The organism is Bifidobacterium sp. LH_417 (assembly GCF_056357035.1).
On record NZ_JBKEVI010000001.1, the window covers coordinates 1 to 57,671 of the forward strand.

Below are 57,671 nucleotides of genomic sequence, written 5' to 3' on the forward strand. Positions count from 1 at the left end.
CAGGTGCACCGCGTTCTGGCCGACCGGCACGTGCGCGAAACGGCGCCGCCACGAGGGACGGACACGTCCCGCGGCCCCGCATCCGCCGCAGTACCGGGCGGTCTCGTCCGTCGGGTCGCAGCCGATCAGCCATACGCCCGCACGCGAGCCCGACGTGACGTGGCGTTGCGAGACCGGATTCAGCCCGAGCCTGTCCAGACCGAGCAGCACCCGGCCGTCGAACGCGCTAGACTCGGAACCAAGCCGCGCGGTTTTCTTCACTTTTTCGATCACACACCGAATAAAACCGCACGGCCCATACACACCAAAATGCGAAGAGCCGGTTTTCCGATGGGGCCGATTGTGAAACCGGTTCCATCGGAATGGGGATATCGTGTATGGATGCGACGGAACCGTTGGAATCAATGGGGATTCGGCGAATCGGGCGCATAGGGGTTGTGAACTGCTGAGGCTTTGGTTTGTTTTGCCTTGTTGGTGTGTGATATGATTTGCCTGTGCGTGCGAAGGAATGGGCGGCTCGTGAGGGTTTGAACGAGCAGACGGTGTGGAAGTGGTGTCGTGAGAACCGTATGCCTGTTCCCGTGGAGAAGTCGGGGAGTGTGTGGCTGGTTCACGACCCGAAGTATGAGAAGACGGATATGCCGGCGACCGGTTCGCGCGTCGTGTGCTATGCGCGTGTCTCGTCCTCCGATCGGAAAGCCGACTTGCAGCGTCAGGCGGACCGGTTGAAGGCGTTCGCCATCGATCTGGGAGCGAGGGACATCGAGGTCGTGTCGGAGACCGGTTCCGGCATGGACGACAAACGTCGCAGATTGAACCGCGTCCTCGCCGACCCGACCGTGGGTACGATCATCGTGGAGTATCGGGATCGTCTGGCCCGTATGAACGCGGGACTGGTCGAATCCGCGTTGAACGCGCAGGGACGACGACTGATCGTCGTGGACGATTCGGAGTCGGACGACGACTTGGTGCGTGACATGACCGAGGTGTTGACCTCGTTGTGCGCCCGACTGTACGGGCGGCGTGCGGCGAGGGGCAAGGCGGAGGCCGCGTTGAGGGCGGCGCGTGATGCTTGAGGCCGTCAGGGTGGCGTTGGACCCGACGTCCATACAGGAACGGTTGCTGTCGTCGCACGCGGGAGCGGCTCGGTTCGCGTACAACGCGGGCCTCGCCCACGTCAAAACCGCCATCGAGGCCGGGGAGAGGCCGGAATGGTCCCTGTATGCGCTGCGCCGCTGGTGGAACGCGAACAAGGACAAGCTGGCCGTAGGTGCGGACGGGAGACCGTGGTGGCGGGAGAACTCGAAGGAGGCGTACGGCAGCGGGCTCGGATCGTTGGCGGACGCCCTGTCGAACTGGTCGAAAAGCCGCAAGGGCGAACGGAGGGGACGCAGGGTCGGCTTCCCGAGGTTCAAGGCGAAGGACCGCGCCACGCCACGGTTCGCGTACACGACCGGCAGCTTCGGCCTCGTCAAGGACGACCCGAAAGCATTGCGACTACCGCGTATCGGCCGCGTGCACTGCATGGAGGACATAACGAGACGCGTGGACGGGGCCAGAGTGCTGCGCATGACGGTCTCGTGCCGCGCGGGACGCTGGTACGCCTCATTGACCGTCGAACGCGCCGACCCGACGGCGAAACGAACCCCGCAGGGAGGGGCGGTCGGCGTCGATCTGGGCGTCAAAACGCTCGCCACGCTCTCGGACGGCACCGTCATCGACAACCCGCACACGCTCAGAACGGCCGAACGCCGGCTGAAACGCGCGCAGAGAGCGTTGAGCCGCAAGACCAAGGGGTCGAAGCGGCGTCTCAAGGCGCGAGACAAGGTCGCCCGCATCCACGCGCGCATCGCGAACCAGCGGCGCGACCTGCTGGACAAGCTCACCACCTGGCTCGCCGGAACATACTCGGACATCAGCATCGAGGATCTGAACGTGACGGGCATGGTCAGGAACCACCGGCTCGCCAAGACGATCGAGGACGCGTCCTTCGCCGAACTGCGACGCCGACTCGAATACAAGACCGCGAGAACCGGTACAAGACTGCATGTGATCGACCGCTGGTATCCCAGCAGCAAGATGTGCTCGGACTGCGGGAGCGTGAAAGCCAAACTCTCCCTCGACGAGCGAACCTACCACTGCGAGAAATGCGGCCTGACCCTGGACCGTGACCTGAACGCGGCCATCAACATCATGGTCGCCGGGAGTGCCCCGGAGACCCTAAACGCGCATGGAGGGGACGCAAGACCCGCCGTCCGTCAGGATGGAAGGCAGACCCCTGTGAAGTGCGAACCAAGCAGCCGGGCGACCGGCGTCAGACTTGGAGCGGACGGCCGCAAGACCGTCCTGCAAACTAGAACAAACTAGCTTGCAACGGTGGATGGCATCGTTATCAAACGGTTATCGATGAGCCCTGAAATGCCCGGAAAAAGCGGTTGCGCAGCATCGGAATCGTACTAGGTTATGGCGATGTCGAAACAGTCCGGCACAGCGTGAACCGGACGAAAATGATGTGATCGTTTCCTGAGGTAGTCCTGCGGAATGCGTCCGGCGTGCGCGCCGGCCGCACCTTCCGCATGCTGTCGTGTAAGCGATTACATCGCCGTGCAGTCCGGACGACATCGACGCGCGTCCGGTCCAAAGAGGGAGGAAACCTATGCCGACGACAGTGTTGGCAGCCGCGGACAGCAGCATCAAGCTGAGTCTGCAGCCCATCGATTACGCGATTCTCGTGTTCTACTTCGTGGTGGTCATCGCCATCGGCTGGATCTCCGGCCGCCGCATGAAGTCCAGCACCGACTTCCTACTCGCCGGCCGCTCCATGCCGGCCTGGATTACCGGCATCGCCTTCATGGCCGCCAACCTCGGCGCCACCGAGATCTTCGGCATGGCCGCCAACGGCGCCCAGATCGGCATGTCGACGCTGCACTACTACATCATCGGCGCCATCCCGGCCATGGTGTTCCTCGGCATCTTCATGATGCCGTTCTACTACGGTTCCGGCGTGCGCTCCGTGCCTGAATTCATGTACCGCCGCTTCGGCAAGAGCGCGCATCTGGTCTGCTCGCTGTGCTTCGCGACCTCCACGCTGCTGATCTCCGGCATCAACCTGTACGCCATGGCCATCATCATCGAGGCCATGCTCGGCTGGTCGCAGATCGCCGCCATCATCTTCTCCGGCGTCGTCGTGCTCGTCTACACCTACCTCGGCGGCCTCAAGTCCGCCGTGTACAACGAGGTCATGCAGTTCTTCGTCATCCTCGCCGCCCTCATCCCGCTGACCGTCGTGGGCCTGCGCAACATCGGCGGCTGGGAAGGCCTGAAGACCTCCCTGGCCGCCACCCCGGGCATCGGCGACCTGCACCTGAGCACCTGGCAGGGCACCGGCATCGGCAACGTCACCAACCCGATGGGCGCCGACTGGTTCACCATCGTCATGGGCCTCGGCTTCGTGATCTCCTTCGGCTATTGGACCACCAACTTCACCGAGGTCCAGCGCGCCTTCTCCGCCAAGGACATGACCGCCGCCCGCCGCACCCCGATCTACGCCTGCTTCCCGAAGCTGTTCGTCGGCTTCCTGGTGATCATCCCCGGCTGCATCGCGGCCGCCGTGCTCTCCAAGCAGTTCGCCTCCGGCGCGCTCACCTACAACGAGTCCATTCCGAAGCTCATCCAGATGTACCTGCCGTCCGGCGTGCTCGGCATCGCCGTCACCGGACTCATGGCCTCCTTCATGGCCGGCATGGCCGCGAACGTCTCCTCGTTCAACACCGTGTTCACCTACGACCTGCTGCAGAACTACATCAAGCCCGGCCAGCCCGACTCCTACTACTTCAAGGCCGGCCGCGTCATCACCATCGTCGGCGTGTTCATCTCCGTCGGCACCGCGTTCGTGGCGTCCCAGTTCGGCAACATCATGACCTACATGCAGGTGCTGTTCGGCTTCTTCAACTCGCCGCTGTTCGCCGTGTTCATCCTCGGCCTGTTCTTCAAGCGCATCACCCCGGCCGGCGCCACCGCCGGTTATGTGGTCGGCATCCTCGCCCCGTTCTGCGTCTACCTGTGGTACCTCAAGTCCGTGGCCGACGGCAACCCGATCTTCCCGACCGCCACCTCCGGCACCCTGTACCAGGCCGAGATCTCCCTGGCGTCCGCCATGGTCGTCGCCATCGTCGTCAGCCTCGTCACCAAGCCGAAGCCGGATTCCGAGATCGAAGGCCTGACCTTCGCCACCGGCGGCATGAAGTACTTCCGCTACGACATCATGGAGGACGCCGAAGCCCACGACAAGGGCGAGGTCCTCGACAAGGCCGCCCGCACGGCCGCCGTCGAGAAGGAACGCAAGGACAACCACGTGACCATCTTCCTGGGCATCCTCGCCCTGGTCATCAGCGTCGTCCAGTACGCGATCTTCTTCTGATCCATCCGCAGAACAGTCAGCAAACGATTCGTGAGGAGTGATTATGATTCAGGAAACCTCGCAGCAGCAGGCTGCGGCCGCGGAACCGGATTCCGCGAAGAAGGAGTACTTCACCGAGGCTGAGAAGGAAGAGATGGTGCGTTCGACGCATCGTTCCGACCTGCGCCGCATCCTCGGCATGATCTTCGTGGTCTACGGCATCGTCGTGTTCGCCGTCGGCCTCATCGACCCGGCCGCCGACGTGGCCAAGACCACGGGACTGCCCATCAACCTGTGGACGGGCGCGCTCATGTTCGTCGCCGGCCTCGTGTTCTTCATCTGGGACCACTTCAACCCGGTCCCCGCCGAGGACATCATCGCCTCCGCCGAGGCGTCCGCCGCCCAGGCCGCCGCCCAAGGCGACAAGGCCGAGTGATCCGACGGCGTGGCGCGAAGACGTCCCGTCCATGAAGGCGTTCCATCCGATTCGATCGGGCGGAACGCCTTTGTCGTGTTCGGCACGACGTGTCGGAACGGCCCGCCCGTGCTGCGGCCTATCCGACGAGGCGCTTCAGCTCGGCGCGCACCTTGCCCAGTTTCGCGAACGCCTCGTTGCGTTGCGCCGGATTCTTCGCCCGCGCGTGGTCGCGCACGAGTTTCGCCTCCTCGGCGTGCAGCGCCACGATACGGTCGCGACGAATCAGCCGCGCGTCCAGATCGGCGTGGTCGGCCGTGCCGAGAATCGCCTGCGAGCACAGCGACTCCCACGCCTCATCCATCGTGCCGCCCGTGATCTCCAGCAGCAGATCACGCGGGTCGGACCAATCGGAGACGTGCACGGCGTACTGCGCCGTATGCCCCGGGCGTCCCGGCACCTTGCGGCGCACGGCGAGTGCGCACTGCTCCACGGTTCCGCCCGTGCCTGGTGCGGTCGCCGTCGTTCCCGTCGTTGCGGACGCGCCTCCCGGCCCCGGTTCATGACCGTCGCGCACGCATGCGAACAGCACGCCTGCGCCGGGGCGCTGCGCCGCGATATGCTCGACCACATCGGTGGGAACCTGCGCGTCGACGCCGTTCAGCCGCAGTCCGAGCACGAGGATCTCCTTCACGCGCGTACCCGCGTCGACGCCCGCGTTGGCGGGGCGTAGGAGCGCGAGCATGTGGATGGAGCCCACCGTATGCACGAGATGCTGTCTCAACGTGTTGGAGATCGGGCCTTTTCCCGCGAACAGGGCCTTGGGGAGAACACCCTTCGCCGCCGGAATCGCGGATCGTTCCGGCAATCCCAGCTCCAGCGCGGTCACCGTGCCGCAACCCGCCACGCCCGCTGCACCCGCGGCACCCATTCCGGTGTTGGTGCCGGTCCTGACGCCCGTCGTCTCATCGGCCATCGTCGGCCTCCCTTCCCTCACGTCGCATGTCGCCGCGACGCCTTCGGATATTGCTACGACAATACACCGTGCGGCCCGACCGCGAACCGCGCGGATTCACCGCTGAAGCATCGCGCCCTGTGTGGGGATGCCGGTCCGGTCGCGTGGGAATGCCGGTCCGGGCCGGTGAAACGGGGTAAGGTTGGGCTCATAAGGTCCGGTTCCGATGCGCGGCTTGTCGGCGCGGTGGCGGGACGGACGCCATGCCTCGGCATCGATGCCGTGGCACGATACAGGAAGGGAATCCCTCATGCTCGACTTCTTCCATCTAGGTTCGTTGTGGATCGTCATCCCCGTGGTGATCGTCCTGATCATACTGGCGTTCGCCTGCTATACGGTGGCGCCCACCGACCGCGTCCTCGTCATCACCGGGCCCGGCGGGCGCCGTTTCGTGACCGGCAAAGCCGCCATCATCATCCCGTTCCTCTACCGTCGCGACTGGCTGTCACTCGGCGTCGTCCAGTCCGAACTCCACACCGACACGCCCATCCCCACGAAGGACGCGATCCTCATCGACGTGAGCGCCGTCGCGAACTTCCAGATCGGCGTCGACCGGTTCACCGGCCATGACGGCGTCGAACGCGACCCGCTGGAGATCGCCGCGCGCAACTATCTCAACCAGGACAAGAAACGTATGATGGCCGACGTCACCCAGGTGCTGCTCGGCAAGATGCGCGAGGCGATCGGCAAAACCGAGCTGAGAACGCTCATGGAGAACCGCGACGAGTTCTCCGAAACCGTGGCGACCGCCGCGCGCGCCGACATGGAGGCGCTCGGCCTCGAACTCGTCACGTTCAACGTGCAGGACTTCGCCGACGGTCAGGGCGTGATCCGCGACATGGGCGCCGACATGGCCGCGCAGATCAGCCGTGACGCGCAGCTCGCCCGCATCGCCGCCGACCAGCAGGTCGCCGAACGGCAGAATCAGCTCGATCTGAAGCAGGCGGAGCTCAAGACCACGGCCGACAACGCCAAGGCGAAGGCCGACATGGTCTACGAGATCACCAAGGCGGAGCGCACCAAGGAACTCAATATCGCCCAGCAGGATGCCGAGATCGCCGCCGAGGAGCGTCGCATCGAGCTCGCCGACCGTCAGGCCGCCGTCAAGGAGAAGGAGCTCAACGCGACGGTGCGCAAGCAGGCGGAGGCCGACCGTTACGCCGCCGAGCAGCGTGCCGACGCGCAGCTGTACACCACGCAGAAGAACGCGGAGGCCGATTTGTATCGTCAGCGTCAGGAGGCGGAGGCCGTCAAGGCGACCGCCGACGCCGAGGCGCAGGCCACCCGCGTCAAGGGCGAGGCGGAAGGCGCCGCGCTCAAGGCGAAGGGCGAAGGCGAGGCCGCCGGCATCGAGGCGCAGGGACACGCGTACAACGCGATGAACAACCAGCTCATCATCGCCCAGCAGTACATCCAGATCATGCCGGAGATCGCGCGCGCCATCGCCGAACCGCTCGCCAAGGTCGATTCGATCACCATGTACGGCGAAGGCAACACCACCAAGCTCGTCGGCGACACCACCAACGCGCTGAGCCAGATCAGCGAAGGATTGTCGAACAGCGTCGGTCTTGACCTGAAGACCCTCGTCAACGGCGCGTTGGGCGGCCATATGGCCGGCAAGGCGTTCGCCGACGAGATCAAATCCGGTGTGTCCGGTGCGGCTGACGCGGTCGCCGGTGCCGCCGAAGCTGTGGCCGACGCTGCCGACGCTGCGTCCGGCGACGACGGCTCGTCCGCGCCTGCGAAGGCGTGATCGGCCGAAACAATGGGAAAACCCTTGGAACCATTACGGTTCCAAGGGTTCGACGTGCCCCGGATCAGATTCGAACTGACGACACCCGCTTTAGGAGAGCGGTGCTCTATCCCCTGAGCTACCGAGGCGACGGCAACTCATTGTACACGGTTCGGGGCCGTCGGCGCGCATGACGTGTTGCGGGACGGATTCCTGTGCGGCCGATCCGCGCCATGGAGACATTGCGGTGGCTGCTGTGACGGTTCGTGCGGTATCCGTTGTGGCGGCTCGTGCGCGATGGGCCGCGCATATTCGCTGCTCGCCGCGGTAGAGTGATGGGCGTGCCGAAGGGAGGCTCCGTGGCGAAACGAACCCGAGACGACTATCTCACGCCCGAGGAGGCGAAGGCCGATGCCCGGCGTGAACTGCTGAAACGCGCGGGAACGAAGGGGAGCGGCGGCCGTGCCGCGAAAGGCGCCGGCAGGACATCAACGACGAAATCCGCATCATCCGGATCGAAGAGGAAATCGTCGCACACGTCCCGGTCGTCTCGTGCGCCGAAACCATCGTTGCAATCATCGTCGAAACCGTCGTCGTCCAAAGCTCCGTCGCGCGCACACGCATCACGCACCCGCGGCGGTGGTCGTTCCGGCGCGTCCGCGAGCACCGGAAACGCGCGCGGGCGCACGGCGTCGCGCGGCATCGCCGTGCGCGGAGGCTCCCGCGGCGCGTCCGGCGGCGGACGGCGCGCCGGGGACGCCTCCCGTTCGCCGCGTCGCCGCGTGTTCGGCGTTCTGGCGGTCGCGTGCGCGGGACTGGCGGCGCTCGCCGTCGCCGCCCGCGCACTGCCCGCCGGCCTCCAGTCGTTGCCGTATGTGCCGGTTCTCGTGTCCGCGACACCGTGGTTCGCGGTGCTGTCCGTCGTCGCGTTGATGTGCGCGCTCGCCTCGCGCCGGTTCGTCGTCGCGCTGGTGGCGGTCGCCACGTTCGCCGTGAACGCGTGGTGGCAGGTGCCGTTCTTCCACGCGACGCAGCCGTTGACGCGCGCGGCCGATGCGGCGACCGGTCAGGCGCATGCGATCACCGGCGACGGTTACGCGCGCGTGATGACCTGCAACGTGTATAAGGGACGCGCCGACGCGCGGAGGATCGTCGACGTGGTGCGTGACGAGCGGGTCGAGGTACTCGCCTTGCAGGAGACCACCGACGCGTTCGTCGCCGCGCTCGAGAAGGCGGGTATCGGCGATTATCTGCCGTACGCCAAGGTCTCCAGTTCGGATGGCGTGTACGGCAACGGGTTGTGGTCGGCGTCGCCGCTGATCGGTCCGGCGGATGATGACGTGAACTCCAGTGCGTCGTTCATGCCGGGCGGCACGGTCGCGTTCGCGGGAGGGGCGAGGATACGGTTCGTCTCCGTGCACACGACGGCGCCGGTGCCCGGTTATTGGGGGCAGTGGCGGCGTTCGCTCGACGAGTTGGGCGCGATGAAGGCTCATACGGATACGCGGTACGTGTTCATGGGGGATTTCAACGCGACGGTCGACCATGCGCCGTTCCGGGATTTTCTGGGCGATCGGTTCCGTGACGGGGCGATGATGGCGGGGCGTGGGTTCACGTTCACATGGCCGTCGAACCGGGGGATGCTGCCGCCGCGGTTCGCCGGCATCGACCATGTGGTCGTGGATCGGGGAATCGTCGCGGGACGGCTGAAGGTCGTGCCGATCGACGGTTCCGACCATGCGGCGCTGCTCGCCACGCTGGCCGTGGCATAAAAACCGGTAAAGATATACCGGTCACTGGGGCCGGCACTATAGTGAGGGGCATGAGTTACGACATGAATGCCAACATGCGGGGCGCCGGCTCCGGGGCCGGGTATGGTGCGCCCGGGGGTGGCCGTGCGGTCGCCGGCCCCGGCCCCGGCGCCGGTGCGTCTGCGGCCGTGGACCTGAGTCGGCCTCGGCCGCTCGACCAGCTGCCGCGGATGGCCGCCGACACCACCGCCGAGAACCCCTGGCCGGTGAGCGTGCTGAGCCAGAAGTTCCACAACGCCGTCGCGAAGTGGCCGGCCGCGTGGATCTGCGGGCAGATCACCGAAATCAACACGCGTCGCGCAGGCTCCGCCTATCTCACGGTGCGTGACGATTTCGAGGACATCGCGATCTCCGTCTCCGGCTGGCGTGCCTTCGCCGCCGCGGCAGCGCAGTTCCGCCAAGGCGACCGGGTCGTCATCCACGGCCGGGCCGACATCTGGGTCAAACAGACCCGATTGAGCTTCATCGGCGACGAGATTCGCAAGATCGGCGCCGGCGGACTCAAGGAACAGATCGACGAGCTGCGCAAGAAACTCAAGGGCGAGGGGCTGTTCGACGCGGAGAACAAGGTGCCGTTGCCCGAATTCCCCAAGTGCATCGGCCTGATCTGCGCCCCGCAGGCGCGCGCCGAAGGCGACGTGGTCACCAATGTGAATCTGAGATGGCCCGTCGTGCGGTTCAAGATCATGCACGCGCACGTGCAGGGAGCGCAATGCCCGCCCGACATCATCGAGGCAATCCACAGACTCGACGCCGACCCGGAGGTGGACGTGATCATCGTGGCGCGCGGAGGCGGTGCGTTCGAGGACCTCATCGGATTCTCCGACGAGGGCGTGGTGCGCGCGGCTGCCGCATGCGTGACGCCGATCGTCTCCGCCATCGGCCATGAGGACGACTGGACGCTCATCGACCTGGCCGCCGACCTGCGCGCCTCCACGCCCACCGACGCGGCGAAGAAGGTCGTGCCGGACGTGCGCGAGCAGTGGCAGCTGATCGACAACGCGGTGCAACGCATGCGCATGCGCATCTCCTCCCGCGTCGAAGGCGAGGTCCGGCTCGTCGAAGGCTATGCGAACCGGCCGAGTCTGACGAGGCCGCTCACGATGCTCGAACCGCATCAACGGTTCCTCGACGACGCGGTCGGTAGGCTTGACATCGGCCTGCGGCGCATCGTCGACGACGCCTCGCTCACCATCGAGAAGGCGCACGCCTCGCTCACCGCGCTGAGCCCCCAGTCCACGCTGAACCGCGGGTACGCCGTCGTGCAGGCCGCCGACGGGCATGTGCTCGACGACGCCTCGAAGGTGCATGCCGGCGACGCGCTCACCGTGACGCTGAGGAAGGGCGTCGTCACCGCCACGGCGGACTGAGCGACGATGGCCACGAGCGATCATCGGCGAGCATTGACAATCATCGAAGACCATTGACGAACGAGAAGCAAAGGAACGAACCATGACCGAACAGAACACGACCGAACAGAACACCGTCGGCGAGGGCGGGACGAACGTCGCAGCCCCCGCCTCGACGCTCACCGACAAGGAGCGCGCCGCCATCGCGCAGATGCCCTACGAGGAGGCGCGCGACAAGCTCATCCAGGCCGTGCAGGCGCTGGAGGCCGGCGGACTCGACCTCGACCAGTCGATGCGCCAGTGGGAGATCGGCGAGGCGCTCGCGCGGCGTGCGCAGGGCCTGCTCAACGACGTGCGCGCCCGACTCGACGCCGCGCAGAACGCCCAGGCGGCCACGGCGGATACGGCCGGCACGCAATCCAACCTGGACTGAGTGTCCTGCGGCTGGAACGGGGATGTCCGGGCGGGTTGGCAACATGCTTGGCGGCTTGTTCCAGCCACGCCCGGAAATCGTCCCGAAACGTCGGCCGCGGCTGAGCCGCGACACGCGCGACCGATGATTGTTACGTTAATCACACAGATGCGATTTGGCGGTATTCCGCCGAAAACCACTACCGATAGTGTTTGAACGGCGTGCCGCAACTAGATATAGGGGTGGGGATGCCGTACAGTATCTGAGGCTCCGGAAACGCAGGGCGTCGAACCTCCTGCCGAACCCGGGGAGAAGACGTACGACACAGGCCCCTCGGGGCCGGGATGGAGATGTGAGATGGAGACAGCAGTCATCAGTCCGACGACCACCACCGTCAAGGCCGTCGGCCGCCCGGTGCAGGTCGAGAAGCGTGACGGCCGCGTCGTCGACTTCGATCCGATCAACATCATCTCCGCCGTCAAGGCCGCGTTCGGCGACCTCGACAAGCAGGTCGGCCCGGAGGAGGAGAAGCTCATCCGCGGCTTCGCCGACCAGGTCGAGGGTGAGATCAAGGAACGCTACGCCGGTCCCGCCAAGATCGAGGACATCCAGAATCTCGTCGAGCACGCGCTCATCGACGCGCACCTGTACGACGTGGCCCGCGCCTACACCACCTACCGCCTCGACAAGGACATCGAGCGCGCGAAGGCCACCGACGTGAACGAGGCTGTGTCCCGCTTCATCAACCAGGATCCGACCCTCATCCACGAGAACGCCAACAAGGATGCCAACGTCTACGCCACCCAGCGCGACCTGCTGGCCGGCGCCGTCTCCAAGGCCGCGGCGTTCAACATGCTGCCGCCGGCCGTGTCCAACGCCCACATGAAGGGCGACATCCACTTCCACGACGCCGACTACTCGCCGTTCACCGCGCAGTCCAACTGCTCGCTGCCCAACTTCTGGGACATGCTCGCCAACGGCTTCACCCTCGGCAACGCGCCGATGGCCTCCCCGAAGTCCATCGCCATCGCCGCCACGCAGATCACGCAGATCATGAAGGACGTGGCCTCCAGCCAGTACGGCGGCCAGACCGCCAACCGCGCCGACGAGCACCTCGCCCGCTACGCCCGCCTCGACTACGACAAGTTCCTCGAAGAGGCCCGCGAGATGATTCCGGACGACATGCCGATCGAATTCGCGCGCCGCCAGGTCGCCAACGCGAAGGCCAACGAGCCGGCCAAGCTCCACTTCGAGAAGGGCCGCGAGCCGCTGCCGATGGACACCCCGTTCCACACGGACGTCGACGAGATCGAGCAGGAGCGCGAGATCCTCGCCAAGATCCGCACCCGCAAGGCCATCTACGACGCCATGCAGACCATGGAGTACCAGATCAACTCCAACCGTGTGTCCAACGGTCAGACCCCGTTCGTCACCGTCGGCTTCGGCCTCGGCGTCGACTGGTTCGCCCGCGAGATCCAGCGCGCCATCCTGCTCAACCGCATCCGCGGCCTCGGCCGCGAACACCACACCGCGATCTTCCCGAAGCTCGTGTTCACCGTGCGTCACGGCGTGAACGCCGACCCGGGCGACCCGAACTACGACCTCAAGCAGCTGGCGCTCGAATCCGCCACCAAGCGCATGTACCCGGACGTCGTGTTCTACGACAACATCGTCAAGATCACCGGCTCCTTCAAGGCCCCGATGGGCTGCCGCTCCTTCCTGCAGGGCTGGATCAACCCGGAGACCGGCAAGGACGAGGAGGACGGCCGCATGAACCTCGGCGTCGTCTCCGTGAACGTGCCGCGCATCGCCCTCGAATCCCACGGCGACAAGGACCGCTTCTGGAAGCTGTTCGAGGAGCGTATGGAGATCGCCCACCAGGCCCTGCAGTTCCGCATCATGCGCTGCAAGCAGGCCACCCCGGTGAACGCGCCCACCCTGTTCCGCTTCGGCGCCTTCGGTCGCCTCGGCGCCAACGACAGCGTCGACGCCCTGTTCAAGAACGAGCGCGCCACCGTGTCCCTCGGCTACATCGGCCTCGCGGAGACCACCGCCGTGTTCTACGGCAAGAACTGGATTCGCGACCACGGCTGGGATCCGGAAGGCAAGGAATTCGCGCTGTCCATCGTCAAGCGCATGAGCGAACTGTGCAAGCAGTGGAGCAAGGCTGAGGGCTACCACTACTCCGTGTACTCCACGCCGGCCGAGTCCCTCACCGACCGCTTCAACCGCATGGACCGCGAGAAGTTCGGCCGCGTCGACGGCGTGACCGACCACGACTTCTACACCAACTCCTTCCACTACCCGGTGTGGCTGCAGCCCACCCCGATGGAGAAGCTCAACTACGAGAAGGACTTCCCGTACTACGCGTCCGGCGGCTTCATCAACTACTGCGAGTACCCCTGCCTGCAGGACAACCCGAAGGCGCTCGAAGCCGTGTGGGACTACGCGTACAACGTGGGCATCGGCTACCTCGGCACCAACACGCCGATCGACCACTGCTTCGTGTGCGGCTTCCAAGGCGACTTCGAGCCCACCGACGAGGGCTTCAAGTGCCCCGAATGCGGCAACTCCGATCCGGACAAGTGCAACGTGACCAAGCGCACCTGCGGCTACCTCGGCAACCCGGTCCAGCGCCCCATGGTGCACGGCCGCCACGAGGAGATCTCCCACCGTGTCAAGCACATGAGCGGCGAAACCGGCCACGTCACCCTCGACGACGGTTCCACCCGCGAATGGTTCGAGGAAGCCAAGTAACGGCCCATTGATTCCGCTCCCGCCGGCGGAGCGCTGTCGAACGAAGCACAGACTGAGGGTGGTTCGCGCAACGATCGCGACCACCCTCAGTCCGTCTGTCATGGACAGCTCCCGCCGGCGGGAGCGAACACATAGGTGAGGAGACGAATATGGTCGACAACGGAAGAATGACGCGCCGCGACTTCGCGGCGGGGGAGACCGGGCGCGGCCCCTCCGTCCCCTCCGACGGACTCGCCAACGATCCGCGTGCCGGACAATGGGACGGCCGGCGCATGTCCAAGCGCATGATCGCCGACTACAAGACCTTCGTCGTCACCGACGGCGAAGGCGTGCGCAACTCCCTATACGTCTCCGGATGCCCGTTCCACTGCGTCGACTGCTTCAACTCGTCCATCTGGGACTTCCAAGCCGGCCACGAGTACACGCAACGACTCGAAGACAAGATCATCGACGACCTCAAAGCCCCCTGGGTGCAGGGCATCACATTCCTCGGCGGCGAACCCCTGCTCAACACGCCCGTGCTCCTGCCACTCGCCCGCCGCATCCGCGCCGAATTCGGCCACGACAAAGACATCTGGTCATGGACCGGCTACACATGGGAGGAACTCATGCGCCCCGGCGAAACCCCCGACAAGCGTGAACTCCTCCAATGCATCGACGTGCTCGTCGACGGCCGCTACCTCACAACCCAGAAGGACTCGCTCCTCCAATTCCGCGGGTCCAAGAACCAGCGCATCCTCGACGTGCCCGCCTCCCTCGCCCAAGGCCGCCCCGTCATCTGGGGCAAGCTCCACGACCAGGAGCGCGACATCCCCGAGATATATCTTAGGGACCGCGAGGCCGGCGAAGGCGCCCAGGCGTCCTGAACGGCGCGTCGCCTGCGTTGCTCCTCGGTCGACGTACCTTCGTACGCCTTCCCTCGGTGCGCCTTGGCGCCGCGCGCGTTCAGGCCGCCTGTTCGGCGTCGTGTGGGGGTGCGTCGCCTGCGTTGCTCCTCGGTCGACGTACCTTCGTACGCCTTCCCTCGGTGCGCCTTGGCGCCGCGCGCGTTCAGGACGTCTGTCGGTATCCTGAGATGGCGTGTCATCCGCGTTGCTCCTCGGTCGACGTACCGTCGACGGTATTCCGACAGAACACGCGAAGGCGTTGCGTTTCGCGGCTTCCACTGTTAGATGAATCACGCTCCCGCCCCGCGTGACCCGCGCTCCTTGGGCGGGGCTTCAGACTACAGTAATGGATTTGAGTGGCCGGGCCATACGCGATTCCTGCACGACTCGCAAGACGCGTCCCGGAAATCGGTTGAAGAGGTTTACATGGTGAACGAAGCACATACCGTGGCGACGAACCACGATACGAAGCCGTTGCGCGTGGGATTGGACATCGGCTCCACCACCGTCAAAGCGGTGGTGCTCGACCAGTCCGACTCCCTCAAAGACACCCTGTTCTCCGACTATCGGCGCCACCACGCCAACGTGCGCGCCACCGTCGCGGGACTCCTCGTCGACATCCACAAGGAACTGGAACAGCTCGGCCGCGGCGACGAGCCGATCCGTCTCGCCATCACCGGTTCCGGCGGCCTCGCGCTCGCCGACAACCTGCACGTGCCGTTCGTCCAGGAGGTCATCGCCGAAACCGAGGCGATCGACAAGGAGTACCCGCAGGCGGACGTCATCATCGAGCTCGGCGGCGAGGACGCCAAGATCACGTACCTCAAACCCACGCCGGAACAGCGTATGAACGGTTCGTGCGCGGGTGGCACCGGCGCGTTCATCGACCAGATGGCCACCCTGCTCGACACTGACGCGGCCGGCCTCAACGAGATGGCGAAAAGCTACGAGAACCTGTACCCGATCGCCTCACGATGCGGCGTGTTCGCCAAGACCGACCTGCAGCCGCTCATCAACGACGGCGCCGCCAAGCCGGATCTCGCCGCCTCGATCTTCACCGCCGTGGCCACGCAGACCATCGCCGGCCTCGCCTCCGGCCGCCCGATCCACGGCACCGTCATCTTCCTCGGCGGCCCGTTGTTCTTCATGAGCGAGCTCCGCGCCGCGTTCCAGCGCGCGCTCGACGGCAAGGTCGACGAGTTCATCGTCCCCACCGACGCCCACCTGTACGTCGCCTACGGTTCCGCGCTCCAAGCGGACATGGACTCCGACGACGAAGGCCACCATTTCGAGGCGCACACCTGTGGCGAGATTCTGAAGCGTCTCGACGAGCTCAAGAACCTCCCCAGCAACACGCCCACCATGCCGCCGCTGTTCCCCACCGAGGCGGACCGCGAGGCGTTCAACAGGCGCCACCACCGCGAGCACGTGCACATCGGCACGCTGGAGGGCGCGCACGGCCCCCACTTCCTCGGCATCGACGCGGGATCCACCACCATCAAGGCGACGCTCGTCAACGACGACCGCGAAATCGTGTGGTCGAGCTACGCGAACAACGAGGGCAGCCCGCTGACGGCCGCCATCAACATCGTCAAGAAGATCCAGTCCGAGCTCCCGCCCGAGGCGTGGATCGCGCGCTCCTGCGCCACCGGCTACGGCGAGGGCCTCATCACCACCGGCCTGCACTTGGACGAGGGCGTCGTCGAGACGATGGCCCACTACCGCGGCGCCGAAATGGTTAGCCCCGGCGTCACCGCCGTCATCGACATCGGCGGCCAGGACATGAAATACCTGGCCATCACCGACGGCGTCATCGACTCGATCGCCGTCAACGAGGCCTGCTCGTCCGGCTGCGGCTCGTTCCTGCAGACCTTCGCCATGTCGATGGGACTGACCATCCAGGAGTTCACGCAAAAGGCGCTCGCATCCACGCATCCGGTGGACCTCGGCTCGCGCTGCACCGTGTTCATGAACTCGTCCGTCAAGCAGGCGCAGAAGGAAGGCGCGTCCATCGAGGACATCGCCGCCGGTCTGTGCTATTCGGTCGTGCGCAACGCCCTGTACAAGGTCATCAAGCTGCGCGACTCCGGCGAACTCGGCGACACCGTCGTCGTGCAGGGCGGCACGTTCCTCAACGACGCCGTGCTGCGTGCGTTCGAACTGCTCACCGAGCGCGAAGTGACCAGGCCGAACATCGCTGGCCTCATGGGTGCGTTCGGCGCGGCCCTCACCGCGCGCATGCACTACGAGGACATCGCGGACGACGGGCGTGGGCTCGTCGGCGCGGACGGCGAGACGGTCGCCGAGAAGACCACCGAAGCCGAGGAGTCCGCCGCCGGCGACGTCCCGAACGCCGTCGCGCGCGAAGGCGAGGTCGTCGTCGACGGCGTGCGTCACACCGCATCGTCCATCCTCACCGGCGACGCGCTCGACAACATGTCGATGACCACCGAACGCGACGTGTGCAAGCTGTGCCAGAACCACTGCAAGCTCACCATCACCACGTTCTCCGACGGCTCGCGCTTCGTGACCGGCAACCGCTGCGAGCGCGGCGGCGACGCGAAGAAGAAGCGCTCCGACCGCCCGAACCTGTACGACTACAAGTACAAGCGCTGCTTCGCCTACCGCAGGCTCACCGACAAGAAGGCCACGCGCGGCGAGATCGGCATCCCGCGCGCGCTCAACATGTACGAGAACTACCCGTTCTGGTTCACGCTGCTCACCTCGCTCGGCTTCAAGGTGATGATCTCCGGCCGCAGCTCCCACGAACTGTTCGAGACCGGCATCGAATCGATCGCCTCCGAGAACATCTGCTACCCGGCCAAGCTCGTGCACGGCCACATCAAGTGGCTGCTCAACAAGGGCGTCAAGACGATCTTCTACCCGTGCGTGAGCTACGAGGACAACCTCGTGCCCAACACGGACAACCACTACAACTGCCCGGTCGTGGCCAACTATCCGCTCGTCGTCGGCGCGAACATGCCCGAACTGCGCGGCGAGGGCATCCGCTACATGCACCCGTACTTCAACCTCGCCAACCATGAGCTCATGGTCGACCGCATCGTCGAGGAGTTCGCGTGGGCGAACGTGACGCGCGAGGAGGCCGAGACCGCCGTCAAGGCCGCCTATGCGGAAGACAAGGTCTTCAAGCACGACGTGCAGCAGGAGGGTCTCAAGGCCCTGGCGTACATGAAGGAGCACGACTGCCGCGGCATCGTGCTCGCGGGACGCCCCTACCACATCGATCCGGAGATCAACCACGGCATCCCCGAGACGATTTGCTCGCTCGGCATGGTCGTGCTCTCCGAGGATTCGATCTGCGAACTGCAGCCGGGGGAGAAGCTCAACCTCACCGAATTCCTGTCCAAGGGCGAGGAGGACCCGAGGAAGAAGAACGCGAACGGCTTCCGACACGTCGGCGACCGCAAGCTCACCGTCAAGCGTATGCCGCTTCGCGTCACCAACCAGTGGGCCTACCATTCGCGCCTGTACGCGGCGGCCCACTTCGTCGCCTCCTATCCGGGCCTCGAACTCGTCCAGCTCAACTCGTTCGGCTGCGGCCTCGACGCCATCACCACCGACCAGGTCGCCGAGATTCTCGCCGACAAGGCCGACGTGTACACGCTGCTCAAGATCGACGAGGTCTCCAACCTCGGCGCGGCGAAGATCCGTCTGCGTTCGCTCAAGGCCGCCGTCGAGGAGCGCGAGGCGAACAAGGCGCGTCTCGCGGCGGTCTCCGCCGGCACGTCGGCCGACACCGTCGCGCGCGGCGCGGCCGTGGACGAGACCGCGCATGCGGCGCAGGAACAGGCGGAGGCCGATCTGGCTGCCGCGAAGGCCGCGCTCGCCGCCGCACAGGCCGCCGTCGACGCAGCCGAGGCGAAGGTCAAGGCGACGGGCGCCGCCGACGCCGATGCGTCCGGCGACGTTCCGGCGAACGCGCCGAAGTCCACCGGATTCCGCAGAACCGGAACGAAGGCGCCGACGCCGGGCCGTCAGGTCCTGCTCGACACGACGATGGCCGCCAACCCGAAACTCACCGAAGCGATGCGCAAGGCGTCGAAGCGCGCCGCGAAGCGCGACGTCGAGAACGCGCGTCTCGCCGCGCTCGGCGACGGCACCACGTCGGGCGCCCGCACGGACGGCAAGGGACGCAAGGCGAAGCAGTCCGGTCATAACAACGCCACCATGTCCCGCTACGCGCACCGCGAGAAGTTCGTCAAGGACATGAAGAAGGACTACACGATCGTCGCCCCGCAGATGAGCCCGATCCACTTCTCGCTCGTCGAATCGGTGATCCGCTCCGGCGGCTACAAGTTCGACATCCTCAAGCATGCCTCCCGCGAGGACGTGGAGACCGGCCTCAAATACGTGAACAACGACGCCTGCTATCCGGCGATCATGGTCATCGGCCAGCTCATCGACGCGATCGAACAAGGCCAATACGATCCGGACAAGGTGTGCCTTGCGATCACGCAGACCGGCGGCATGTGCCGTGCGACCAACTACTTCGGTCTGATCCGCAAGGCGCTGATCGACGCCGGCTACCCGCAGATTCCGGTCATCGCCATCTCCACGCAGGGTCTGGAGGACAATCCGGGCTTCAAGGCGACGCCGGCGCTGCTGCACCGCGCCGTCAAGGCGCTGATCCTCGGCGACCTGCTCATGAAGTGCCTGTACCGCGTGCGTCCGTACGAGGTCGAGAAGGGGTCAGCGAACCGCCTCTACGAGCAGTGGGACACCATCGTGCGCGAGACGATCGAGCACCATGGTTTCTCGAAGACCGCGGCGAAGACCCCGTGGCTGAGGAAGGGCTACCTGCCGTACGGCCGCCTCGCCAAGGAGATCGTCAAGTCGTTCGACGCACTGCCGTTGAAGGACGAGCCGCGCAAGGTACGCGTCGGCGTGGTCGGCGAGATCCTCGTCAAATACCAGCCGGACGCGAACAACCACGTGGTCGATGTCATCGAATCGCAGGACTGCGAGGCCGTGGTGCCCGGCATCATGGAGTTCATGACGACCCGCCCGTACATCACCGACTGGAACGAGAAGCATCTCGGCACCGGCGGCAACAAGACCCTGTACGCGCTCATGCGTTGGGGCCTCGACCGATACAACGCGCCGATCCGCGCCGCGATCGCCACGTCGCACGGCAAGTTCAAGCAGGACGACCCGATGCCCGAGCTCGTCGAGAAGGCATCCGAGGTCACGTCGATCGGCGTGCAGGCCGGCGAAGGCTGGCTGCTCACGGCCGAGATCCTCGAACTCATCGAACAGGGCTGCCCGAACGTGATCTGCGCGCAGCCGTTCGCCTGCCTGCCCAACCATGTGACCGGCCGCGGCATGTTCGGCAAGATCCGCCGTCTGCACCCGGAGGCCAACATCGTCTCCATCGACTACGATCCGGGCGCCTCCGAGGCGAACCAGCTCAACCGCATCAAGCTCATGATCGCGGCCGCCAAGAAGGCGCACAAGGCGAAGTTCGCCGGCGGCGACGAGCCGCAGGGCTTCACCGCCGCCGACTGACGGCGGTTCCGGGCGGTGTCAGTCGGTTTGGGACGGTTTCCGTGGTTCACGATTTTCCCTCTGTGGGAATCGTGAACCGGAACCGCACACGAACGCACACGACCGGAATCAGTGTTCGGCCTGATTTTCGGGCGTTTCCATGTTCGTTCGCACAAGGGCCCAGTTCACGATTCGGAGAAGCCGATAATCGTGAACCGGGGCAGCGCGCCCGCTATCGGTTTTTCATATAGCCGATTCGCGGGCGCGCGGCGGGGCGTGTAGACCGGCTCGCCTACCATACCGCTTATGGTTACTCCCAGAATCAGCTATGCGCATCTGCTCGCCAAGCCGAACCCGAAGCATGTGGCGAGCCTCCTGAAGTTCTTCGAGGACGGATGCTCCAAGCGGGGCACCGGCGGCTTCGGCGTCGAGATCGAGCACCTGCCGGTGCATGACTCCGACGACACCGCCGTGAGCTACTACGAGCCGAACGGCATCGAGACGTTGCTCAAGCGACTCGCCCCGTACTACGACAGCAGCAAGGAGTATTGGGAGAACGATCATCTGGTGGGACTTTCCCGCGAGGGCGTCTCCGTCTCGCTCGAGCCGGGCGGGCAGGTCGAGACCTCGATCGGTATCCTGCACGAGCCGGCCGACCTCAACCAGCTGTACGGTCAGTTCCGCCGCGAGGCCGATCCGATTCTCGCGGAACTCGGCTTCCGTCTCGTCAACTACGGCTACCAGCCGAAGTCGAGCTATGCGGATGTGCCGGTCAACCCGAAGGACCGCTATGACGCGATGACCGACTATCTGGGCCGCGTCGGCCAGTTCGGCCCGTGCATGATGCGCTGCTCCGCCTCCACGCAGGTGAGCATCGACTTCGTCGATGAGCAGGACGCCATCGACAAGATGCGCGTCGGCACCGCCATCGGTCCGATCCTCGCCTGGTTCTTCCGCAACACCCCGTACTTCGAGGGGCGCGTCAACCCGTACCCGCTGCTGCGCCAGCGCATGTGGGACTACCTCGACTTCCAGCGCACCAACGTGATCCCCGGTCTGTACGACCGCCGCTTCACGTGGGAGGACTACGCGGTGGACGTGCTGTCCACGCCGCTCATGTTCGCCGACCTCACGCACACGCCCGAGGCCGTCGAATCCGGTCTGAGCCGCAAGGAGCTGCATCGCGCCGCCTTCCGTGAGAACGCGGGCGACGTGTATCCGGACCGCGAGCTCAACGCGTACGAGATCAACCACATCATCTCCACGCATTTCAACGACGTGCGTCTCAAGAACTTCATCGAGTTCCGTCATTGGGATTCGCTGCCGATCGAGCGCGCGGAGCGTCTTACGGAGATCATCGCCTCCCTGTACTACGTGCCCGCCAACCGCATCCGTTTGGAAAGCTACTTCGACGGGCTCACCGAGGAGGACGTGTTCGAGGCCAAGGCCAACATTCAGGCGCATGGCCGCGAATCCAACCCGTACGGCCAGCCGCTCGACTTCTGGCGTGAGTTCCTCGGCCTCGAGGGTCTGCTCGAGGACATTCCCGGCGACCCGAAGCACCCTGAGGTGTTCCAGCGCTGACCGGGTTCCATGCATCGGCCGTGATTCGGGCCGGAGCGTCCTAGCGGGCGTTCCGGCCCTTGTCGTACCGGCCGCGGCCTGCCAGGGTGACCGGTCGGGTCCGGTCTGGTCCGACCGGACGTACCCGGGCCGTCAGTCCGTGTCGGCGGGCGTCCTGCGGGTGGAGGCGCGACGGACCAGCGTCGGTTCGAGCAGCATGGTGCCGTGCACGTGAGTGACGGGATTCTCCATGTAGTCGAGCATCTGCATCATCGCCTTGCGCCCCATGTCCACGCCCGGCGCCTGCATCACGGTCAACGGCATCGGGCTGACGGCCGGCAGATGCGCCCCTTCCGATCCGATGACGGCGACGTCGTCCGGCACCCGCAGCACGCCGCGCTCCTCAAGTCCGATGATGATTCCGACGGCGATGGCGTCCGCGCCCGCGACGATGCCGTCGGGCACGGCGTCGCTGCCGGGGAAGGGGGTGTCCCCGTCCGCGGAGCGCGCCCGCTCGGCCCGGTCGGACAGCGTGAGTCCCAGCTGGTAGCCGTCCTCGAGCATGAGTCCGCCCGAGTCGATGAGCATGAACGTCGCGTCGCCACCGGCGGTCATCACCGCCTTCTGCACGCCGAGCTGGCGGTCCTGCACCTGTTCGTAGTCGAACGAGTGTGCGGCGAAGGCGATGCGCCTGCAGCCGGTGCGGATGAGCTCCTCGGCGGCGACGCGTCCTACGGACAGGTTGTTCTCGAGGATCGCGCACGCCGGTTCGCAGCCGTGCGGGTGCGAATGGTCGATGACGATGACGGGGATGCCCGCCGCGCGTGCGGCCGCCACGTCCTGCGCGGAATCCTGCACGGTGCTCAGCAGGATGCCGGCCACCTTCATGTCGATGAGGATTCCGACCAACGCGTGCTGGCGTTCGAGATCGGACGAGGCGTTCAGGGCGATCACCTGCATGCCGTTCTCCTCGCACACCTCCTGCACGCCTTCGAAGACCGAAGTGAACAGCGAATGCTCGATGTCGGTCATCACATAGCCGATGACCGGCGTGCCCTTGGCGGACGGTTCCGGCGCGGGCGCGGAACGGCGGGGCACGTAGCCGAGTTCGGCGATGGCGGCGCCGATCTTGGTCTTCAGGGTGTCCGAGACGCGTTCGGGGTAGTTGAGGTAGTTGGAGACGGTGCCGATGGAGACGCCCGCCCGTTTCGCGACGTCCGACACGCCGACCTTCCTGCGTGCTGGCATGATGCCTCCTTTGCGGTTCCGCGGGGATTGTGAGTGCTCACATCATTGGAACCCCGCCTGTTCATGCCTTCACTGTACGGCATTCAAGCGTGAAACATTCAATGAAACACGCCGGTATTTTTCAATCTGGATTGAAATATTCAATTTGAAATGGTATATTCGTCTTAACGAAATCACCGAGGATTGTCGGCCGGCGATGCGGCGGGTCTGCGGGGAAATCGCGAAAGTTCAAGTATTGATGACGATTTGTTGAACCATCTGAAAGATTGAAATCGTATTGAAATACTTGAAACAACTGAAATGGAAATCGTCTCCGTTCCGTACGAAGACGAAGGGAATGGATTCAGCAGTAAGGAAGAACACATGAACGCTTCAACGAAGCAGGGCAATGGCCTCGGCAAGTACATGCCGCTCGCCTTCGCCGCCGGCATCGGCTCGATGCTCGGCTCCGGCATCATCGTCGGCCTGTCGGCCACCATCGTCGTCTGGCAGGACGGCCTCGGCCTCGACGCCACGCAGGTCGGCCTGCTCTCCGGCATCCTGACCTTCGCCATCGCCTTCGGATCCCTGTTCGGCGGCCGCATCGCCGACCGCATCGGCCGCGTCCTGTTCTTCAACTGGATCAACCTGTTCTACGCCATCGGCGCCGCGATCTGCATCTTCGCCGGCGACTTCACCATGCTGCTCGCCGGCCTGATCGTCGCCGGCCTCGCCTCCGGCGCCGACCTTCCGGTCTCGATGACCGTCGTCTCCCACGACGCGCCCGACGACGCCACCGCCGCACGCCTCGTCTCCACCACGCAGGTGTTCTGGCAGGTCGGCGTGTTCATCTCCTTCATCTGCGCGTTCCTCGTCTCCACGATGAGCGGCGCCGCCGGCGGCCGCGTGGTCTTCGCCATCCTCGCCGTGTTCGCCGTCGTCGCATGGCTGTGGCGCGTCGCCTCCCCGACCTTCCGCCGCTTCCACGAGGAGGCCGACGCCCGCGACGCCGCCCGCCCCGCCGGCATGGCCGACTCGGGCAAGGTGTCCGTGACCAAGGTGCTGTTCGGCGCCGACCGGAAGATCCTGCTCACCTACTTCCTCGCCATCGTGGTCTTCTACGTCGGCTGGAACCTGCTGGCCAACACCTGGGGCCAGTTCCAGACCTACATGTTCTCCAAGGCCGGCGCCACCCAATCGCTCGCCACGGGTCTGGGCATCATCCTCAACTTCGTCACCCTCGTGCTCAACATCGTCTTCGCCTCCATCGCCGGCGGCAAGTACCGCAACAAGGCGTTCTTCGCCGGCATCGTCATCAGCCTCATCGCCATGGTCGCCATGGCCATGGGCGGCGCGAACCTGTGGGTCATCGTCGGCGCCACCGCGTTCATGAACTGTGGCTCCCCGCTCGCCGGCGAGGCGCTGTACAAGGTGTGGACGCAGGAATCCTTCCCGATCGAGATCCGCGCCTCCGTGCAGGGCTTCATCAACGGCTTCTCCCGCCTGTGCTGCGGCCTGTTCGCGCTCGTCACCCCGGCGCTCGTGCTGCCCGGGACCATCCAGATGACGATGTGGGGCTTCGCCGCCATCGTCGTCATCGAAGGCATCGCCGGCACGCTCATGATCCGCGCCCAAAAGAAGTACGGCACCGACGAGGAACGCCAGCTCGCCAAGGCCGCGCAGGCCGCCTGAGCCACCGTTCCCGGCTCCCCTCCGTCAAGTGGAGGGGAGCCGGTCGCACATCGCGCGTCGCCGCGCGTCTCCCCGAAACACACGTCCGAACCCCACCGACAAAGGAGTCCCAGCCATGACCGGCACCACCAACGACACCACACGCGACGCGTCCGAGCCCCGGATCGTGCCCGCCGCCCCCGCCGACGGCCTCGACATCGCCGCCTTCACCGTCGAGCATTACCCCGGCGACGTCCTCGGCATCCCCAACGCCAGGCCACGCCTCAACTGGACCTACGCGCGCGAGGTCCCCTCCGACGCGCAGATCCTGCTCACGCTCACCCGCCGCACGCCCGGCTCCGCCCCGCGCGAACAGCACACCTACCTGCCTGTCGACGGCAACGTGCTCGTGCCCTGGCAGTTCGAGCCGCTCGTCTCGCGCGAGGAGGCGTCCGCCACCGTGCAGATCGTCTCCGCCTCGCACCAGCCACTCGGCGCCCCCAGCGCCACCCTCCGCTTCGAGGCCGGCCTGTTCGACGAACACGACCACGTCGCCGACTTCGTCGGCCCCTCCTGGCCCGAAGCGGAAAGCGACCATCGCCACCTGCCGCTCGTGCGCACCGAGGTCGAACTCAAGGCGGACCCCGTGCGCGCCCGTCTCTACCTGACCGCGCTCGGCCTGGTCGAAGCCGAGATCAACGGCGGCAAGGTCGGCCACGACGCGCTCACGCCCGGCTGGACCAACTACGACGAACGCGTCGAGATGTGGACCTACGACGTGACCAACGCCCTGCACGCCGGCGCGAACGCGATGGGCTTCTGGCTCGGCGACGGCTGGTACCGCGGCCGCCTTGGCTTCGACGGCGGCTATGCGAACTACTACGGCGACCGCATCGGCGTGTTCGCCCAGCTCGAGGTCGAATACGCCGACGGCACCGTCGACGCCGTCTACTCCAATTCCTGGGACCGACGCTGGAAGACCGCGCTCGGCCCGATCGTATGCTCTGACCTGTGCGAGGGCGAACGCTATGACGCCCGCCTCGAGATGCCCGGCTGGTCCAAGCCCGGCTTCGACGACTCCGACTGGAAGCCCGTCGCCGAGGTCTTCTACGACCCCGCCCGTATCGAGAACCCGTCCTGCTCGCCCGTGCGCGCCCACGAACGCCATGAGCCCGCCTCCATCGAGCGCATCGGCTCGACCGACGACGGACGCGGCGTGTGGCTCGTCGACTTCGGTCAGAACTGCACGCAGCGCATCCGCCTAAACATGCGCGGCCTCGAAGCCGGCCAAAGCGTCACGCTGCGCCATGTCGAGGTACTCGAACCCGACGGGACCATCGCCACGCGCACCCTGCGCCGCGGCCAGCAGTGCGACGTGTACACCTCCGACGGTGCTGACGCCTGGTGGGAGCCGCGCTTCGCGATGCACGGCTTCCGCTACGCGCAGATCGAAGGATTCGCCGGCGAGCTCACCGCCGACGACATGGACTGCCGCGTCTACCATTCCGTCATGACGCGCGCCGGCGGCCTTGAGACCTCCGACCCGCTGCTCGACCGACTGCACGCCAACGCCGTGTGGTCGATGCGCTCCAACTTCGTGTCCATCCCCACCGACTGCCCGCAGCGCGACGAACGCATGGGCTGGACCGGCGACATCTGCCTGTTCGCACCCACCGCCGCCTACCTGTACGACGTGCACGGGTTCCTGTCCGGCTGGCTGAAGGACGTGCGCGCCGACCAGGTCAAGTGGGGCACCGTGCCGTTCTATGTGCCGTTCGTTCCGCTCGGCGTCTGGGCCCACCCGCAGGCCATCTCCACTTGGGGCGACTGCGCCGTCGAGGTGCCGTGGACCCTCTACATGGAATCCGGCGACCCGCAGGTGCTCGCTGATTCCTGGGAGCTGAGCCGCGACTGGATCGACGAGGTCGCCGGATACCTCTCCGCCGACGGCGTCTGGGACCGCAGACCCGACTACCCGCTCGGCCAGCTCGGCGACTGGCTCGACCCCACCGCCCCGCCGGACGACCCCACCCAGGCCATGACCGAAAAGGAGCTTGTCGCCACCGCCTTCTACGCCCGCTCCTGCGCGCAGGCCACGCGTATCGCCGAAATCCTCGGCCACGACGAGGATGCGCGCCGCTTCGCCGCCCTGCGCGACAAGGTGACCGCCGGCTTCCTCGCCCGCTTCACCCGCCTCGATGGCACGATGACATCCGACACGCAGTGCGCCTACGCGCTCGCCATCGCCTTCGGCCTGCTCGACGGCGAACCGGTGCGCAAGGTCAAGGCCGGCAACCGCCTCGCCTGCCTCGTGCGCGAATCCGGCGGCAAGGTGAGCACCGGCTTCGCCGGCACCCCGTTCGTATTGCCCGCCCTGACCATGACCGGCCACAACGAGGAGGCGTACGCGCTGCTCACCTCCACCGAATGCCCCAGCTGGCTCTACCAGGTCACGATGGGCGCCACCACCACATGGGAGCGCTGGGATTCGATGCGCCCCGACCGCTCGCTCAACCCCGGCGGCATGACCTCGTTCAACCACTACGCGCTCGGTTCCGTGGCCGAATGGATGCACGCGCACATCGGCGGCCTCGAAGCCATCAAACCCGGCTGGAAGCGGTTCCGCGTCGCGCCCGTCGTCGGCGGCGGCCTTACCCACGCCTCCACCTCCCACGTCACGCCGTACGGTACCGCAGCGGTCTCGTGGGCCCTGGCCGACGGGGAGGCGGACGCGCTCGACCTGACCGTCACCGTGCCGGTCGGCGCCACCGCCGTCGTGGACGTGCCCGGACACGAGACCGAGGAACTCGCCTCCGGCGTACACCACCTGCGCCTCGCCCGCTGAACCGCATCATCATCACATCAACGCCCGGCGCATAGGAGCCGAACGCCCGTCCGTGTGGCATACCGGACGGGCGTTCGACCCCACGCACCATGCATACGAAAGGGAATACACATCATGGCACTCAAGGAAGAGACCGCCGCCAACGTACCGTCGGACATCGCCCCGGACAGCGGGCGCCCGCTTACGACGGCCGAGAAATGGCGCTTCGGCATCGGCTTCGCGCTGTTCTCGCTGATCTGGATGACTGCCGGCACCTCCGGCTCACAGGTGCTCCTGCCGCAGCGGTTCACCGAACTCGGCATCGGCGTGCCCGAGGTCATCCTCGGCACGATGAACTCGGTCGGCTGCGTGTTCGCGCTCGCCGCCAACATCATCTTCGGCGCGCTGAGCGACATGACGCGCTCCCGCTTCGGCAAACGCACCCCATGGGTCGTGCTCGGCGGCTTCGTCACCGCGGCCGGCTACCTGTTCGCCGCCAACAGCGTCTCGCTCGCCGGCATCGTCGGCGGATGGTGCGTCGTGCAGATCGGCGTGAACATGATGATCGCGCCCGCCGTCGCCGTGCTTTCCGACCGCATTCCCGAAAGCACGCGAGGCATGTTCTCCGCCTTCTATGGCGGCGCGCAGATCGTCGGCCAGTCCGCCGGCACGTTCCTGGGGGCGCAGTTCATCAAGCACATGGGCGTGGGCTTCCTCACCGGTGCCGTGCTGTTCGCCATTACCGGCATCGTCGCGGTGCTCATCTGGCCGCGCGAACGCTCGTCCAAGGATGCGGGCGTGGCCGTCGAACGCCGCACCGCAGGCGACATCGCCCGCTCGTTCATCCCTCCGACGCGCAACTGCCGCGACTTCTACCTCGCGCTCGTCGGCCGGCTGCTGCTCATGGTCGGCTGGTCGATGGTCGCCACCTACCAGCTGTACATCCTGCAAAAGTACGTCGGTCTGTCCGTGGACGACTCCGGCGTGGCGATCTCCACGATGTCGGTGATCTCGATGGTCGTGCTCATCGTCACCTCCGTGGTCTCCGGCCCGATCTCCGACCGTCTGCAGCGCCGTAAGATCATCGTCGCCATCGGCTCGGTGATCATCGCCGCCGGCATCGCCATCCCGATTGCCATGCCCACCACGCTGGGCATGATGCTCTACGCGGGCGTCGCCGGCACCGGATACGGCATCTACATCGCCGTGGACCAGGCACTCAACGTGGACGTGCTGCCCAGCCAGGAGGAGGCCGGCAAGGACCTCGGCATCCTCAACCTCGCCAACACGGTCGGCCAGGTGCTCGCCCCGGTGCTGGTCGGCGGCATCGTCGTGGCGACGAACAGCTACAGGCTGATCTTCCCGATCGCCATCGCCTGCGTGCTCGTCGGCGCCGTGGTCATCATGCTCATCCGCAAGGTGAAGTGACTGTCTAGGATTACGAAAATCCCGGTCGGCGGTCGGCTGGCCGGGGTTTTCGTATGCGGTGCTGGTTTGCCGGGTACGGAAACTCCGGTTACTTGGTCGCTGGCCGGGAGTTTCGTACATGTCGGTGGCCTGTCGGGTACGAAAGTTCCGGTTGCGGACCGGACCGGGTAACCGGGGTGGACGACGTGCCGGTATCGAACGGATATTCGATATACTGGCGTGCATGGCTACGGTGAAGCAGAAGAGGGTGCGCAAGAGTCCCGAGGAGAGGCGCGCGGAGATCATGGCGGCGGCGGTCCGTCTGGTGGGGGAGCGGGGCTACTACGGCACGTCGCTCAAGGATGTGGCCGACGCGGTGGGCATGAGCCAGCCCGGCCTGCTGCACTACATCGGCAACAAGGAGGGGCTGTTGTCGATGCTCATCACCGACAACTACGACGTGTACGGCACCCCGGACGACTTCATGTGCTCCGGCCTGCCCGGCAGCGACCCCGACCGCCTGTTGTTCCCCGCCTACCTGCGCTACCTGGTGCGCTACAACGCGCAGCGGCGGGAGCTTGTGCGCCTGTACATGATTCTGGAGTCCGAGGCGTTCGGGCCCGACCATCCGATGCATGAGTACTTCGAGAACCGGCCCGAATCGGTATGGGACCACTATTCGAAGTATCCATGGGCCATTCCGCCCGAGCTGGGGGCGTGGGAGGATTCGATGCGGACGGTGGTGCGCCGCTGCATCGAGGCGATGGATGGCGTGCAGCTGCGCTGGATGCGCAACCCCCCGGTCGACCTGTATGACGAATGGCTGGCGTTCGAGGCGATGATCTTTCCCTCGCCGGTGTGGGACAACTACCGGTAGGCGGCATCGCGCGCAGGCCTGGATGGTGTGGGCTGACTGATGCGTGGGAGTGGGCGCCGTTCCCGTTTCCTGCGGTCGTGTGCACTCCGTCGGATTTTGGCTGGTTTTTTTATCGACGAGTCAATAGATAACGTTGTGGCATGACACGCCGAACATCGGTTTTGACAACGTTTGCTTCGTGGGAATATTGCCGATTTCACTGTCTAATGGGTATTAGATAACTGCTTGACAAAGGCTTATGCCCCTTGGTATGCTCGCGTTATATCTAATGAACGTTAGATAGAAAAGTCAACGCAGACAACGGAAGTAAGAAACAGAGGTTCAAGGATGAGTGCTTCAACCGCAATCCCCGCCGACGAGCGTCTGGCGGCGTACAACGCGAACATCGCCGCGGCCGACAAGGACCCGGCCCTGTCGCCGGAGACCGGCAGGCCGATGGACAAGGTCACGCTGTTCCGCTTCGGTGCCGGATTCCTGGTCTTCGGCCTGCTGTGGATGAGCGGCCTGGCCATCGTCTCCTCGGTGCTGCTCACCAAGCATCTGCAGTCCATCTTCGGCCCGGACGTGGAAGGCCTGACCGGTGTGATCAACGCCTGCACCGCCGTGGCCTCCCTGGTCTCCAACCTGCTGTTCGGCACCCTGTCCGACCGCTCCCGCTCCAAGTGGGGCCGCCGCACCCCGTTCGTCGTGCTCGGCGCCATCCTCGGCGGCGCCACGCTGTTCCTCACCGGCATGGTGACCAACCCGGTGGCCATCACCGTCATCTACTGCCTGTGCATGTTCGGCCTCAACGCCATGATTGCCCCGCTGGTGGCCATGATCTCCGACCGCATCCCGATGAATGTGCGCGGCACCATGTCCGCGTTCTTCGGCGCCGGCCAGACCTGCGGCGCCCCGATCGGCACCCTCATCGGCTCCGCGTTCATCCTCAACGCGTTCCCCGGCTTCGTCCTCGCCGGCGTACTCATGTTCCTCGGCGGCATCGTCGCCGTGATCATCGTGCCGAAGGAATCCTCCGCCGACTTCCTGCCCAAGGACGAAGGCAAGGCCACCGACGTGCTCAGGAGCTTCATCCCGCCGAAGTTCTCCACCGCCCACGACTTCTACAAGGCCTTCGCCGGCCGCCTGTGCATGCTGCTGAGCTACCAGATGATCACCGTCTACCAGCTGCTCATCTTCCAGAAGTACATCGGTCTCGACGATGTGGCGGCGGGCGCCGCCATGGCCACCATGTCCGTCATCACCATGATCGTCTCCCTGTCCGGCTCCGTGGTCGCCGGTCCGATCTCCGACGTCATCGGCCGCCGCAAGCTGCCCGTCGTCGCCGCCTCCGTGCTGTTCGCCATCGGCATGGCCATGCCGTGGATCATGCCGACCACCATGGGCATGTTCCTCTACGCGGGCATCGCCGGCCTCGGCTACGGCATCTACTCCTCCGTCGACCAGGCGCTCAATGTGGACGTCCTGCCCAACAAGGAGGAGGCCGGCAAGGACCTCGGCGTCCTCAACCTCGCCACCACGCTCGGCCAGATGCTCGGCCCGGTGCTCATGTCCGTCATCACCATCACCCTCGGCTACGCCGCCGCCTTCCCGATCTCCATCGTGTTCGCGCTGCTCGGCTGCGTGTTCATCATGATGATCAAGGGCGTCAAGTAACCACCCCAGAAACCTTCCGTCCCGTCCCGCGCGTCCGGCGGACCGCATCCGAAGCGGTCCCGCCGGGCGTGCGGGCATCCCGTATCGCGGCGGCGTCCCGTTTCGCCCCGCGCCTCCCGACCCCGCAACCGACGTCACCAGCAAAGGAGCCAGACACATGGGCAGGAACAGCGTGGACCACATCCTCTTCGGAGCGGCCTACTACGACGAATACATGCCGAAGGGCGAGGACCGCATCGACACCGATATGCGCATGATGCGGGCCGCCGGCATCAACCTCATCCGCATCGCCGAATCCACATGGAGCACCTGCGAGCCGCAGCCCGGCGTGTTCGACTTCACGCACGTCGACCGCGCGCTCGACGCCGCCGCCCGCCACGGCATCGACGTCATCGTCGGCACTCCCACCTACGCCGTTCCCGCATGGCTGGTGCGCATGCACCCGGACGTGCTCGCCGACACCCCCGCTGGCCCCGGCAAATACGGACCCCGCCAGATCATGGACATCGTCAACCCCGCCTACCGCTTCTACGGCGAGCGCGTGATCCGCCGTCTTATCGAACACGTGGCCGACCATCCGGCGGTCATCGGCTATCAGGTGGACAACGAGACGAAATACTACGATTCCGTGAGTCCGGACATGCAGGCGCTGTTCGTGAAACACCTGCGCGCGAAGTTCGACGACGACCTCGACGCGCTCAACGCGCGCTTCGGCCTCGACTACTGGTCCAACCGCGTGGACGCCTGGGAGGACTTCCCGGACGTGACCAACACCATCAACCAGTCGCTGCGCGGCGAGTTCGACCGTTTCCGCCGCGCGCAGGTCGCCGAATACCTCGCCTGGCAGGCGGATATCGTGCGCGAATACGCCCATGACGACCAGTTCGTCACCCAGAACTTCGACTTCGAATGGCGCGGCTACTCGTACGGCGTGCAGCCGGCCGTCGACCACTTCAAGGCCTCGAAGGGCGTCGACATCACCGGCGTGGACATCTACCACCCCACCGAGGACGAGCTCACCGGCACCGAGATCGCGTTCGGCGGCGACATGACCCGCTCCACCAAGGACGGCGCCAACTACCTTGTGCTCGAAACCGAGGCGCAGGGCCAGCACGGCTGGGTGCCGTTCCCCGGACAGCTGCGCCTGCAGGCCTACTCGCATCTCGCCTCCGGTGCCGACATGGTCGAATACTGGCACTGGCATTCCATCCACAACTCGTTCGAAACCTACTGGAAGGGCCTCTTAAGCCACGACATGGAGCCCAACCCCACCTACGAGGAGGCCGGCGTGTTCGGCCGCGAGGTGGCCCGCCCTGAGATCGGCGGCCGTCTCGCGCACCTGCGGAAAGGCAACAAGGTCGCCATCATGGTGTCCAACGAGTCGCTCTCCGCGCTCGACTGGTTTCGTGTGGAGACCGGATTCCCGGATGACGTGGGCGTGAACTACAACGACATCGTGCGCCGCGTCTACGACGCGCTCTTCCAGCTCAACGTCGAATGCGACTTCCTGCCCGTCGACGCGCCCGTCGAGCGTCTCGCCCGTTACGCGATGATCGTCACGCCGGCGCTCTACTGCACGCCCGCCGCGACCATCGAACGCCTGCGCGCCTGGGTGGCCGCCGGCGGCCACCTGGTCTCCACGATGCGCTCGTTCGTCACCGACGACGAGGTCACCGTCTGGCACGACAAGGCGCCGCACGGCCTGACCGACGTGTTCGGCATGACCTACAGCCAGTTCACCCGCCCCAAGGGTCGTGTAACGGTCGACTTCGCCGACGGCGCCGCGCTCGCCGGCACGCCGTCCTCCCAGGCGGAGGCGCTCATCGAGCTCGTGCGTGCGGACGCCGCCGCCGGCACCGAGGTCCTCGCCCGCTACGGCCACTACGCGTGGAGGGACTATGCGGCCGTCACCCGCCACGCGTTCGGTGAAGGCAGCGCCGAATGGATCGCCACGCTGCTCGACGCGGACACGATGCGCGCCGTGATGCGCGAGGCCGTCCGCCACGCCGGCGTCGAGGTGCCCGGCCTGCCGCTCGCCGGCAGGGTCGCGGTGCGTCAGGGTGTGAACGCGCATGGCGAGACCGTCACATACCTGCTCAACTATTCGGCCGATGAGATCACGGTGCCGAGCCCCGTCGCCGGCGACGTGGTCGTCGCGCCGCAGGTCATCGCCACCGACGGCACCGTCGACGAGGAGGCCTCCGCCGCGCTCGCCCTGTGCGAGGGCGCGACGGTCGCCGAGGGGGATGCGCTGACCATCCCGCGCTGGAACCTCGCCGTCATCGCGGGCTGACTGCGTGCGTGCTGCGTGACGTGACGCTTGGAACGGTCTTCCGCATCGTGCGGGAGACCGTTTTTCCGTATTCGCGTCGGATTGCATGTCTATTGAGGGGTGGGGTCGTCGACCGTTGCCGCCGGTAACTATCGAAAACTAGATAAAACTATGCATTTCGCGATAGAGGACGAAGACACGCCGTGCATACTCCTACGCGAGAAGCGTTACACTATATCTAACGGTTGCTAGATAACGAAGTCGACTGGTGGCCGCGAGGACATAACTCAACGAAGAGACGCGCGGGCACGGGCACCGCGCACCCGAACAGGAAAGGAAATCCATCATGACCACATGGATCGCCACCACCCCCGACGACAGGCTCGCCGACCGTTCGGCGCAGATCGCCGCCACCGGCGCCACCGCGGCCGCGGACCTCGCGCTCGACGGCACCGAGCACCAGGCGCTGCGCGGCTTCGGCGGCTGCTTCAACGAGCTCGGATGGCTGCCGCTGCAGACCGTCACCGAGGCCGAGCGCGACCAGATCATCAAGGAGCTGTTCAGCCCGGACGAGATGAACTTCACGTTCAACCGCGCGCCCGTCGGCGCCAACGACTTCGCCGACCACTGGTACAGCTACGACGAGGTCGAGGGCGACTACGCGATGGAGCACTTCTCCGTCGAACGTGACGAGCAGACCCTCATCCCGTACATCCACCGCGCCCAGGAATGGCAGCCGGACATGAGCCTCTTCTCCAGCCCGTGGTCCCCGCCGACCTGGATGAAGCGCCCGAAGGCCTACAACTACGGCCGTCTCGTGCGCACTCCCGAGAACCTCACGGCGTACGCGAAGTACCTCGTCAAATACGTGCAGGCGTACGCCGAGCACGGCATCGCCGTCAACCAGCTGCACGTGCAGAACGAGGTGTTCGCCGACCAGAAGTTCCCCAGCGCCCTGTGGGACGCCGAAGCGCTCAAGGAATTCATCCGCGACTACCTCGGACCCGCGTTCGACGAGGCCGGCCTCGACACCGACATCTGGCTGGGCACGCTCAACGGCCCCGAAGACATGGCCTGGACCGGCGGCGGCTACGGCATGAAGCTCAACAACTACAACCGCTTCGTCGACAACATCCTCTTCGACGATGGTGCCCGCCACTACATCAAGGGCATCGCCTACCAGTGGGCCGGCCAGAACTGCATCGCCCGCACGCATGAATCCTGGCCGGAGATCGAGCTCATCCAGTCCGAATCCGAATGCGGCGACGGCCAGAACACGTGGGAGTACGCCGAATACGTGTTCCACCTCATCAACCACTACCTGAGGAACGGCGCCACCGCGTACACCTACTGGAACATGATCCTCGACGACCAGGATTCCACGTGGGGCTGGTGGCAGAACTCCCTGTTCACCATCACCGCCGACACGCACGAGGTGCGCCGCAACCCCGAATACTACGTGATGCGGCACTTCTCCAAGTACGTGCGCCCCGGCGCGAAGGTGCTCGGCACCACCGGCCACTTCAACTCCATGGCCATCGCCTTCCGCAACCCGGACGGCACCATCGTGGTCGTGGCCCAGAACGCGCTGGAGGACGAAAGCCCGTTCGAGTTCGCCGACCCGGCCGACGCCTCGCGCGGCTTCAAGGTCACGCTCGCCCCGCGCTCCTTCAACACCTTCGTCATCGACTGACCGCACGGAACCCAGAAAGGCGAACACGACCATGACCACCACCAACCCGCAGACCCTGCCCTACGAGAACCCCGACCTGCCCGCCTCCGAGCGCATCGCCGACCTGCTCGGCCGCATGACCCTCGAGGAGAAGGTCGGCCAGATGATGCAGCTCGACGCCCGCGGCGGCGACCTCGACGATCTCATCGTGAACAGGCACGTCGGCTCCATCCTGCACACCAGCCCCGAGGACCTGCCCCGCGCCGTCGAGACCGTCAATACCAAGACCCGCCTGCGCATCCCGCTGGTCATCGGCGACGACTGCATCCACGGCTACTCCTTCTGGCCCGGCGCCACGATCTTCCCCTCCCAGCTCGGCATGGCCGTCAGCTGGGACCCGAAGGCCGTCGAGGCGGCCGGCCGCGCCACCGCCGAGGAGGTCTCCTCGACCGGCGTGCACTGGACGTTCTCCCCGGTGCTGTGCATCGCGCGCGACACCCGCTGGGGTCGCGTGGACGAGACCTTCGGCGAGGACCCCATGCTGATCGGCGAGATGGCCTCCGCCATGGTCAAGGGTTATCAGGGCGGCGCCAAGGCCGGCGAGACACTGCCGAAGGATGCGATTCTCGCCTGCGCCAAGCACTTCGCCGGATACTCCGAGACCCAGGGCGGCCGCGACGCCTCCGAAGCGGACCTGAGCCACCGCAAGCTCGAATCCTGGTTCCTGCCGCCGTTCGAACGCATCGCCAAGGAGGGCTGCGGCACGTTCATGCTCGGCTACGAGTCCATCGAAGGCGTGCCGGTCACGTTCAACAAGTGGCTGCTCACCGACAAGCTGCGCGGCGCATGGAAGTACAACGGCACCCTCATCACCGACTGGGACAACGTGGGCCGTTCCGTATGGGAGCAGAAGGTCAAGCCCGACTACGTGCACGCCGCCGCCGACGCGGTCAAGGCCGGCAACGATCTGGTCATGACCACGCCGGGGTTCTACGACGGCGCCATCGAGGCCGTGCGCACCGGTCTGCTCGACGAGTCGCTCATCGACGAGGCCGTCGCGCGCATCCTCGCGCTCAAGTTCCGTCTCGGCCTGTTCGAGGACCCGCGTCTGCCGGACGAGAAGCGTATCAAGGCCGTCATCGGCTCCGAGGAGCACCGCCGCGTGAACCTCGAGCTCGCCCGCGAGGCCGTCGCCCTGCTGCGCAACGACGGCGGACTGCCATTCGACGCGGCGCCGGCCGAGGCGGTCCCCGGCTCCGGTGACGCGCCCGCGCGCAAGCGCATCGCCGTGGTCGGCCCGCTCTCCGACGACGCCCAGAACCAGCTCGGCGACTGGGCCGGCAACTCCGGCCAGGTCGGCTGGATGCCCGACGGCCATCCGCGCGGCATGATCACCACCGTGCTCGACGGCTTCCGTGCGCTCGCCGGCGACGCATGCGAGGTCACCTACGCCCGTGGCGCCAACGTCATCGACCTCGTGCCCGACCCGGAGGGCGAGTTCTACCCGGACGGACAGCCGCGCCCGAAGATCGGCGTGAGCGCGCCCGTCGACCGGGCCCTGCTCGACGAGGCCGTCGCCGCCGCGCGCGAGGCCGACCTCATCGTCGCCGTCGTGGGCGACGTGGTGCAGCTGGTCGGCGAGACCTGCTCCACCGCCACGCTCGAACTGCTCGGCGGCCAGAACGCGCTGCTCGACGCGCTCGCCGACGTCTCCCGCGAGACCGGCAAGCCGATGGTCACCGTGCTGGTGAGCTCCAAGCCGCAGGTGCTGCCGCGTTCCATCGTGGGTGATTCCGGCGTGCTCGCCGGCTGCTGCAACGATCCGAAGTCCGGCACCGGATCCATCCTGTGGGCGCCGAACCCGGGCATGGAGGGTGGCAGGGCCATCGCCGAGATCATCCTCGGCGAGGTGAACCCGTCCGGCAGGCTCCCGATCACCTTCCCGCGCCACGCGGGCCAGCTGCCGGTCTACTACAACCAGATCCGCGGCCAGCACGGCAACCGCTACGCCGACCTCACGCAGGACCCGGCGTTCGCGTTCGGCGAGGGTGAGGGCTACACGACGTTCGCGTACGGCGAGCCGACGATCGTCGGCGGGGCCTCGAACGCGGACGGCACGTTCACGCAGACCGACACCGTACACGCCGAGATCGCCCTCACCAACACTGGCGACCGCGCGGGCACCGAGGTCGTGCAGGCGTACGTGGGCGACATCGTCACCTCGTACAGCTGGACCGACCGCGAACTCAAGGCGTTCCGCCGCGTCACGCTCGAACCGGGCGAGACCGCGACCGTCGCGTTCGACATTCCGGTCTGCGACTGCACCATCGTCGACGCCGATGCGAACCGCATCGTCGAACCCGGCGAGTTCGAGCTGCTCATCGGGCACTCGTCGCGCCGCGACGACCTCAAGCGCACCACCTTCACCGTCGCGTGAATCTGCCCTGCGTGAGATGATCCCGCGTGAGCCGGTCCCGTGTGAATCGGTTTCGTGTGGGCCTCATATGATTCCGCCCGCTCCGGTCGTATGCTGGAGCGGGCGGTGTCGTTTGTGCGGAACGGAGCGATGATGCGGAATACTGGTGAGAGGGCCATGCCGGGAGACGATGGGCGGATCGACGGCGTGAACCTCGGCGGATGGCTGGTATTGGAACGGTGGATGACGCCCGGCCTGTTCCGTGCGAGCGGCGAGGAGGACGAGATCTGGCTGCACCGGTCCGTCGAACCGGCCGAACTGGAGCGCCTGCTGCGCCGTCACCGCGACACGTACATCGCCGAGGACGACTTCCATGCCATCGCCGCGCACGGGCTGAACCTTGTGCGCATCCCCGTGCCGTTTTTCATCTTCGGTGACGTGCCCGGGCATCCCGGCTGCGTCGAATACCTCGACCGTGCGTTCGACTGGGCGGAGAGGGCCGGGCTCAAGGTGCTCATCGACCTGCACACCGTGCCCGGGTCGCAGAACGGATTCGACAACGGCGGTCTGACCGGCGTGGTCCGCTGGCATACGACGCCGCGGCAGGTCGCGTTCGCGCTGGACGTGCTCGAGCGTCTCGCGCGACGTTACCGCGACCGCCCTGCGTTGTACGGCATCGAAGTGCTCAACGAGCCGGTCGACCGTCTCACTTATCTTACGTCGCCGTCGAGCTCCCGGGCGAAGGATCCGCGTGAGGCACAGGGGAGCGGCCACGTTCCGATGCACTTCCTCAAACGGTTCTACCGGGCGGCATACCGACGGCTGCGCCCGGTGCTGGGCGACGGGCCGGTCATCGTGTTCCACGACGGATTCCGCCTGAACCGCTGGCGTGGCTGGTTCGTGCGCGAGGGCATGCGTGGTGTCGTCATCGACACGCACGCGTATCTCGTCATGTCGGAACGCCCCGAGGCGCTGTTCCTCAGGCTGCCGGACGCATGGCTCATGCGCTGGTACCGGCTGTTCGCGGCGTGGGGCGCGCGCCGCATCCGCCGTGCCGCGCGCTTCACGCCGGTCATGGTGGGGGAGTGGTGCGTGGCGAACGGGCTCGCGGTGCGCATGGGGGAGTGCGGGGCGCAAGATGAGGTCGCGTCCGTTGATACGTCTGGTGGCGCGTTCGACGGATATGGTGCGTTCGGTGACGGCGGTACGGATGTCGGAGACGGCGCATCCGGCGACGGCGGTACGCGCGCAGGCGACGGCGGGGACGGCGTCCCGTCGCCCGCCGCCCGCCGCCGCGCCGTCTACCGCCGCGTCGCCGCCATGCAGCTCGACGCGTGGAACGTCTCCGCCGGTCAGGTCTACTGGAGCTATCGACTGCGCGGCGGTCGCGGCGAGCTCGACCGTCTCGCGCCTCCCGCGCCCGGTACGGGTGACGGGGGCGCCGCCGTGATGGACGACACGCGCCTCGACCCGTGGGACCTGCGGCATGTCTGGCATGCGGGATGGATGCCGCCGTGACGGCATGTGACGGAAGCCGTCCGGAAGCGTGACGGGAGGATTCGACCGGAGGGGCGATCGGAAGAACTGACCGGAAGAACCGTGCACGGACGCCGTCTTTCGTGTACGGTCCTTCCGGTCCTCCGTTGTGCGGCCGGTGTTTTCATGCGTCTGGCTGCTGTCTTGAGTACGTTGTCTCCGGTCAGGCAGTGTGAGACCGGAGACAACGTATGCGGGATGCGTGCCGTCCGTACGGTTTCTCCGGTTGTTAGGATGCCGACTCCCATGGCCGGCGGATGAATGCCGCCATGGCGACGACGATCATGACGCCGGCGAGTGCGGTCTCGCCGGCGGCCAGGGCGCCCGCCCATGCCGGCACATGCCGGCCGCATTCCGCTGCGAGGACGTCGATCGCCTTGTGCAGTGCGGTGGCGGTGATGACCAGCGGGAACGTGAACGCGGCCCAGGCGGGGGAGGGCGGCGTGGCGAGCATCCACGGCAGCAGGATTGCGACGAGTGCGAACAGCAGTTGCGCGCAGACGGCCAGTGCGAACATGAACCCCGGGTCGTGGCGGTCGTAGGTGGCGGCGTATGAGGCGACGAGCAGGCTGACGGGGGCCGTGAATATGGCCATCGTCGGGCGGATGGCGCGGGGCAGTCCGTGGAACGCGATCCGGTTGGCGATCAGTGTCAGCATCGCGATGTCGATGACGAATCCGATGCGGAAGATGATGCGGCCCGCCCATGCCAGCCCCACCGTGTCCGAGGTGACCGCCGCCACCAGAATGCCGACGAACCCCACCAGCCATGCCGGGCAGACCGCGTCGAGGTGGAATCCCCGAATAACGAACCGCCATGCCAGATACGCCATGATCGCCGTTATGGCCATGACGCCGCTCCACCAGGCGGTCTGCGCGCAACGCAGGCCGGACGGGCCGAACCGTGTCGCATACGCGCCCAGCACGATCAGCGCCATGGGCATCGTCGTCGCCAATGGCGCGACCGACGGATTGCGCCAATCCCTGGCAAGCGCCCGTCGTACGCCGGGGTCGTGCGCCGCCATCAGGTGGCGGGCGAGCACCGGCGTCAGGGCGGCGATTCCCACGGCCGCGCACAGCGCATGGACCGGGGATTTGCACGGTTCGGGTAACATCGACGGTGCGAGATTGCCGTATGAGAGCGCCGCCAGCGCGAGGCCGGCCTGTGGGATGGGGGTCGACGCGATCCGGGCGCGGATTGCCGCCCGTGCCGGTGTTTGCCGCGACGAGCCGGCGGCTGTGCTCGAGTCGGCGGCGGCGTGGGACGTGGCGGGGTCGGTGTGTGCGTTTCGTATGTCGGGTGTGGGGGACATGGCATATATACTAGTAAGTGATTACTTACCAATGGTGGCGGCGCGTCACCGATGACGGGAAAGGGGAGGGGTCATGGACCTCGGGGAATACTTTGCGCTGGAGAAGCGCCAGAAGATCGAACAATACCGCAGGCTGAACCGTTTCGCCCGCAAGGGCGCGATCGTGTTCGCCGGCTCTTCGCTTGCCGAACAGTTCCCGCTGAACGAGCTCATGCTCGACCGCGGCATCCGCGAGGTGATGTACAACCGCGGCGTCGGCGGGTTCACCACGCAGGAGTTCGCGGCGAATCTGGACGTGCTCGTGACCGATCTCGAACCGCGCAAGCTGTTCATCAACATCGGCACGAACGACCTCAATGCGCCCGATTTCGACATCGACGCGTTCGGGGCCCGCTATGACGGCATCATCGCCGCCATCCAGGACGCCCTGCCGCTCACCGCGATCTACATGATGGCCTACTATCCCGTCAACGAGACGATGCTGGCCGCGAACGGGGAGGCCGGCTCGGGCTTCGTACACAGGACGAACAGGCGCGTCGACGAGGCCAATGCCGCCGTGCGCGCGATCGCCGAACGCCGCGGCGCCGGCTACGTCGACGTCACCGCAGCGCTGCGCGACGCCGACGGCTCCCTCAAGGCCGCATACTCCAAGGAGGGGCTGCACTTCTACGCCGACGGCTACGAGGCGATCTTCGACGATCTCATGCGCTACGCGCTCGACTGACTAACGCCCGGCCGGTGTGTCGGGCCGACACTCCGGGGCCGCTTGGGGCGTCAGCGGTAGCCCTCCCAGTGGGGCAGGGGGAAGAGGACGTCCTCGTATTCGGCCCAGCTGGCGGCGAGGTCGATGTCCGGCTCGCCCAGCCAGCGCAGCTCCAGCCCCTCGAGCGCCGATCCGATGCACATCGAAAGCATGCCGACCTTGTGGGGGGTGTCATATTCGGGCGGCAGCTTCCACGGGTATCCGGAGATCTTCTCGCGAAGCCTGCCTCCGCGCGTCGCGTAGTGCCCGTGCGCCGGATGGTCGGGGTCGATGGCCTCGGCGCGCAGCACCAGATACAACTGCACCATCCGTGCGCGGTCGATGTTGTCCCGCACGATGGCCCGGTAGTACGCCGGCATGAGCATCGGGTCGCGTTCGCGCTCCTCGTCGGTCATGGCGAGGTGGCTCTTGATGTATGCATTGGCCTCGTTGTCGGCGTCGTAATGCTGCAACGCCAGCGTGAGCAGTCCGTTCTTGTTCTTCACGTATTTGAGCAGTCCGGCCTGCGTGATGCCCACGCGGTCGGCCACTTCCTGGATGGTCATGCCGTAGTAGCCGCGTTCGGCCACCACCTGGGTGGCTGCGTCGATGATCTCCTTCAGTCGCGCTTCGCCGCGTGCGCCCATGTCTTCCTGTCCTCCTTCATGTGGCGGCGACGTTCGGATGCCGGTGTTCCGTGTCGGAACGCCCGTGGTGCCCGCACCGTGCGCCTTCGTCGATTGTATGGCCGGCATGGTTCCGCGCCGGCGTGTCGTGGATTTGACACGTAGGTAAGTAAGTACTAGCTTATCTTACATCACCAAAAAGTAAGTACTTACTTACTAACTAACTGATGCGGCGGGCGCCACGAAGGAGCTCGCCGACGGCAAACAACCACATCACACGAACATGGAGGTTCGGATGTCAGCCAACAAGTCTTCGGCCCGCTCCTGGTGGGTCTTCATCGGATGCTGCGTGCTGTCCCTGGTCGGATTCGGCCTGATCGTCAACACGCCGGGCCTGTACTTCACCACCCTCGGCGAGGTGCTGCACGTCTCGCGCACCCAAATCGCCCTCGCCTCGTCCATCATGGCCTTCGCGGCCCTGCCCGCCATGCTGTTCGCCGGCAAACTGATGAAGATCGTCGATGCGCGCATCCTCATCAGCGTGTGCGTTGCCGGAGTGGCCGCCCTGTTCTTCGTTCAGTCGTTCTTCAACGCGGTCTGGCAGTTCTATGTCTCCTTCGCGCTGATGGGCATTCTCTACGTCATCCCGATCACGCTCGCCCCCAGCGTGCTGCTCGCCAATTGGTTCGATGCCAAGCTCGGCACCGTGATGGGCATCGCGCTCGGTCTGTCCGGCATCGGCGGCACCATCTTCAACCCGGTCGTCTCCGCGTTCATCACCAACCTCGGCTGGCAGACCTCCTACCGTCTCACCGCGCTCATCCTGCTCGTGTGCATCCTGCCGTTCTCCCTGTTCGTCTTCAAGTTCCGCCCCGACGAGACCAAGGGTGAATACGCCTACGGCCATGTCGAAGGCAAGGCCGACGAGGCCGGCAAGGGCGACGTCGAACTGCCGGGCCTGACCGCCAAGCAGGCGTTCCGCACCCCGAGCTTCCTTCTGTTCGCCGCCGTCGGCGTGCTGCTGCAGATCGTGGCCGCCGTGGTCCAGCACATCTCCTCCCACGAGATCGCCCAGGGTCTGACCCTCGAACAGGGCGCGCTCGTCGTCTCCGGCATCATGCTCGGCGCCGCCGCCGGCAAGGCCAGCATCGGCATCCTGCTCGACTACCTCAAGCCCGAACTTACCGTCGTCATCTACTCCCTCATCGGCCTGTCCGGCTGGGGCCTCATGGCCGTCGCCACCTCGCCCACCCCGGCCATCGCCGCCGGCTTCATGGCCGGCATCGGTCAGGGCGTCGTCCTGGTCGCCCTGCCCTGGTTCATCCGCCAGTCCTTCGGCCAGCGCGACTACAGCGAGATTCTGTCCATCAGCGGCATGCTCGGCGGCATCGCCTCCGCCATCGCCGTCACCGCCCACGGCGCCGTGTTCGACGCCACCGGCTCCTACGTGCCGTCCCTGTTCGGCAACGTGGCCCTGTACGTCGTCGCCGCCATCTGCATGGTCATCGGCTTCCGCATGCGCCCGTTCAAGCAGGACGCCAAGAAGGCCTGACGCCACCCGGGCGGTCCGGACGATTCCGGGCCGCCCGCATCCTCCAACGACATTCCCGCCCTTATATTTTTTTTCCCCCCATCCGTTCCCTGATTCCCACCGCCGCGCGGCCCGTACCGCATATCCCGCGCGGCGCACATGCAAAGGAGCATCATCATGAGCGACGTCGACGACTTCCTGACCCGCTATCTCAACAACATCACCAACCAGTACGAATCCTCCCGCTTCGCCCCCGAATGCGAGCCCGGCGAGCGCGAGACCGTCAAGGTCGCGTGCCGCGACGGCGTGGAACTGACCGTCGACATCTACAAGCCGGCCACGCCCGGCCCCTGGCCCACCATCGTGGTGCGCTGCCCCTACCCGCAGCAGGTCGAGCTGTGGAAGCTGCACGGCGAACAGCTCAACCGCCGCGGCTACGCGCTGGTGTGCGAATGGTGCCGCGGCACCCACACCTCCGGCGGCACGTGGGAACCGAACGTCAACGAGCGCAACGACGGCGCCGACCTGCTCGCCTGGTGCGAGGATCAGGGCTGGATCGACGTGATCGGCCTGTGGGGCACCTCCTACCTGTCCCTGACCTGCTGGACCGTGGCCGACATCACCACCCCGAAGGTCGCCTCCATCTGCGCCAACCACTACGGCACCGACCGCTTCTCCTCCGCCTACCAGAAGGGCTCGTTCCGCTGCGACGTGCTCACCGCCTGGGCCATGCAGAACGCCGGCCACCCGGTGTCCGCCGACTACCTCGAATCCGCCCGCCACCTGCCGCAGATGACCGTCGACGAGGACATGTGGGGCGGCCGCCTCGACTGGTACCGAGACTGGATCAGCCACCCCAAGGGCGACGACCCCTACTGGGACGAAGGCTTCTGGGGTCTGCTCAAGCAGATTCCGAGCCGTGTGAAGGTGCCGATGTTCATCCACGAGGGCTGGTTCGACCACCACCTCGGCAGCGCCCTGACCGGCTACGCCGCGCTCGACGAGAAGATCAAGGAGCACTCCTGGCTGCGCATCGGCTGCTGGAACCACTACTTCCTCAACCCGCTCGAGGGGCTGGAACCCGAGAACCTCGACGCCACCGAAGTGCCCGCCGCGCTCGAATGGTTCGACCTGACCCTCAAGCGCAAGCAGACCCCGGAACGTAAGGTGGAGTACTACGAGGTCGGCGACGACTCCTGGCACACCGCCTCCTCCTGGCCGCTGCCCGCCGAGGACACCAAGCGGGTCGGCCTCTACCTGGCCGAAGGCGGCGCGCTGGCCGACGAGGCGCCGAAGACGGCATCGAGCGTCGCATACGACTACGACCCCGCGGACCCGGTCATGACCCGCGGCGGCGAGGCGCTGCTGACCACCATGAACGAGATCGGCGCGCGCATCCAGCCCGAACCGAACTGGCGCGACGACATCGTCACCTTCGAATCTCTGCCGCTCGAACACGACCTGCACATCCAGGGCAAGATCAGCGTGGACCTGTACGTCTCCTCCAGCGCGCCGGACACCGCGTTCACCGCCAAGCTCATGTGCGTGGACCCGGACGGCACCGCCCGCAACTACCGCACCTCCATCACCACCATCGGCCTGGACACCCCGGACGCCGCGCCGTACACGCCCGGCGAGACCCGCCGCGTGACCATCGACATGTGGGACATCTGCTGGAAGGTGCCCGCCGGATCGCGCATCCGCTGCGACATCTCCTCCTCCGACTTCCCGCAGTACGCCGTGCACACCAACCACGCCGGCCTGTGGAGCGAACAGACCGGGACGCAGGTGGCGCACCAGACCATTCACATGGGCGCCGACGCCCCGTCCGCCATCATGTTGCCGGTGCGCGGCTGAATCGGACGCAACGAAACGCTCATCGAGTCACACGAAAGGACACCGATACCGATGATCAGTCAGGAAGCGCGCGACCTGTTCGCTGCGAACGTGGCGGCCATGACCGCCGGAGACGCGCCGCATCTGGCCGCGCAGGTGCTGCCGGAAGGCGTGGAACGCCGCAAGGACGTCGCCTACCTCGACGATGGCGCCGAATCCCATCTGCTGGACGTCTACACGCCGGCCGACGCCGCCACGGACGCCAAACTGCCCGTGATCGTGGACTTCCACGGCGGCGGCCTGTACTACGGGTCCAAGGAGAACAACGAATGCCGCGACATGCTGCTCGCGAAGCAGGGATTCGCCGTGGTCAACGCCAACTACTCCCTGGTGCCGTCGGTGAGTTTCCCCACGCAGCTCAAGGACGCGATGGCCGTGCTCGACTGGATTCGCGACCACGGCGCCGAATACGGGCTGGACGCCGAACGCGTGTGCGTGACCGGCGACTCCGCCGGCGGCGCGCTCGCCCTCTACCTCACGGCCGCCAACGGTTCGCCGCAACTCGCCGGCGCGCTGGGGGTCAGGCCCTCTGGCGTGGACGTGAAGGCCCTCGTGGTGACCTCCGGCATGTTCCGCCTGTCCGGCGGCGTGCACGCCACCGCGCTGAGCTACTACATGGAAGGCTACCTGCAGACGCCCGCCGACCATATCAAGGTCGACCGGTACCTGGATCTCGACAGGCTTGTGGTGGACGGCGCCGTGCCGCCGATCTACATGATCACCAGCGTGGAGGATTTCATCGCGGACAACACCTACGAGCTGGCCCGCATCCTGCACGCCCGCCACAAGGACCACGCCATGAGCGTGTGGCCCAAGGGAACGGATCGTGTGCTCGGCCATGTGTTCAACATCGTCCAGGCGGGCGACCCGGACGCCGCCGAGGCGCACCAGGTCGTAAGGGACATCGCCGGCTTCTGCGGACGGTACGTCTGAGAGGGCATGGCGGGACTCCGGTCATGGTGACGGGCGTTGGTCGTGGTGACCGGGGCGCTGGTCGTGGTGACCGGGTGTCGACGACCGTGTGACGCATCCTCTCCCTCGGGCGCCGTATGGGGCCTTCACGTACGAAAACCCCGGCTCACCATCGTGTGGCCGGGGTTTTCGTACGTCTGGCTCATTGTCCGGGTACGTTCTTCCCGGTCAGACGGCGTGAGGCCGGGGAGAACGTACCCGGGGATTGTGCCGTCCGTACGGTTTCTCCGGTTCAGTGCCGCTTGGCCGGAGAAACCGTATGCAGGCCTTATTGCCCGCATACGGTTCTTCCGGTTCCTCCGGTCTCCGGCTTGGCGGGAGGGGCGGTTCAGCGGTAGCCGTCCCACTGGGGGGAGGGGAACAGCACATCCTCGCAGTCGGCCCACATGGCGTTGAGGTCGCGACCGGGGGAGCGCAGCCAGCGCAGCTGTACGCCGTCCATCATGGACAGGCCGGCCTGAAGCACGTGCTCCACGTTCACGCCGTCTGGCACGGACCAGTTGATGTTGAGCGCGTTCGTCACGCCGCGGCGCTCGCGGTCCGCGAAATAAGCGTGCGCCGGATGCTTCGGATCGAGGGCTTCGGCGCTGAGTGTGGAGAACATATGCACCTGATCGGGGCGGGTGCTGTTGAGCGCGACGAGACGCCGCCACATCTCGGCGATGAGCGGTCGTTCCATGGTGATCATGTCGGCCACGATCCGTTCGCCTTCGCGGTCGTACTCGTCGGTGAGGGCAAGGCGCAACAGTCCTTCCTTGCTGCCCACGTAGTGCAGCACGCCCGCCTTGGTCAGGCCTACGGCGGTGGCGATGCGTTGGATCGATGTGCCGTAGTAGCCGAACCGGCCGAAGGACAGGGTGGTCGCCTCGAGGATGGAATGACGGCGGTCGGTGTCGTCAGGGGGTTCGGTGGCGCCGTCGATGGCGCTGGTGGTGTGATTGGTCATATGCTCCTCCTTCGCGTTCCCGCCGTCTGTGTCTCTCCTTCGTGCTCCCGCTGGCGGGAGCTGGCGGCGAAGCCGTCTGAGGGTGGTCGTTGCAGATAGCCTGACCTGCGTTCTGACATCAACCATACGGTCGGTAGGTTGGTTTTCCAAATGATTTCGGCGTGTTGTGATTGATGTTTTGATAATCTACCTACCAACCGGTTGGTTGAAAGTGGTTCGCCTGGGATTCGTGGAAGAAAACCAGGTGGGCCACACCGGAACAAGCCAGCCGCACGGCTCAACGGAACACGCAAGGAACTCAAGGAAAGAGGCAACGCCATGAGCGAGAACACCTACCCGTCCGTCAAGGATCTGACGCTGGAGGAGAAGGCCTCCCTTACCTCCGGTGGCGACGCTTGGCACCTGCAAGGCGTCGAGGCCAAGGGCATCCCCGGCTACATGATCACCGACGGCCCCCACGGCCTGCGCAAGTCCCTCGCCGCCAGCACCGGCGAAACCGATCTCGACAACTCCGTGCCCGCCACCTGCTTCCCGCCTGCCGCCGGCCTGTCCAGCTCGTGGAACCCGGGTCTCATCCGCCAAGTCGGCGAGGCCATGGGCGAGGAGTGCATCCAGGAGAAGGTCGCCGTCATCCTCGGCCCCGGCGTGAACATCAAGCGCAACCCGCTCGGCGGCCGCTGCTTCGAATACTGGAGCGAGGACCCGTACCTCGCCGGCCATGAGGCCGTCGGCATCGTCGAAGGCGTGCAGTCCAAGGGCGTGGGCACCTCGCTCAAGCACTTCGCCGCCAACAACCAGGAGACCGATCGTCTGCGCGTCGACGCCCGCATCTCCCAGCGCGCCCTGCGTGAGATCTACCTGCCGGCCTTCGAGCACATCGTCAAGACCGCCCAGCCGTGGACCATCATGTGCTCCTACAACCGCATCAACGGCGTCCACTCCGCCCAGAACCACTGGCTGCTCACCGACGTGCTGCGTGGCGAATGGGGCTTCGAAGGCATCGTCATGTCCGACTGGGGCGCCGACCACGACCGCGTCGCCTCCCTCAACGCGGGCCTCAACCTCGAGATGCCGCCGAGCTACACCGACGACCAGATCGTCTACGCCGCCCGCGACGGCCGCATCGACCCCGCCCAGCTCGACCGCATGGCCCAGGGCATGATCGACCTGACCGACAAGGCCCGCGCCGCCATGAGCATCGATGGCTACCGCTTCGATGTCGACGCCCACGACGAGGTCGCCCATCAGGCCGCCGTCGAATCGATGGTCCTGCTCAAGAACGAGGACTCGATCCTGCCGCTGGACAAGCATGCGAAGATCGCCGTCATCGGCGAATTCGCCCGCACACCGCGCTACCAGGGCGGCGGATCCTCCCACATCACCCCCACCAAGATGACCTCGTTCCTCGATACGCTCGCCGAACGCGGCATCAAGGCCGACTTCGCCCCCGGGTTCACCCTCGACCTCGACCCCGCCGATTCCGCGCTCGAGCTTGAAGCCGTCGAAGCCGCCAGGGACGCCGACGTGGCGCTCCTGTTCCTCGGGCTTCCCGAGGCCGCCGAGTCCGAAGGCTTCGATCGCGAAACCCTCGACATGCCCGCCAAGCAGCTCGAACTGCTCGCCAAGGTCGCCGCCGTCAACCCGAACGTCGCCGTCGTGCTGTCCAACGGCTCCGTCGTCTCCGTCGCCCCGTGGGCCGGCCACGCCAAGGGCATCCTCGAATCCTGGCTGCTCGGCCAGGCCGGCGGCCCCGCGCTCGCCGACGTGATCTTCGGCGAGGTCAGCCCGTCCGGCAAGCTCGCCCAGTCCATTCCGCTGGACATCAAGGACGACCCGAGCATGATCAACTGGCCCGGCGAGGAGGGTCACGTCGACTACGGCGAGGGTGTGTTCGTCGGCTACCGCTACTACGACACCTACGGCAAGGCCGTCGACTACCCGTTCGGCTACGGCCTGAGCTATGCCACGTTCGAGATCGCGGACGTGCATGCGGAGAAGACCGGTGCGAACGCCGCATCCGTCACCGCCACCGTCGCCAACACCTCCGACGTGGAGGGCGCCGAGACCGTGCAGGTGTACGTCGCCCCCGGCAAGTCCGACGTGGCCCGTCCGGTCCACGAGCTTAAGGGCTTCGTCAAGGTGTTCCTCAAGCCGGGCGAGTCGAAGACCGTCACCATCGATCTCGATGAGCGCGCCTTCTCCTACTGGTCCGAGAAGTACGCCGACTGGCACGTCGAGGCCGGCGAATACGGCATCGAGGTCGGTGCATCCAGCCGCGACATCGCCGCCACCGCCACCGTCGAACTCGAAGGCGACGGCAAGTCCCTGCCGCTCGACGAGTGGTCCACCTACGGCGAGTGGGAGGCTGATTCGGTCGGCGCCCAGGTCGTCGAGGCCGTGGTCGCTGCCGGAGAGTCGGGCGATCTGCCCAAGCTGCCGGATAACGCCATGATGCGTATGTTCCTCAAGACCATGCCCATCAACTCGATGCCGATGCTCATGAGCGACGGCGGCAAGGCCATCACCGCCTTCATGCTCGACGAGTACGCCAAGCGCACGAAGTAGTCGCTCGTAAGACGCCGTCGGAGGTTCTCCACAACGTATCCGACGGAATCGGCTTCGCGATGCCCACAGACCTTTCATGAGGCCTGTGGGCATCGCCTGATTGATATCGCGTCGTCGCGCGGCGCAGCGTTTGACACGCCAATTGTTGCATGTGCAACTGTTGTATGCGGGACGTATTATCATCGCCCGTGGAAGGTTGCATATGCAACAAACAATCGAATGCATCGGGGTGAATCGGTATGGACAGTCACATCCTCAGCTTCGAGCTGAGGGCGCTGGTCAAGGCGATCAACCGCCATCTCGGCGAGACGATGCCGGAGGAGACGCGCATCGCCACGGGAGGCAACGCCCGCATCATCATGTTCCTCGCGCGCAACCGCGACAAGGACATCTACCAGCACACCATCGAACGCAAGTTCTGCATCACGCGGTCGACGGCCTCGCGTGTGCTCGCGCTGATGGAGAAGAAGGGCCTTATCGTCCGCGAATCGGTGGCGCACGATGCGCGACTCAAGAAGATCGTGCTCACCGCCAAGGCCGACTCCATCGTCGCCTGCCTCGCGGCGAACGGCGAACGGGTGGAACGCCGCCTGGTGGATGGCTTCACCGATGAGGAGAAGGCCGCGCTCATGGACTATGTGCTGCGTATGCGCGCGAACATCGACACGGCGCAACGCGAGTGCGAGGAGCGGTCGTCCGCCTGTATCTCGATCGGTGGATTGTGCGAAGACCTGACTGACGGTTCCAATGAGCCCGGCGTCCCCGATGACGTCCCGCCCAACGGAACGGACGACACAAACGACGCAAACGAAACGAAGGAGGAGAACAAGTGAGCGACAAGACCACCGCGACCGCGACACGCGACGCGGACGAACTGACCGCCACCGAGGCGGCCATCATGAAGTCACGCCGGGAGAACGAGCCCGAGCGACCGAAGCACATCATCCGCACGCTGGGGCGTTCCATGCGCGAGTACACGAAGGAAAGCTGGCTGGCGCCGCTGTTCGTGTTCATCGAAGCCATCCTGGAGATCGTGATCCCCACCGTCATGGCGTCCCTGATCGACCAGGGCATCACCGGCGGCGACATGAACGCCATCGTCAAGTTCGGCCTCATCCTGCTGCTGTGCTCGCTGGTCTCGCTTGCCTGCGGCTTCCTCGCCGGCAAGTACGCGGCCATCGCCGCCGCCGGCTTCGCGAAGAACCTGCGCCGCGACCAGTTCGAGAAGGTGCAGGCGTTCAGCTTCACCAACATCGACCGGTTCTCCACCGGCTCGATCATCACGCGCCTCACCACCGACGTGACGAACCTGCAGATGGCCTACGGCATGATGGTCCGCATGGGCGTGCGCGCCCCGATCATGGTGGTCGTCGCGTGGATCTTCTCGTTCCGCATCTCGCCGTCCATCTCGCTCGTGTTCCTCGCCTGCGTGCCGATTCTCGCAATCGGTCTGTGCGGCCTCGCCGTGCTCGTCCACCCGGTGTTCGAGCGCGTGTTCCACACGTACGACGCGCTCAACAACGTCGTCGACGAGAACCTGCAGGGCATCCGCGTCGTCAAGTCGTACGACCGCGAATCCTACGAGATCGGCAAGTTCGGCCGCATCTCCCGGCGCATCTTCAAGGACTTCACCAAGGCCGAGCGCATCATGAGCTTCAACAGCCCGATCATGATGTTCTGCATCTACGCTTCGATGATCATGATCTCCTGGATGGGCGCGCAGCAGATCGTCGCCTCCGGCAACAACGCGGCGCTGGGACTCACCACCGGCGACCTCACCGCGCTCGTCACCTACGCGATGCAGATCCTCATGGCCATGATGATGCTCTCCATGATCTTCGTCATGTTCATCATCTCCCAGGCCTCCGCCGAACGCATCTGCCAGGTGCTGCAGGAGGAGAGCACCGTCACCGACCCGGACGACCCGATCACGGACGTCAAGGACGGTTCCATCGAATTCGACCACGTGACCTTCCGCTACTCCGCATCCTCCGAGAAGCCCGTGCTCGACGACATCGACCTGAAGATCGACTCCGGCATGACCGTCGGCATCGTCGGCGGCACCGGCTCCGCCAAGTCGAGCCTCGTCCAGCTCGTGCCCCGCCTCTACGACGTGTCGTCCGGCTCGCTCAAGGTCGGCGGACGCGACGTGCGCGACTACGACCTCGTCACCCTGCGCGACCAGGTCGCCATGGTGCTCCAGAAGAACGTGCTGTTCTCCGGCACCATCGCCGAGAACCTGCGCTGGGGCAACCCCGACGCCACCGACGAGGAGATCCGCCACGCCTGCCGTCTCGCGCAGGCCGACGGGTTCATCCAGGAGTTCCCCGACAAGTACGACACGTACATCGAACAGGGCGGCACCAACGTCTCCGGCGGACAGCGCCAGCGCCTGTGCATCGCCCGCGCGCTGCTCAAGAAGCCGAAGATCCTCATCCTCGACGACTCCACCAGCGCCGTCGACACGAAGACCGACAAGCTGATCCGCGAGGCGTTCCACCACGAGATCCCCGACACCACGAAGATCATCATCGCCCAGCGCGTCGCCTCCGTGCAGGAATCCGACATGATCCTCGTCATGGACAACGGCCGCATCATGGCCAAGGGCACGCACGACGAACTGCTCGAGACCTGCGACGAATACCGATCCATCTACGAATCGCAGACCAAGAACACCGCCGAAGGCCAGGCCGAACTCGACCGCGAGGCGGCGAAGCGCGCCGAACGCGTGCAGCAGGCCGAACAGGCCGGCATGACCGAACAGGCCGGCGCTGCCGAACAGGAAGGAGAGACGCGATGAGCGACACGAAGCAGAACGCACAGAACCGCAAGCCCGCCATGGCCAAGCCCGCGCCCGGCACCACCAAGCGCATCTTCGGCTACATCATGCAATACCGGTGGCGCGTCATCGCCATCGTCGCATGCATCCTCGTCGGCGCCGCCGCCCAAGCCGGCTCCGCCCTCTTCCTCCAGTCGCTCGTCGACACGTACATCCTGCCAATGGTCGGCGCGGCCGACCCCGACTGGATGCCGCTGATCCGTGCCATCACCCTCATGGGATGCCTGTACGTCGCCGGCATCGCCGCGAGCTGGCTGTGGCAGTGGCTCATCGTCACCGTCGAGCAGGGCGTGCTCAAGAAGATCCGCGACGACATGTTCGCCCACCAGCAGTGGCTGCCGATCCGCTACTTCGACACCAACGAACACGGCGACATCATGAGCCACTACACGAACGACACCGACACGCTGCGCCAGGCCATCAGCCAGTCGTTCCCGCAGATGTTCGCCTCCGCGATCTCCGCGCTCGCCGCCATCGTCTCCATGCTGTGGCTGAGCGTGCCGATCACCGCGTTCGTCCTGCTGTTCACCGTCGGCCTGTTCTTCGTCGTGCGCGCGATCGTCGGCCGCGCCGGCCGCTACTTCGTCAAGCAGCAGTACTGGATCGGCGACGTCAACGCGTTCGTCGAGGAGGCCGTCAACGGGCAGAAGGTCATCAAGGTCTTCAACCACGAGCCCGCCACCCAGAAGACCTTCGACGAGAAGAACGAGGAGCTGTTCGCGGCGTCCGCCGAAGCGAACACGTGGGGCAACGTCACCATGCCGGTCGTCGGCAACATGGGCTATATGCTCTACATCCTGCTCGCCATCGTCGGCGGCGCCATGGCGCTCGCCGGGGTCGGCAACTTCGGCCTCGCCGGCGCGGGGCCGCTCACCCTCGGCACGCTCATCTCCCTGCTCACCCTGTCCCGCTCGTTCATCAACCCGCTCGGCCAGGTCTCCATGCAGCTCAACATGGTGATGATGGCGCTCGCCGGCGCCTCCCGCATCTTCCAGCTGATGGACGAGCCGGTCGAGGCCGACTCCGGCACCGTCACGCTCGTCAACGTCGAACTCGGCGAGGACGGCCGCACGATGCGCGAGGTCGACCACGAGACCGGCCGCTGGGCATGGAAGCGCGAGGAGGGCGACGACGGCACCCGTTCGCTCAAGGCCGCCGAGAAGCTGCACGGCGCCGCCCGCGAGGTGGCGCTCAAGGCCAAGGAGCAGGCCGTCACCTCGCCTGACGGGCGCTACACGCTGCTCAGGGGTGACGTGCGCTTCACCAATGTGACCTTCGGCTACGATCCGGCCAAGCCCGTCCTGCACGACATCACCTGGTTTGCCAAGCCGGGCCAGAAGATGGCGCTTGTCGGTGCGACCGGCGCCGGTAAGACCACGGTGACGAACCTCATCAACCGCTTCTACGACATTCAGGAAGGCCAGATCCTCTACGACGGCATCGACGTGAAGAACATCAGGAAGCCCGATCTGCGCCGTTCCCTCGGCATCGTGCTGCAGGATGTCAACCTGTTCACCGGCACCGTGATGGACAACATCCGCTACGGCCGCTTGGACGCCACCGACGAGGAGTGCATCGAGGCCGCGAAGCTCGTGAACGCGGACGGCTTCATCCGCATGCTGCCTCAGGGCTATCAGACCGTGCTCTCGGGTGACGGCTCCGGCCTGAGTCAGGGCCAGCGCCAGCTCATCTCCATCGCGCGCGCCGCCGTGGCCGACTCCCCGGCGCTGATCCTCGACGAGGCCACCTCGTCGATCGACACGCGCACCGAGGAGGTCGTGCAGGCCGGCATGGACGCGTTGATGAAGGGCCGCACCGTCTTCGTGATCGCCCACCGTCTGTCCACCGTGCGCAACTCCGATGTGATCATGGTGCTCGACCACGGCAACATCATCGAGCGCGGCTCTCACGACGAGCTCATCGCCCAGAAGGGCGAGTACTACCAGCTCTACACCGGAGCCGTGGAACTCGAGTAGGATTCCGTCCGACTCGACCGCGGTTCGCAGGAGTCGCTCACCAATCAGTGGGGGTGTTCCGGGGTTTCCGGAACACCCCCACTTCGTAGCGCCGAAGCCGGAGGCTACGCTGGTGCTTGACGTGAGCCTTCGGTGGCGTGCTTATAGACCTGTGGTGTCCTGTCTTCTGTGGTGTCCCCGTTGCCCGGGACTGAGCCGCGGGCGGACGACCCGCATATTGCGTTCCACCTTCTGTCGCGTCCCGTTGTCCGGAGAACACCCCATTGCTCCGGACAGCGGGACGTTGACTGCTACTCAGCGTCCCGCTGTCGGGAGATGGCGGTTGTTTTCCGGACGGCGGGACGCTGACGTCGGCTGTCTGACGTCGGCTCAGCGTCCCCGATTACGGAGCAGTGGGATGTTTTCCGGACGGTGGGATGCTGCTGGGAGCTGATGTCTGCTCAGTGTCTGCTTGGTGTCCTCGGTTACGGAGCAATGGGTTGTTTTCCGGATACGGGGACGCCGATCGCCACAATAGGGGTCGAGCATTGTAACGGCTTCCAACACCGTGCCGATTGCAATACCACATGGGTGCCATGCCGCAATGGCTACCAGCGTCATAACAGTCGCAGCGCTACCACGGTTACCGAACCTCGTCACGGTTACCGAACCTCGTCACGGTTATCGATTTCACCACGGTTACCGATTTCACCACGATTACTTACACCCGGCCGCCACTTATCCACAACACGCCCGGGGGAAGGGGCTCCGTCCACATTGCCGTGACGGATTGCGCCCATAATCAGGGAACGCATAGCGTCGAATGCATGAAAGTACATGAAGGAGTGAAAGCGCTTCTGGACAGAGCCGAAGCGGAACGACGTTGCGCCATCGGACGAGGCGACACCATGAGGCATGCGCTGCGGAGACGGCTGCGGACCGGGGAGCTGATTTCGCCCTACGCCAATCTTTATGCGCGTTCGGAATATTGGAACAGGCTCACAGTGGAAGAGCGGTCGCTGCATACGATTCGCGCGCTGGCGATACGCCGGCCGGGATGGGTATTCGCCGGCTTGAGCGCCGTATGCCTGTATGGGCTCGAACACTCGTATGATCTGCATGACGGCGCAATCCACATCGCCTCGCGCAATGGCCCCAACAAGCGGGATGACAAACGGCTGCGTCGCCTGTACATGTCCCATACCGGGTTGCTATGGCAGGCGTCCGGCATCCTCGTCACTCCACCGGCGCGCACGCTCATCGATTGCGCGGCCTATCCGTTCGCCAACGCGCTCGCCATCTATGATTCCGCTTTACGCCGGCATCTGGTTGATGCGGAAGAGGTACGTTCACTGGCTCTGCGGGCGAACTGTGACGAGGAAGCGGTCGGACGGCTGTTGCGGCATGCCTCGCCGCACAGCGAGAACGGTGGCGAATCGTTGATGCGTGGTCTGTTGATCTCCCAAGGGTTCGCGGAACCGCAGCTTCAAGTGGAATTCGACAATCCCGACAATCCCGGTGCCGCGTATCGGGTCGATTTCTGTTGGAGACTGGCCGACGGACGTGTCATCGTCGTCGAATACGACGGCATGGCCAAATACGCGGATGTCAGCAATCCCAACCGGGCGAGTCTGCAGCAGAAGCTCGATTACGAACGACGAAGGGAGCATCATCTGCGGGAACAGAACGTCGGTGCGGTGACCCACATCGTCTATGAGGATTTGGTACGGCCGGAACGGCTCGAACGGAAGCTGCTTGACGCAGGAGTCCCCAAGATCCGGTGACCTCGCGATGTGTCCGGCATCGCGAGGTCGGACACATCGATCCAGGCATGCCCGTCGCTCGGAGGACGTCCTGTTGTCCGGAAAATAGCCCATTGCTCCGGACAACGGGACGTTGACCGCTACTCAGCGTCCCGCTGTCCGGAGATGGCGGTTGTTTTCCGGACGACGGGACGCTGACGGCGGCTTAGTGTCCTCGGTTACGGAGCAATGGGATGATTTCCGGACGATGGGACGCTGGCATCGGCTCAGTATCCCTGGTTACGGAGTAGTGGGATGTTTTCCGGACGACGGGACGACAGCGGGACGACAGCGGGACGACGACGGGACGATAGCGGGACGACAGCGGGACGATAGCGTCACATGAACAGGGCGGCGCCGTCCTTGACGACGATGAGGACGATGATCGCGAGAATCCACACGAAGTCGACCATGAGATCGTAATTCAACCGGTAGTAGGTGTCGAGGCCGCGCGGCTTCGACACCGAGACCCCATCCGGGGTGTCTTCCGCGGCTTCGTTCATGGCTTCGTTCGCAGCTCCGTCTGCGGCCCCACCCGTGGTACCGTCTGCGGCCCCACCCGTGGTACCGTCTGCGGCCCCACCCGTGGTACCGTCTGCGGCCCCATCTGCGGCATTCCTCGCGCCTCCGGGCAGTCCCTGCACGACGGCGGTCGCGTGGCTCAGCGCCATGAACTGGATCGTCGTGGAGAACATGAGCGCCAGACACCACGGGCACAGCGCGTTGATCACGAACAGCGACTGCGAGGTCAGCCAGTACGAGTACAGCAGAGCCGCCAATCCGCCGAACCACGTGCATGAGGCGAACCAGCGGGGCACCTTCACACGCGCCAACCCGATCACGGCGATCGTCACGAACACGGATTCCGCGGCGATGCCGAAGAACGCGTTCGGGAAGCTCAGCCCGCCGAACTTCACGATCTCCGCCTGCCAGGATTGCGCGACGGTCGAGCAGGAGAGCACCGCATTCACGTCGCAGCCGAGCTGCTCCTTCGGGTGCCGCGCCAGCTGCAGCGTCTCCGCGCTCAGCACGAACGAGACGATCAGCGCCGCCGCGGAGGCGAACAGCACGATCAGGTACGT

At 65.7% G+C, this 57,671-nt stretch carries 35 protein-coding genes, 1 tRNA gene and 2 pseudogenes (1 of these 38 running past the window's edge); 30 read left to right on the plus strand and 8 right to left on the minus strand.

Features of this window, described 5'->3' with window-relative positions; all coding sequences use genetic code 11:
- Positions 1-261, minus strand: a pseudogene (locus AC1AYR_RS00005) (ISL3-like element IS2001 family transposase); the annotation flags it as partial.
- Positions 262-494: 233 nt separating this feature from the next.
- On the opposite strand from AC1AYR_RS00005, the gene AC1AYR_RS00010 reads away from it, so the two are divergent.
- The 4 genes from AC1AYR_RS00010 (at position 495) to AC1AYR_RS00025 (ending at position 4,835) form a co-directional block, all read left to right on the plus strand.
- On the plus strand, positions 495-1,076 hold the full coding sequence (locus AC1AYR_RS00010; RefSeq protein ID WP_476511177.1) for an IS607 family transposase: 582 nt from the start codon (positions 495-497) through the stop codon (positions 1,074-1,076).
- Positions 1,069-2,367 carry an IS607 family element RNA-guided endonuclease TnpB gene (gene tnpB / locus AC1AYR_RS00015; RefSeq protein WP_476555095.1) on the plus strand — a complete coding sequence of 433 codons (1,299 nt, stop codon included), beginning with the start codon at positions 1,069-1,071 and terminating at the stop codon, positions 2,365-2,367. The genes AC1AYR_RS00010 and tnpB overlap by 8 nt, the downstream gene beginning before the upstream one ends.
- Positions 2,368-2,656: 289 nt before the next feature.
- Positions 2,657-4,420: a sodium:solute symporter family protein gene (locus AC1AYR_RS00020; protein ID WP_476511175.1), complete on the plus strand. Its 1,764-nt coding sequence runs from the start codon at positions 2,657-2,659 to the stop codon at positions 4,418-4,420.
- Positions 4,421-4,463: 43 nt separating this feature from the next.
- A complete protein-coding gene (locus tag AC1AYR_RS00025) occupies positions 4,464-4,835 on the plus strand; it encodes a hypothetical protein (RefSeq protein WP_476511174.1) in 372 nt (123 codons plus the stop codon).
- 118 nt (positions 4,836-4,953) lie between these two features.
- Here AC1AYR_RS00025 and AC1AYR_RS00030 read toward each other — a convergent pair whose 3' ends face one another.
- Positions 4,954-5,745 (minus strand): DUF4391 domain-containing protein, encoded by a 792-nt coding sequence (locus AC1AYR_RS00030; protein WP_476511201.1) that lies wholly within the window; start codon positions 5,743-5,745, stop codon positions 4,954-4,956.
- A gap of 334 nt (positions 5,746-6,079) precedes the next feature.
- Here AC1AYR_RS00030 and AC1AYR_RS00035 point away from each other — a divergent pair, with 334 nt between their 5' ends.
- Positions 6,080-7,582, plus strand: coding sequence for a flotillin family protein (locus AC1AYR_RS00035; RefSeq protein WP_476511173.1), 1,503 nt, complete (start codon positions 6,080-6,082; stop codon positions 7,580-7,582).
- A 55-nt stretch (positions 7,583-7,637) separates the two neighbouring features.
- On the opposite strand, the gene AC1AYR_RS00040 is transcribed toward AC1AYR_RS00035, so the two are convergent.
- Positions 7,638-7,710, minus strand: a tRNA-Arg gene (locus AC1AYR_RS00040).
- Positions 7,711-8,262: 552 nt separating this feature from the next.
- Here AC1AYR_RS00040 and AC1AYR_RS00045 point away from each other — a divergent pair.
- The 7 genes from AC1AYR_RS00045 to AC1AYR_RS00075 all read left to right on the plus strand — a co-directional run bounded on the left by AC1AYR_RS00045 (position 8,263) and on the right by AC1AYR_RS00075 (position 21,866).
- A complete protein-coding gene (locus AC1AYR_RS00045; RefSeq protein WP_476511200.1) occupies positions 8,263-9,333 on the plus strand; it encodes an endonuclease/exonuclease/phosphatase family protein in 1,071 nt (356 codons plus the stop codon).
- 74 nt (positions 9,334-9,407) lie between these two features.
- Complete coding sequence (gene xseA, locus AC1AYR_RS00050) at positions 9,408-10,742, plus strand: exodeoxyribonuclease VII large subunit (RefSeq protein WP_476511199.1); 1,335 nt, start codon at positions 9,408-9,410, stop codon at positions 10,740-10,742.
- Positions 10,743-10,824: 82 nt separating this feature from the next.
- Positions 10,825-11,154: an exodeoxyribonuclease VII small subunit gene (locus AC1AYR_RS00055; RefSeq protein ID WP_476511172.1), complete on the plus strand. Its 330-nt coding sequence runs from the start codon at positions 10,825-10,827 to the stop codon at positions 11,152-11,154.
- A 336-nt stretch (positions 11,155-11,490) separates the two neighbouring features.
- The gene (gene nrdD, locus AC1AYR_RS00060) at positions 11,491-13,890 is read left to right on the plus strand and encodes an anaerobic ribonucleoside-triphosphate reductase (RefSeq protein WP_476511171.1); all 2,400 of its coding nucleotides are present in this window, start codon (positions 11,491-11,493) and stop codon (positions 13,888-13,890) included.
- Positions 13,891-14,039: 149 nt separating this feature from the next.
- A complete protein-coding gene (gene nrdG / locus AC1AYR_RS00065; RefSeq protein WP_476511170.1) occupies positions 14,040-14,756 on the plus strand; it encodes an anaerobic ribonucleoside-triphosphate reductase activating protein in 717 nt (238 codons plus the stop codon).
- 447 nt (positions 14,757-15,203) lie between these two features.
- Complete coding sequence (locus AC1AYR_RS00070) at positions 15,204-20,303, plus strand: acyl-CoA dehydratase activase-related protein (RefSeq protein ID WP_476511169.1); 5,100 nt, start codon at positions 15,204-15,206, stop codon at positions 20,301-20,303.
- Positions 20,304-20,588: 285 nt separating this feature from the next.
- The gene (locus AC1AYR_RS00075; protein ID WP_476511168.1) at positions 20,589-21,866 is read left to right on the plus strand and encodes a glutamate-cysteine ligase family protein; all 1,278 of its coding nucleotides are present in this window, start codon (positions 20,589-20,591) and stop codon (positions 21,864-21,866) included.
- Positions 21,867-21,998: 132 nt separating this feature from the next.
- On the opposite strand, the gene AC1AYR_RS00080 is transcribed toward AC1AYR_RS00075, so the two are convergent.
- The gene (locus tag AC1AYR_RS00080) at positions 21,999-23,093 is read right to left on the minus strand and encodes a LacI family DNA-binding transcriptional regulator (protein WP_476511167.1); all 1,095 of its coding nucleotides are present in this window, start codon (positions 23,091-23,093) and stop codon (positions 21,999-22,001) included.
- Between the two features lie 363 nt (positions 23,094-23,456).
- On the opposite strand from AC1AYR_RS00080, the gene AC1AYR_RS00085 reads away from it, so the two are divergent.
- The 9 genes from AC1AYR_RS00085 (at position 23,457) to AC1AYR_RS00125 (ending at position 39,385) form a co-directional block, all read left to right on the plus strand.
- Positions 23,457-24,764 carry an MFS transporter gene (locus tag AC1AYR_RS00085; RefSeq protein WP_476511166.1) on the plus strand — a complete coding sequence of 436 codons (1,308 nt, stop codon included), beginning with the start codon at positions 23,457-23,459 and terminating at the stop codon, positions 24,762-24,764.
- Between the two features lie 115 nt (positions 24,765-24,879).
- Complete coding sequence (locus tag AC1AYR_RS00090; RefSeq protein WP_476511165.1) at positions 24,880-27,588, plus strand: family 78 glycoside hydrolase catalytic domain; 2,709 nt, start codon at positions 24,880-24,882, stop codon at positions 27,586-27,588.
- A 114-nt stretch (positions 27,589-27,702) separates the two neighbouring features.
- Complete coding sequence (locus AC1AYR_RS00095) at positions 27,703-28,995, plus strand: MFS transporter (protein ID WP_476511164.1); 1,293 nt, start codon at positions 27,703-27,705, stop codon at positions 28,993-28,995.
- Between the two features lie 223 nt (positions 28,996-29,218).
- A complete protein-coding gene (locus AC1AYR_RS00100; RefSeq protein ID WP_476511163.1) occupies positions 29,219-29,851 on the plus strand; it encodes a TetR/AcrR family transcriptional regulator in 633 nt (210 codons plus the stop codon).
- 327 nt (positions 29,852-30,178) lie between these two features.
- A complete protein-coding gene (locus tag AC1AYR_RS00105; protein WP_476511162.1) occupies positions 30,179-31,507 on the plus strand; it encodes an MFS transporter in 1,329 nt (442 codons plus the stop codon).
- Positions 31,508-31,664: 157 nt separating this feature from the next.
- The gene (locus AC1AYR_RS00110) at positions 31,665-33,800 is read left to right on the plus strand and encodes a beta-galactosidase (RefSeq protein ID WP_476511161.1); all 2,136 of its coding nucleotides are present in this window, start codon (positions 31,665-31,667) and stop codon (positions 33,798-33,800) included.
- Between the two features lie 325 nt (positions 33,801-34,125).
- Positions 34,126-35,472: a glycoside hydrolase family 30 protein gene (locus tag AC1AYR_RS00115; RefSeq protein WP_476511160.1), complete on the plus strand. Its 1,347-nt coding sequence runs from the start codon at positions 34,126-34,128 to the stop codon at positions 35,470-35,472.
- A gap of 31 nt (positions 35,473-35,503) precedes the next feature.
- A complete protein-coding gene (locus AC1AYR_RS00120) occupies positions 35,504-37,888 on the plus strand; it encodes a glycoside hydrolase family 3 N-terminal domain-containing protein (protein ID WP_476555097.1) in 2,385 nt (794 codons plus the stop codon).
- A gap of 156 nt (positions 37,889-38,044) precedes the next feature.
- The gene (locus tag AC1AYR_RS00125; RefSeq protein WP_476511158.1) at positions 38,045-39,385 is read left to right on the plus strand and encodes a glycoside hydrolase family 5 protein; all 1,341 of its coding nucleotides are present in this window, start codon (positions 38,045-38,047) and stop codon (positions 39,383-39,385) included.
- Positions 39,386-39,632: 247 nt separating this feature from the next.
- Here AC1AYR_RS00125 and AC1AYR_RS00130 read toward each other — a convergent pair whose 3' ends face one another.
- Positions 39,633-40,469: an SLAC1 family transporter gene (locus AC1AYR_RS00130; protein ID WP_476511157.1), complete on the minus strand. Its 837-nt coding sequence runs from the start codon at positions 40,467-40,469 to the stop codon at positions 39,633-39,635.
- Between the two features lie 319 nt (positions 40,470-40,788).
- Here AC1AYR_RS00130 and AC1AYR_RS00135 point away from each other — a divergent pair, with 319 nt between their 5' ends.
- Entirely contained in the window at positions 40,789-41,439 is a 651-nt protein-coding gene (locus tag AC1AYR_RS00135) for a GDSL-type esterase/lipase family protein (protein WP_476511156.1), read from the plus strand.
- 50 nt (positions 41,440-41,489) lie between these two features.
- On the opposite strand, the gene AC1AYR_RS00140 is transcribed toward AC1AYR_RS00135, so the two are convergent.
- Positions 41,490-42,104 (minus strand): TetR/AcrR family transcriptional regulator, encoded by a 615-nt coding sequence (locus AC1AYR_RS00140; RefSeq protein ID WP_476511155.1) that lies wholly within the window; start codon positions 42,102-42,104, stop codon positions 41,490-41,492.
- A 274-nt stretch (positions 42,105-42,378) separates the two neighbouring features.
- On the opposite strand from AC1AYR_RS00140, the gene AC1AYR_RS00145 reads away from it, so the two are divergent.
- The 3 genes from AC1AYR_RS00145 (at position 42,379) to AC1AYR_RS00155 (ending at position 46,443) form a co-directional block, all read left to right on the plus strand.
- Positions 42,379-43,635, plus strand: coding sequence for an MFS transporter (locus AC1AYR_RS00145; protein WP_476511154.1), 1,257 nt, complete (start codon positions 42,379-42,381; stop codon positions 43,633-43,635).
- 156 nt (positions 43,636-43,791) lie between these two features.
- Positions 43,792-45,471 carry a CocE/NonD family hydrolase gene (locus AC1AYR_RS00150; protein WP_476511153.1) on the plus strand — a complete coding sequence of 560 codons (1,680 nt, stop codon included), beginning with the start codon at positions 43,792-43,794 and terminating at the stop codon, positions 45,469-45,471.
- A 51-nt stretch (positions 45,472-45,522) separates the two neighbouring features.
- Complete coding sequence (locus AC1AYR_RS00155; RefSeq protein WP_476511152.1) at positions 45,523-46,443, plus strand: alpha/beta hydrolase; 921 nt, start codon at positions 45,523-45,525, stop codon at positions 46,441-46,443.
- 367 nt (positions 46,444-46,810) lie between these two features.
- On the opposite strand, the gene AC1AYR_RS00160 is transcribed toward AC1AYR_RS00155, so the two are convergent.
- Positions 46,811-47,428, minus strand: a complete 618-nt coding sequence (locus AC1AYR_RS00160) for a TetR/AcrR family transcriptional regulator (RefSeq protein WP_476511151.1) — start codon at positions 47,426-47,428, stop codon at positions 46,811-46,813.
- Positions 47,429-47,746: 318 nt separating this feature from the next.
- Between AC1AYR_RS00160 and AC1AYR_RS00165 the strand changes: the two genes are divergently transcribed.
- The 5 genes and pseudogenes from AC1AYR_RS00165 (at position 47,747) to AC1AYR_RS00185 (ending at position 56,571) form a co-directional block, all read left to right on the plus strand.
- A complete protein-coding gene (locus tag AC1AYR_RS00165) occupies positions 47,747-49,993 on the plus strand; it encodes an exo-alpha-(1->6)-L-arabinopyranosidase (RefSeq protein ID WP_476511150.1) in 2,247 nt (748 codons plus the stop codon).
- A 239-nt stretch (positions 49,994-50,232) separates the two neighbouring features.
- Positions 50,233-50,688, plus strand: a pseudogene (locus tag AC1AYR_RS00170) (MarR family winged helix-turn-helix transcriptional regulator); the annotation flags it as partial.
- A 203-nt stretch (positions 50,689-50,891) separates the two neighbouring features.
- Positions 50,892-52,793, plus strand: a complete 1,902-nt coding sequence (locus AC1AYR_RS00175) for an ABC transporter ATP-binding protein (protein ID WP_476511198.1) — start codon at positions 50,892-50,894, stop codon at positions 52,791-52,793.
- Complete coding sequence (locus AC1AYR_RS00180) at positions 52,790-54,808, plus strand: ABC transporter ATP-binding protein (protein WP_476511149.1); 2,019 nt, start codon at positions 52,790-52,792, stop codon at positions 54,806-54,808. The genes AC1AYR_RS00175 and AC1AYR_RS00180 overlap by 4 nt, the downstream gene beginning before the upstream one ends.
- A gap of 806 nt (positions 54,809-55,614) precedes the next feature.
- Positions 55,615-56,571 carry a hypothetical protein gene (locus AC1AYR_RS00185; RefSeq protein ID WP_476511148.1) on the plus strand — a complete coding sequence of 319 codons (957 nt, stop codon included), beginning with the start codon at positions 55,615-55,617 and terminating at the stop codon, positions 56,569-56,571.
- 356 nt (positions 56,572-56,927) lie between these two features.
- Here the strand turns inward: AC1AYR_RS00185 and AC1AYR_RS00190 are convergent, their stop codons facing one another.
- Positions 56,928-57,671, minus strand: partial view of a vitamin K epoxide reductase family protein gene (locus AC1AYR_RS00190; RefSeq protein ID WP_476511147.1) — the 3' portion only. Its footprint extends 117 nt past the window's final position; the window shows 744 of its 861 coding nt (coding positions 118-861); its start codon lies off the right edge, out of view; it ends in the stop codon at positions 56,928-56,930.

Bases quoted from the DNA above. Each gene is read 5' to 3' on its own strand.
- AC1AYR_RS00110 (WP_476511161.1), top strand. From the start codon at position 31,665: ATGGGCAGGAACAGCGTGGACCACATCCTCTTCGGAGCGGCCTACTAC.
- xseA (WP_476511199.1), top strand. From the start codon at position 9,408: ATGCGGGGCGCCGGCTCCGGGGCCGGGTATGGTGCGCCCGGGGGTGGC.
- AC1AYR_RS00085 (WP_476511166.1), top strand. From the start codon at position 23,457: ATGAACGCTTCAACGAAGCAGGGCAATGGCCTCGGCAAGTACATGCCG.
- AC1AYR_RS00175 (WP_476511198.1), top strand. From the start codon at position 50,892: ATGAAGTCACGCCGGGAGAACGAGCCCGAGCGACCGAAGCACATCATC.
- AC1AYR_RS00030 (WP_476511201.1), bottom strand. From the start codon at position 5,745: ATGGGTGCCGCGGGTGCAGCGGGCGTGGCGGGTTGCGGCACGGTGACC.
- AC1AYR_RS00180 (WP_476511149.1), top strand. From the start codon at position 52,790: ATGAGCGACACGAAGCAGAACGCACAGAACCGCAAGCCCGCCATGGCC.
- AC1AYR_RS00135 (WP_476511156.1), top strand. From the start codon at position 40,789: ATGGACCTCGGGGAATACTTTGCGCTGGAGAAGCGCCAGAAGATCGAA.
- AC1AYR_RS00070 (WP_476511169.1), top strand. From the start codon at position 15,204: ATGGTGAACGAAGCACATACCGTGGCGACGAACCACGATACGAAGCCG.
- AC1AYR_RS00155 (WP_476511152.1), top strand. From the start codon at position 45,523: ATGATCAGTCAGGAAGCGCGCGACCTGTTCGCTGCGAACGTGGCGGCC.
- AC1AYR_RS00020 (WP_476511175.1), top strand. From the start codon at position 2,657: ATGCCGACGACAGTGTTGGCAGCCGCGGACAGCAGCATCAAGCTGAGT.
- AC1AYR_RS00140 (WP_476511155.1), bottom strand. From the start codon at position 42,104: ATGGGCGCACGCGGCGAAGCGCGACTGAAGGAGATCATCGACGCAGCC.
- AC1AYR_RS00025 (WP_476511174.1), top strand. From the start codon at position 4,464: ATGATTCAGGAAACCTCGCAGCAGCAGGCTGCGGCCGCGGAACCGGAT.
- AC1AYR_RS00095 (WP_476511164.1), top strand. From the start codon at position 27,703: ATGGCACTCAAGGAAGAGACCGCCGCCAACGTACCGTCGGACATCGCC.
- AC1AYR_RS00165 (WP_476511150.1), top strand. From the start codon at position 47,747: ATGAGCGAGAACACCTACCCGTCCGTCAAGGATCTGACGCTGGAGGAG.
- AC1AYR_RS00120 (WP_476555097.1), top strand. From the start codon at position 35,504: ATGACCACCACCAACCCGCAGACCCTGCCCTACGAGAACCCCGACCTG.
- AC1AYR_RS00055 (WP_476511172.1), top strand. From the start codon at position 10,825: ATGACCGAACAGAACACGACCGAACAGAACACCGTCGGCGAGGGCGGG.
- AC1AYR_RS00105 (WP_476511162.1), top strand. From the start codon at position 30,179: ATGAGTGCTTCAACCGCAATCCCCGCCGACGAGCGTCTGGCGGCGTAC.
- nrdD (WP_476511171.1), top strand. From the start codon at position 11,491: ATGGAGACAGCAGTCATCAGTCCGACGACCACCACCGTCAAGGCCGTC.
- AC1AYR_RS00185 (WP_476511148.1), top strand. From the start codon at position 55,615: ATGAAAGTACATGAAGGAGTGAAAGCGCTTCTGGACAGAGCCGAAGCG.
- AC1AYR_RS00125 (WP_476511158.1), top strand. From the start codon at position 38,045: ATGCCGGGAGACGATGGGCGGATCGACGGCGTGAACCTCGGCGGATGG.
- nrdG (WP_476511170.1), top strand. From the start codon at position 14,040: ATGGTCGACAACGGAAGAATGACGCGCCGCGACTTCGCGGCGGGGGAG.
- AC1AYR_RS00035 (WP_476511173.1), top strand. From the start codon at position 6,080: ATGCTCGACTTCTTCCATCTAGGTTCGTTGTGGATCGTCATCCCCGTG.
- AC1AYR_RS00100 (WP_476511163.1), top strand. From the start codon at position 29,219: ATGGCTACGGTGAAGCAGAAGAGGGTGCGCAAGAGTCCCGAGGAGAGG.
- AC1AYR_RS00075 (WP_476511168.1), top strand. From the start codon at position 20,589: ATGGTTACTCCCAGAATCAGCTATGCGCATCTGCTCGCCAAGCCGAAC.
- AC1AYR_RS00080 (WP_476511167.1), bottom strand. From the start codon at position 23,093: ATGCCAGCACGCAGGAAGGTCGGCGTGTCGGACGTCGCGAAACGGGCG.
- AC1AYR_RS00145 (WP_476511154.1), top strand. From the start codon at position 42,379: ATGTCAGCCAACAAGTCTTCGGCCCGCTCCTGGTGGGTCTTCATCGGA.
- AC1AYR_RS00150 (WP_476511153.1), top strand. From the start codon at position 43,792: ATGAGCGACGTCGACGACTTCCTGACCCGCTATCTCAACAACATCACC.
- AC1AYR_RS00115 (WP_476511160.1), top strand. From the start codon at position 34,126: ATGACCACATGGATCGCCACCACCCCCGACGACAGGCTCGCCGACCGT.
- AC1AYR_RS00090 (WP_476511165.1), top strand. From the start codon at position 24,880: ATGACCGGCACCACCAACGACACCACACGCGACGCGTCCGAGCCCCGG.
- tnpB (WP_476555095.1), top strand. From the start codon at position 1,069: ATGCTTGAGGCCGTCAGGGTGGCGTTGGACCCGACGTCCATACAGGAA.
- AC1AYR_RS00160 (WP_476511151.1), bottom strand. From the start codon at position 47,428: ATGACCAATCACACCACCAGCGCCATCGACGGCGCCACCGAACCCCCT.